This window comes from Providencia rettgeri, from assembly GCF_041075285.1.
Taxonomy (GTDB): domain Bacteria; phylum Pseudomonadota; class Gammaproteobacteria; order Enterobacterales; family Enterobacteriaceae; genus Providencia; species Providencia rettgeri_G.
The window spans coordinates 863016-920686 of the sequence record NZ_CP163512.1; the positions used below are offsets into that span (position 1 = coordinate 863016).

48 protein-coding genes and 2 pseudogenes (2 of these 50 cut by a window edge) are annotated in these 57671 nt (G+C 40.8%); 26 read left to right on the forward strand and 24 right to left on the reverse strand.

The genetic code is table 11. The features are described from left to right. Together hutG and AB6N04_RS03930 are read right to left on the reverse strand one after the other, a co-directional pair. On the reverse strand, positions 1-575 hold the 5' portion of the coding sequence (gene hutG, locus AB6N04_RS03925) for a formimidoylglutamase (protein ID WP_369310624.1). It extends 343 nt beyond the left edge of the window; 575 of the gene's 918 nt are visible here — the first part of the coding sequence; it begins with the start codon at positions 573-575; its stop codon lies off the left edge, out of view. 2 nt (positions 576-577) lie between these two features. Continuing rightward, positions 578-1309, reverse strand: coding sequence for an IclR family transcriptional regulator (locus AB6N04_RS03930; RefSeq protein ID WP_369310625.1), 732 nt, complete (start codon positions 1307-1309; stop codon positions 578-580). A 156-nt stretch (positions 1310-1465) separates the two neighbouring features. On the opposite strand from AB6N04_RS03930, the gene AB6N04_RS03935 reads away from it, so the two are divergent. Beyond that, entirely contained in the window at positions 1466-2200 is a 735-nt protein-coding gene (locus tag AB6N04_RS03935) for a tRNA1(Val) (adenine(37)-N6)-methyltransferase (RefSeq protein ID WP_369310626.1), read from the forward strand. 36 nt (positions 2201-2236) lie between these two features. Here the strand turns inward: AB6N04_RS03935 and nadB are convergent, their stop codons facing one another. After that, positions 2237-3832 carry an L-aspartate oxidase gene (gene nadB / locus AB6N04_RS03940; protein ID WP_369310627.1) on the reverse strand — a complete coding sequence of 532 codons (1596 nt, stop codon included), beginning with the start codon at positions 3830-3832 and terminating at the stop codon, positions 2237-2239. Positions 3833-4225: 393 nt separating this feature from the next. On the opposite strand from nadB, the gene rpoE reads away from it, so the two are divergent. From rpoE to rseC, 4 genes are read left to right on the forward strand one after another with little or no spacing between them, the layout of a single operon-like run. After that, a complete protein-coding gene (gene rpoE, locus AB6N04_RS03945) occupies positions 4226-4804 on the forward strand; it encodes an RNA polymerase sigma factor RpoE (RefSeq protein WP_369310628.1) in 579 nt (192 codons plus the stop codon). A 59-nt stretch (positions 4805-4863) separates the two neighbouring features. Next, a complete protein-coding gene (rseA, locus tag AB6N04_RS03950) occupies positions 4864-5487 on the forward strand; it encodes an anti-sigma-E factor RseA (protein ID WP_369310629.1) in 624 nt (207 codons plus the stop codon). Beyond that, positions 5487-6437, forward strand: a complete 951-nt coding sequence (rseB, locus tag AB6N04_RS03955) for a sigma-E factor regulatory protein RseB (protein ID WP_369310630.1) — start codon at positions 5487-5489, stop codon at positions 6435-6437. Before rseA ends, rseB begins: the two co-directional genes overlap by 1 nt. Before the next feature lie 3 nt (positions 6438-6440). Next, positions 6441-6905 (forward strand): SoxR-reducing system protein RseC, encoded by a 465-nt coding sequence (gene rseC / locus AB6N04_RS03960; protein WP_369310631.1) that lies wholly within the window; start codon positions 6441-6443, stop codon positions 6903-6905. An 83-nt stretch (positions 6906-6988) separates the two neighbouring features. On the opposite strand, the pseudogene AB6N04_RS03965 reads toward rseC, so the two are convergent. Next, a pseudogene (locus AB6N04_RS03965) lies at positions 6989-7126 on the reverse strand (IS200/IS605 family transposase); the annotation flags it as partial. Here AB6N04_RS03965 and AB6N04_RS03970 point away from each other — a divergent pair. From AB6N04_RS03970 to acpS, 8 genes and pseudogenes are all read left to right on the forward strand, one after another. Further along, a pseudogene (locus tag AB6N04_RS03970) lies at positions 7118-7303 on the forward strand (zinc ribbon domain-containing protein); the annotation flags it as partial. The pseudogenes AB6N04_RS03965 and AB6N04_RS03970 sit on opposite strands and share 9 nt — an antisense overlap. 451 nt (positions 7304-7754) lie before the next feature. Continuing rightward, on the forward strand, positions 7755-9551 hold the full coding sequence (gene lepA / locus AB6N04_RS03975; protein ID WP_369311958.1) for a translation elongation factor 4: 1797 nt from the start codon (positions 7755-7757) through the stop codon (positions 9549-9551). A 17-nt stretch (positions 9552-9568) separates the two neighbouring features. Further along, on the forward strand, positions 9569-10534 hold the full coding sequence (gene lepB / locus AB6N04_RS03980) for a signal peptidase I (protein WP_369310632.1): 966 nt from the start codon (positions 9569-9571) through the stop codon (positions 10532-10534). A 305-nt stretch (positions 10535-10839) separates the two neighbouring features. After that, entirely contained in the window at positions 10840-11520 is a 681-nt protein-coding gene (rnc, locus tag AB6N04_RS03985; protein ID WP_369310633.1) for a ribonuclease III, read from the forward strand. Beyond that, positions 11517-12425 carry a GTPase Era gene (era, locus tag AB6N04_RS03990; protein WP_369310634.1) on the forward strand — a complete coding sequence of 303 codons (909 nt, stop codon included), beginning with the start codon at positions 11517-11519 and terminating at the stop codon, positions 12423-12425. The genes rnc and era overlap by 4 nt, the downstream gene beginning before the upstream one ends. 11 nt (positions 12426-12436) lie before the next feature. Then, positions 12437-13168: a DNA repair protein RecO gene (gene recO / locus AB6N04_RS03995; protein WP_369310635.1), complete on the forward strand. Its 732-nt coding sequence runs from the start codon at positions 12437-12439 to the stop codon at positions 13166-13168. A 307-nt stretch (positions 13169-13475) separates the two neighbouring features. Further along, positions 13476-14207, forward strand: a complete 732-nt coding sequence (pdxJ, locus tag AB6N04_RS04000; RefSeq protein WP_369310636.1) for a pyridoxine 5'-phosphate synthase — start codon at positions 13476-13478, stop codon at positions 14205-14207. Then, the gene (acpS, locus tag AB6N04_RS04005; protein WP_369310637.1) at positions 14207-14596 is read left to right on the forward strand and encodes a holo-ACP synthase; all 390 of its coding nucleotides are present in this window, start codon (positions 14207-14209) and stop codon (positions 14594-14596) included. The genes pdxJ and acpS overlap by 1 nt, the downstream gene beginning before the upstream one ends. Positions 14597-14675: 79 nt before the next feature. Here acpS and AB6N04_RS04010 read toward each other — a convergent pair whose 3' ends face one another. Together AB6N04_RS04010 and AB6N04_RS04015 are read right to left on the reverse strand one after the other, a co-directional pair. Continuing rightward, positions 14676-14936, reverse strand: a complete 261-nt coding sequence (locus AB6N04_RS04010; protein WP_219246933.1) for a YfhL family 4Fe-4S dicluster ferredoxin — start codon at positions 14934-14936, stop codon at positions 14676-14678. 258 nt (positions 14937-15194) lie between these two features. Then, positions 15195-15644 carry an XRE family transcriptional regulator gene (locus AB6N04_RS04015; protein ID WP_369310638.1) on the reverse strand — a complete coding sequence of 150 codons (450 nt, stop codon included), beginning with the start codon at positions 15642-15644 and terminating at the stop codon, positions 15195-15197. A 198-nt stretch (positions 15645-15842) separates the two neighbouring features. Between AB6N04_RS04015 and leuE the strand changes: the two genes are divergently transcribed. Together leuE and tadA are read left to right on the forward strand one after the other, a co-directional pair. Further along, complete coding sequence (gene leuE / locus AB6N04_RS04020) at positions 15843-16487, forward strand: leucine efflux protein LeuE (protein WP_369310639.1); 645 nt, start codon at positions 15843-15845, stop codon at positions 16485-16487. A 93-nt stretch (positions 16488-16580) separates the two neighbouring features. Beyond that, complete coding sequence (tadA, locus tag AB6N04_RS04025) at positions 16581-17072, forward strand: tRNA adenosine(34) deaminase TadA (RefSeq protein WP_369310640.1); 492 nt, start codon at positions 16581-16583, stop codon at positions 17070-17072. A gap of 27 nt (positions 17073-17099) precedes the next feature. Here the strand turns inward: tadA and mltF are convergent, their stop codons facing one another. After that, complete coding sequence (mltF, locus tag AB6N04_RS04030) at positions 17100-18698, reverse strand: membrane-bound lytic murein transglycosylase MltF (protein WP_369311960.1); 1599 nt, start codon at positions 18696-18698, stop codon at positions 17100-17102. A 329-nt stretch (positions 18699-19027) separates the two neighbouring features. Between mltF and purL the strand changes: the two genes are divergently transcribed. Both purL and AB6N04_RS04040 read left to right on the forward strand, forming a co-directional pair. Beyond that, complete coding sequence (gene purL, locus AB6N04_RS04035; RefSeq protein WP_369310641.1) at positions 19028-22915, forward strand: phosphoribosylformylglycinamidine synthase; 3888 nt, start codon at positions 19028-19030, stop codon at positions 22913-22915. Positions 22916-23259: 344 nt separating this feature from the next. After that, positions 23260-25923, forward strand: a complete 2664-nt coding sequence (locus AB6N04_RS04040) for a calcium-binding protein (RefSeq protein WP_369310642.1) — start codon at positions 23260-23262, stop codon at positions 25921-25923. Between the two features lie 122 nt (positions 25924-26045). Here AB6N04_RS04040 and AB6N04_RS04045 read toward each other — a convergent pair whose 3' ends face one another. The 4 genes from AB6N04_RS04045 to AB6N04_RS04060 form a co-directional block, all read right to left on the reverse strand. Then, complete coding sequence (locus AB6N04_RS04045) at positions 26046-26693, reverse strand: 3-keto-L-gulonate-6-phosphate decarboxylase UlaD (RefSeq protein WP_369310643.1); 648 nt, start codon at positions 26691-26693, stop codon at positions 26046-26048. A gap of 4 nt (positions 26694-26697) precedes the next feature. After that, the gene (locus AB6N04_RS04050; protein ID WP_369310644.1) at positions 26698-27519 is read right to left on the reverse strand and encodes a Cof-type HAD-IIB family hydrolase; all 822 of its coding nucleotides are present in this window, start codon (positions 27517-27519) and stop codon (positions 26698-26700) included. A 14-nt stretch (positions 27520-27533) separates the two neighbouring features. Beyond that, positions 27534-28010: a PTS sugar transporter subunit IIA gene (locus tag AB6N04_RS04055; protein ID WP_369310645.1), complete on the reverse strand. Its 477-nt coding sequence runs from the start codon at positions 28008-28010 to the stop codon at positions 27534-27536. A gap of 70 nt (positions 28011-28080) precedes the next feature. Then, entirely contained in the window at positions 28081-29829 is a 1749-nt protein-coding gene (locus tag AB6N04_RS04060; protein WP_369310646.1) for a PTS ascorbate-specific subunit IIBC, read from the reverse strand. 402 nt (positions 29830-30231) lie between these two features. Between AB6N04_RS04060 and ulaR the strand changes: the two genes are divergently transcribed. Both ulaR and ulaG read left to right on the forward strand, forming a co-directional pair. Further along, a complete protein-coding gene (ulaR, locus tag AB6N04_RS04065; protein WP_369310647.1) occupies positions 30232-30987 on the forward strand; it encodes an HTH-type transcriptional regulator UlaR in 756 nt (251 codons plus the stop codon). Between the two features lie 114 nt (positions 30988-31101). Next, entirely contained in the window at positions 31102-32169 is a 1068-nt protein-coding gene (gene ulaG / locus AB6N04_RS04070; protein WP_369310648.1) for an L-ascorbate 6-phosphate lactonase, read from the forward strand. 114 nt (positions 32170-32283) lie between these two features. Here the strand turns inward: ulaG and fbpC are convergent, their stop codons facing one another. The 7 genes from fbpC to AB6N04_RS04105 all read right to left on the reverse strand — a co-directional run bounded on the left by fbpC (position 32284) and on the right by AB6N04_RS04105 (position 41534). Beyond that, complete coding sequence (gene fbpC / locus AB6N04_RS04075; RefSeq protein WP_369310649.1) at positions 32284-33324, reverse strand: ferric ABC transporter ATP-binding protein; 1041 nt, start codon at positions 33322-33324, stop codon at positions 32284-32286. Positions 33325-33340: 16 nt separating this feature from the next. Beyond that, entirely contained in the window at positions 33341-35419 is a 2079-nt protein-coding gene (locus AB6N04_RS04080; protein WP_369310650.1) for an ABC transporter permease, read from the reverse strand. Positions 35420-35621: 202 nt separating this feature from the next. Continuing rightward, a complete protein-coding gene (locus AB6N04_RS04085) occupies positions 35622-36653 on the reverse strand; it encodes an ABC transporter substrate-binding protein (RefSeq protein WP_369310651.1) in 1032 nt (343 codons plus the stop codon). Between the two features lie 20 nt (positions 36654-36673). After that, positions 36674-37993: an MFS transporter family glucose-6-phosphate receptor UhpC gene (uhpC, locus tag AB6N04_RS04090; RefSeq protein ID WP_369310652.1), complete on the reverse strand. Its 1320-nt coding sequence runs from the start codon at positions 37991-37993 to the stop codon at positions 36674-36676. 106 nt (positions 37994-38099) lie between these two features. Further along, complete coding sequence (locus AB6N04_RS04095) at positions 38100-39626, reverse strand: MASE1 domain-containing protein (RefSeq protein WP_369310653.1); 1527 nt, start codon at positions 39624-39626, stop codon at positions 38100-38102. 4 nt (positions 39627-39630) lie between these two features. Further along, the gene (locus tag AB6N04_RS04100; RefSeq protein ID WP_369310654.1) at positions 39631-40260 is read right to left on the reverse strand and encodes a response regulator; all 630 of its coding nucleotides are present in this window, start codon (positions 40258-40260) and stop codon (positions 39631-39633) included. A gap of 242 nt (positions 40261-40502) precedes the next feature. Continuing rightward, positions 40503-41534, reverse strand: a complete 1032-nt coding sequence (locus tag AB6N04_RS04105) for an ArsR family transcriptional regulator (RefSeq protein ID WP_369310655.1) — start codon at positions 41532-41534, stop codon at positions 40503-40505. 1070 nt (positions 41535-42604) lie between these two features. Between AB6N04_RS04105 and AB6N04_RS04110 the strand changes: the two genes are divergently transcribed. From AB6N04_RS04110 to glnB, 5 genes are all read left to right on the forward strand, one after another. Beyond that, on the forward strand, positions 42605-44044 hold the full coding sequence (locus AB6N04_RS04110) for a sensor histidine kinase (protein ID WP_369310656.1): 1440 nt from the start codon (positions 42605-42607) through the stop codon (positions 44042-44044). Between the two features lie 83 nt (positions 44045-44127). Then, positions 44128-44862, forward strand: coding sequence for a two-component system QseEF-associated lipoprotein QseG (gene qseG / locus AB6N04_RS04115; RefSeq protein ID WP_369311962.1), 735 nt, complete (start codon positions 44128-44130; stop codon positions 44860-44862). After that, the gene (gene glrR / locus AB6N04_RS04120) at positions 44862-46202 is read left to right on the forward strand and encodes a two-component system response regulator GlrR (RefSeq protein WP_369310657.1); all 1341 of its coding nucleotides are present in this window, start codon (positions 44862-44864) and stop codon (positions 46200-46202) included. Before qseG ends, glrR begins: the two co-directional genes overlap by 1 nt. A gap of 74 nt (positions 46203-46276) precedes the next feature. Next, a complete protein-coding gene (locus AB6N04_RS04125) occupies positions 46277-47899 on the forward strand; it encodes an NAD+ synthase (protein WP_369310658.1) in 1623 nt (540 codons plus the stop codon). A gap of 12 nt (positions 47900-47911) precedes the next feature. Then, the gene (glnB, locus tag AB6N04_RS04130; protein WP_004912721.1) at positions 47912-48250 is read left to right on the forward strand and encodes a nitrogen regulatory protein P-II; all 339 of its coding nucleotides are present in this window, start codon (positions 47912-47914) and stop codon (positions 48248-48250) included. Between the two features lie 183 nt (positions 48251-48433). On the opposite strand, the gene hmpA is transcribed toward glnB, so the two are convergent. After that, on the reverse strand, positions 48434-49633 hold the full coding sequence (gene hmpA, locus AB6N04_RS04135; protein ID WP_369310659.1) for an NO-inducible flavohemoprotein: 1200 nt from the start codon (positions 49631-49633) through the stop codon (positions 48434-48436). Between the two features lie 464 nt (positions 49634-50097). On the opposite strand from hmpA, the gene glyA reads away from it, so the two are divergent. Beyond that, positions 50098-51351 carry a serine hydroxymethyltransferase gene (glyA, locus tag AB6N04_RS04140; RefSeq protein WP_369310660.1) on the forward strand — a complete coding sequence of 418 codons (1254 nt, stop codon included), beginning with the start codon at positions 50098-50100 and terminating at the stop codon, positions 51349-51351. A gap of 81 nt (positions 51352-51432) precedes the next feature. Beyond that, the gene (locus AB6N04_RS04145; RefSeq protein WP_369311965.1) at positions 51433-52581 is read left to right on the forward strand and encodes a 3-phenylpropionate MFS transporter; all 1149 of its coding nucleotides are present in this window, start codon (positions 51433-51435) and stop codon (positions 52579-52581) included. Positions 52582-52798: 217 nt separating this feature from the next. Here AB6N04_RS04145 and AB6N04_RS04150 read toward each other — a convergent pair whose 3' ends face one another. The 5 genes from AB6N04_RS04150 to AB6N04_RS04170 all read right to left on the reverse strand — a co-directional run. After that, a complete protein-coding gene (locus AB6N04_RS04150; RefSeq protein WP_369310661.1) occupies positions 52799-54076 on the reverse strand; it encodes a TRAP transporter large permease in 1278 nt (425 codons plus the stop codon). After that, positions 54067-54546, reverse strand: coding sequence for a TRAP transporter small permease (locus AB6N04_RS04155; RefSeq protein WP_369310662.1), 480 nt, complete (start codon positions 54544-54546; stop codon positions 54067-54069). The genes AB6N04_RS04150 and AB6N04_RS04155 overlap by 10 nt, the downstream gene beginning before the upstream one ends. A gap of 76 nt (positions 54547-54622) precedes the next feature. Then, the gene (locus tag AB6N04_RS04160) at positions 54623-55627 is read right to left on the reverse strand and encodes a C4-dicarboxylate TRAP transporter substrate-binding protein (protein WP_369310663.1); all 1005 of its coding nucleotides are present in this window, start codon (positions 55625-55627) and stop codon (positions 54623-54625) included. 46 nt (positions 55628-55673) lie between these two features. After that, on the reverse strand, positions 55674-57128 hold the full coding sequence (locus AB6N04_RS04165; RefSeq protein WP_369310664.1) for a tagaturonate reductase: 1455 nt from the start codon (positions 57126-57128) through the stop codon (positions 55674-55676). Positions 57129-57473: 345 nt separating this feature from the next. Next, positions 57474-57671 carry the end of an FCD domain-containing protein gene (locus AB6N04_RS04170; RefSeq protein WP_369310665.1) on the reverse strand. It continues 708 nt past the right edge of the window, so the window shows 198 of its 906 coding nt (coding positions 709-906); its start codon lies beyond the right edge, outside the window — the gene reads right to left on this strand; its stop codon occupies positions 57474-57476.

A 57671-nucleotide genomic window follows, 5' to 3' on the forward strand; every position in this document is an offset into this window, starting at 1 on the left:
AACACCTTGGTATTACCGTGATCCGCAATGCCTAAACACAGGTAGTGAAAAGGGCGCTGATATTGTTCACATAACCGTGCTGATTGCAAAAAAGGCGTACCAGACGTGGCTTCAGGGGCTTCACGCAAATCAAAATGGGCATCAAAGTTGATAATACCAATAGCTTTGCCGGGTTGATTTTGTTCCACATAATCAAATAACCCTTGGAAGCTGGCGAAGGCCACTTCATGACCTCCACCTAAGACAATTGGGCGCTCATTTGCCAGTAAACTTTCAATGATTTTATTGGATAATCGGCGTTGTGCAGCTTCAAGGTCACCATCATCACAACTCACTGTTCCTATGTCTTTAATCGCGAGTGGCTGGTGGATAGGGAGCCCCGCGAGTTGGCGGCGAATGGCATCAGGGCCGGCTTTAGCACCTTGACGACCTTTGTTGCGCTTTACGCCTTCATCGGAGGCAAAGCCAATCAATGTAAATTGCGTTGGGGATATTTTGTTGATCACCTGATGAATACGCAAATGTTCTTGTGTTTCACCATCAGTGCGCCCTTGCCATTGAAAAGGTTGTGTCATAGTTACTCCAAGTTAATGAGTTTAGTGATGTTGTCCGCTGTTTGGCAGGTATGCATAACCAGTTCGTCAATGCGATGGGTTGAGCGAAATTCAGGTGCCATAACTGACACGACAGCAATGACATCATTTCCTTTGAAAATAGGGGCTGAAACCCCAAAGACACCTTCATCAATTTCACTGGTTGAGGTGCCATAGCCTTGTTTGCGGATCTGCTGTAAATCTTGCTTTAACTTCAGTCTATCTACGTCAGATTCAAGCTGTTTTGCATGTATTTCAAATACTTGTTCTTGATATTGCGTTTGGTGAAAGGCCAATAACGTTTTGGCACTTGCGCCTTTGATCAGCGTATTACCACGACCAATGATAAATGAGCAGCGTAAGGCTTGTTCACTTTCAATCATATCTACACAAATGGTTTCACGTAGGTTTGAGGTAATGATCGCGGCCGTTTCTTGTGTTTTTTTCGCTAATGATTGAAGCTCTGATCTGGTGGCTTCCATCAATAAACTGTGGTGATAGTATTTTTCGTGATTTTTGATACTCTGCGAGCCGACACAATAAGTACCATACTGCTTTGCATGAGAAACAAATTCCCAATCTATGAGAATTGCTAACAAGCGATAAACCGTCGATAATGGAATACCCAGGGCGGTTGATATGGTCTGTGGCGTCACTGGAAATGCGCAACTTGTAATATAGGATAAGATATCTAAGGTTCTATTAATGCTGTTCATCGCATCTCCTTTTTTTTCGAACTTAGCAGTAATATTTTTATGGCTCAAATATAATTCTCATAATATAAGAATTATATTTTGGTAAATAGGTTGAGTGATGACTTTTATTTACTCAATATGAGAAAATAGCAGGGTTTAGGTAGACAGAGTGTGTGAATGAGCGAGCAGAAAAAGCACTACCGAAAGGGTGGATTTACATTTAAACAGTTTTTCGTGGCTCATGACCAATGTGCAATGAAAGTGGGTACGGATGGTGTGTTGTTAGGAGCTTGGGCTCCTGTTGATGATGTTCAATTTGCGTTGGATATTGGCAGTGGAAGTGGTTTGGTGGCGTTAATGTTGGCGCAGCGCCAGCAAATTGCACATATTGATGCTGTCGAATTGGATGTGCAGGCTGCGCACCAAGCTGGCGTGAATTTTGTAGACTCACCTTGGGCGACGCGATTAAATATTATTAATCAGGATATTATTCACTACAGTCAGCAGACTCCTGCTCACTATGATTTGATTGTCAGTAACCCACCTTATTTTGAACCCGCCCTTGCTTGTCGAGATGAAAAACGTGACCAAGCCCGTTACACAGGCACATTAACCCATGACGTATTATTACAGTGCGCACAGCGTTGCTTAAAGGAAAATGGGTTGTTTTGCTTGGTATTACCGTATGAAGTTGGTGAAAAAGTACAAGTAATGGCGGAAAATAGTGGTTGGTTTACGGCCCTTAGAGTTAATGTGAGTGACAAAGCCACAACACCATTTCATCGAATGTTATTAGGCTTGCGACTAGTGAACTCACACACAAAGGTGAGCAATTTAGCACTCAAAGAAGCCAATAATGAATATACGGCGGATTTTCGGGCGCTGATCCAACCGTTTTACCTTAAATATTAAAACCAACAGAATAAAGATTCCGTTGGTTTTGCAGTGTTATTCAGGTTTTAAGATGGTTGGTCCTGAATTTTCTAACGCATTTGGGTAATCTAAGGTGTAGTGTAGCCCACGGCTTTCTTTACGTTCTAAAGCACATCGCACCATTAGCTCTGCGACTTGTACGAGGTTTCGTAGTTCCAATAAGTTGTTAGAAATACGGAAATTAGCGTAATAGTCGTGAATTTCTTGCTGTAATAAATGAATACGACGTAGCGCGCGTTCAAGACGTTTAGTCGTTCTGACGATCCCCATGTAGTCCCACATAAATAGACGCAATTCATGCCAGTTATGCTGGATTACAACTTGTTCATCTGAGTTATGAACTCGGCTTTCATCCCACTCTGGTAAATGGGGTACTTCTTCAATCTGATGTAATGTCGATTTTATACTTTCAGCAGCTGACCAACCATACACTAGGCATTCCAACAAAGAATTGGATGCCATGCGATTTGCGCCATGTAGGCCTGTATAACTGACTTCACCAATGGCATATAAGTTAGCTATATCGGTCATGCCCGTTTGGTCAACAATCACTCCCCCACACGTATAGTGCGCAGCGGGCACGATAGGAATAGGCTCTTTAGTGATATCTAAACCTAGCGTCATTAATTTGGCATAAATCGTTGGGAAATGATTTTGCACAAAATCTGTTGGTTTATGGCTGATATCAAGGTACATGCAGTCTGCACCAAGGCGCTTCATTTCGTGGTCTATTGCACGGGCGACAATATCACGAGGCGCCAACTCTTCTCGTTCGTCATAATCAGGCATAAAGCGACTGCCATCAGGGCGTTTTAAATAAGCACCTTCACCTCGTAAAGCTTCGGTTAATAAAAAATTTCGTGCTTGAGGGTGAAATAGGCAGGTAGGATGAAATTGGTTAAACTCTAAATTAGCAACACGGCAACCTGCCCGCCATGCCATCGCAATACCATCTCCCGATGAGATATCGGGATTTGTGGTGTATTGATAGACTTTTGCCGCTCCTCCTGTTGCTAAGATAACGGTTTTGGCGCGAATGGTTTCGACTTGCTCTTTTCGTCGATTCCAAACATAGGCTCCCAATATACGAGAAGGGGCGCTGTCTTTGGACAAAATGAGATCTACGGCGTTGTAGCGTTCTTTTATATGGATATTGGGATGCGCAAAAGCCAGATCCACAAGAGTGGTTTCAACTTCTTTGCCTGTTGCATCGGCATGGTGGAGTATGCGGCGATGGCTATGACCACCTTCTCGGGTTAAGTGATACTGGGTCTCGCCACTTTCCGTAGTTTCAGTATCAAATAAAACCCCTTGATCAATAAGCCATTGTACGCAATCTTTTGCGTTTGAAGCGATAAATTCAACGGCGTGTTTATCGCAGATGCCTGCACCAGCAATAAGCGTGTCTTCAACGTGGGATTCGATGCTGTCGGTATCATCAAATACAGCGGCAATACCACCTTGAGCATAATAAGACGCGCCTTCACTCAAGTTGCTTTTGCTCAGAATCGTAACTTGGTGAAAAGGTGCAAGGCGTAAGGCGGCGGAGAGTCCTGCGACACCACTGCCAATGATTAAAATATCAGTGTAATGCTGTGTGGATCCGTTCATGTGTGTTTGCTGTATATAATAGTATGTAGTGTGTTTTTTTATGTTAGCCTATCGGATTGTCGATTACTATTGTCGGCGAGCGGTTTAAAGTGAGTTATTTGATATACGTCTATTTACGTATTCATTTTGAATAATTGCAATTGCTATAGCATTCATTTGCAAAATCCGTATGCTGTATTCTTTACCTTAAAGCATTTATATACAGTTGTTTTAATGAGGATCTTTGGGATCTTCGAAAATAAAAAATCAGCACTTTTGTAAATTTTTGACTATTTTTTTAGATTAAATTGAACTTCAATGGTTTCTATAACTCAAAGTAGTGCTTGCTTTAGGATGGGAGAACATGATCAAGTTAACATATTATCAGCCTGAATTCGGGAGATGCTTCCTGAAATGAGCGAGCAATTAACAGACCAAGTATTGGTTGAAAAGGTACAAAAAGGTGATCAACAAGCTTTTAACTTACTGGTGATTAAGTACCAGCATAAGGTTGCAAGTTTAGTCTCCCGTTATGTGCCGCAAGCGGATGTGCCTGATGTGGCACAAGAATCATTTATAAAAGCATATCGCGCGATTGGTTCGTTCCGAGGTGATAGTGCATTTTATACTTGGCTCTATCGTATAGCAGTGAATACGGCTAAGAATTATTTAGTGGCTCAAGATAGGCGTCCACCTGCGACAGATCTGGAAGCGAGTGATGCTGAAAACTTTGAGACAGCTGGTGCGTTAAAAGAAATTTCGAACCCAGAGAACTTAATGTTGTCTGATGAATTAAAGAATGTCGTTTTCAAAACTATCGAATCTTTGCCGGAAGATTTACGAATGGCAATTACACTTCGCGAACTCGATGGTTTGAGCTATGAAGAAATCGCTGAAATTATGGACTGTCCTGTAGGCACTGTACGTTCACGTATTTTTAGGGCTAGGGAAGCGATTGATAATAAAGTACAACCTCTGATCCAACAGCACTAATGTTATTAAATCAGTAGGTTAACTATAATTGTGATGCAATTAACTGAAGGTAATTGGGCATGCAAAGAGAGAAACTTTCCGCAATGATGGATGGCGAGGCCCTAGATTTAGAGCTTTTAAATGCCATTTCATATGATTCAACGTTAAAGCAACGTTGGGAGAGCTATCATCTTATTCGTGATACTCTGCGTAATGATACTGGCGAGGTCATACATTTTGATATTGCTAGTAAAGTTGCGGCAGCATTAGAGAATGAAGCTGTGCGTATTAATCCTCAGGTAGTTGTCGAATCGCAGCCTGAACCTGCGACTTGGGGGGCTTTCCCGTTCTGGGGCAAAATCCGTCCTTGGGCGAGCCAAATAACTCAAATCGGTGTGGCAGCATGTGTTTCACTAGCGGTTATTGTGGGTGTGCAACAGTACAACCAAAGTAATGCTGTTGATTCCACCGTAGATGAGCCAATGTTTAATACCATTCCTGTTGGAAGCGGTGCACCTGTAAGCCTGAACATTTCAGATAATCAATTATTTGGTAATGAACAACAACTTCAACAGGTTGAACAGCAAAATCAACGTATTAATGCGATGTTGCAACAATACGAAATTGAGAGACGCTCAATGCTGAACCAGCAATATCAACAGTCTGAACAACCTGCGTCTGCTGCAGGAGTTAAACTGAAATAATGAAAAAATGGTTATCCGTCATCTGCCTGACGGGCAGCCTGATTATTTCTAATCAAGCTTCGGCATCTGAACAAGGTGCCGATGTTCTTTTTAAAGAAATGGGGAATGCTGCCCAAAACCTCTCTTATGAAATGTCGTTTATGACATTCAGTCCGCAATCTATTACACCTGTAAGATATCGCCATGCAATAATTAACGGTGTACCTGTTTCACAAATGATCCAAATGGACTCATCACGGCGAGAAATTGTTCAAAAAGGTAATAATATCAGTTATTTTGAACCTGGCTTTGATGCATTTAGTTTGAATGGTCAAAATATCGTTGATAATTTACCGTCCGTTTTATTTGCTAACTATGAACAGATAAAGCCTTACTACAATTTTATTGATGCGGGGCGTACACATATCGGTGATCGACCCGCTTTAGTGATCCGCATAATATCGAAAGACAATTCCCGATTTAATTATGTAGTATTAATTGATGAGGAGACGAAACTACCATTACGTATTGATTTGTTGGATAACAACAGTCAAACATTGGAGCAGTTTCGTGTGATCTCTACAGTACTAGACAGTAAAACAGTGAATGATTCATTACTCGCACTGAGTCAGGTAAATATGCCACCGTTGCTGGTATACCCGAAAAATACGGCACCATCCTTTAAATGGCAAGTTGGAATACTTCCACCCGGTTTTGAAGAAACATCGCGTTCTTTGCGTAAATTAAGTGAGGATGATGTTGTAGAAACTGCCATGTTCAGCGATGGGTTATTTACTTTTTCAGTTAATGTGACGAAATCAGCTAAAGGCCCTTTATTGGAACAACCAATGCAAAATGGGCGTCGTACAATTTATACAATGACGCAAAAACAAAATGTCATTACTGTGATTGGTGAATTACCTTTGCCCACAGCACAAGTTATTGCGGGTAGTGTTCAGTTCCGGGAGTAGGTTATGGTAAAAGAGTGGGCAACTGTTGTTCGTTGGCAGAATGGAAGAGCATTACTGCGGTATGGTTCTTCATCAGGATGCGGAAGTTGCGGTGCTCGTAAAACCTGTGGGTCTTATGCGCTCAGTAAAATAGGACCAAACACAGAACATGAATTGGAAATTGCGATTGAACAGCCTTTAGTTGAAGGGCAGAAAATCGAAGTCGGTATTCCTGAAGGTAGTTTAATTCGTTCAGCCATGCTGGTGTATTTAACACCGATTTTAGGATTATTTATTTTTGCTGGCCTTGCACAATCGTTTGATATTGAACAATTTGGGGTGGCGATTTCTGGGGTAGTAGGTGGTGTAATCGGCTTTTTTACAGCCCGTAAACTCGCTACGTATTGGCGGGATGATGCCGCTTTCCAACCTGTTGTTTTGCAAATAGGTTTACCGCCTTCTGAGCTTTCGGTAAAGGTTACCTGCTGAATATCAATAGATTATTTTCAATTTAACCGATGCGCCGTAAAACCCCATCCTTCAGGGCTGGGATATAAGGCGCAGTTTTTCGACTAACATGGTGTTTTTTGCTGCTTAATATATTGCCGGATGATAGATATTGGCGCACCTCTACACCTCCTTGCAAAATAACTCGGTGTTCAAAGAACGCCTTTGTAGTAGTAACGAGCGGCAATGTCGGGGCGATACCGCCAACATACACCAGCCAGCGGTGTGTTTGCTGCGGTCATACCGCGAAAGAAAACCGCCAGTCACAAAGTAAATTTGAGAGCCTTGAGTGCGGATATAGTGAAAACACGGATATCAATGGTGCTCGTAACATTTTAGCGGCAGGACATGCCGTGCTTGCCTGTGGAGGGATGGAGTAGTCAAACCGCCCGTCGAAGCAGCAACCCACCGAGGCGATTTAGGCTACGGTCTGAACGCTGTAGGGATCTTCGCCCTTTAGGGCGGGGAGGATGTCAATATTTGGTACCATGACAAAAGGAAAACATAAAGTTTTCCTTTTGTGGTTTTTATTGACGCTAATAATTAATTGATTTTTCAGTTATCTTTTGAGATGAAAATCGAGATAGACGCGTTATCGCCCGTTATAAACGTGGTTTTTGAGGGGCAAGTTACGACTAAATTAGTGCGCTAACTCATTAACCTTTGGCAAGTTTACAGTTGTTTTACATTGAATCTTTGTGTTAGCGGGTTCTTATATGTAAAATGCTGCTAATTAACAATCTTGTGATAATCATAGCATTTTAGTTTTGTCGCGATATTTGCACAAAGCTGATTTTGTAAGGCAATTTAAAAGAAGACATTACCTTGAAAATCAAAAATATAAGAAACTTTTCTATCATTGCTCATATCGACCATGGCAAATCCACATTATCTGACCGTATTATTCAGATTTGTGGTGGTTTAACGGATCGCGAAATGGCGGCGCAAGTTCTAGACTCAATGGATTTGGAACGTGAGCGTGGGATCACTATCAAAGCACAGAGCGTTACGCTCGATTATAAAGCTGCTGATGGTGAAACTTACCAATTGAACTTTATTGATACGCCGGGGCACGTTGACTTCTCTTATGAGGTTTCTCGTTCCTTAGCTGCCTGTGAAGGTGCTCTTTTAGTCGTAGATGCAGGGCAAGGCGTGGAAGCGCAAACATTGGCTAACTGCTATACCGCGATTGAAATGGATTTAGAAGTCGTTCCTGTTTTAAATAAGATTGACTTGCCTGCGGCTGATCCTGAACGTGTTGCCGAGGAAATTGAAGACATTGTTGGCCTTGATGCACACGATGCGGTTCGTTGTTCTGCCAAAACAGGTATTGGTGTACAAGATGTGATTGAACGTCTTGTGAAAGAGATCCCACCTCCTGTTGGTGATGAAGATGCGCCACTGCAAGCACTGATTATTGACTCATGGTTTGATAACTATTTAGGCGTGGTTTCATTGATCCGCATTAAAAACGGTTCACTGAAAAAAGGCGATAAAGTGAAGGTCATGAGTACAGGACAGGTCTATAACGCAGATCGTCTTGGTATTTTTACGCCAAAACAAATTGATCGTGATGTACTTAATTGCGGTGAAGTGGGCTGGCTAGTCTGTGCAATCAAAGACATTACAGGGGCACCTGTTGGGGACACATTAACGGGGGCTCGTAATCCTGCTGAAAAAGCATTACCAGGCTTTAAAAAAGTGAAACCGCAAGTTTATGCAGGCTTATTCCCCGTTAGCTCTGATGATTATGAAGGTTTCCGGGATGCGCTAGGAAAACTTAGCTTAAACGATGCCTCTTTATTTTATGAGCCAGAAACATCATCGGCTTTAGGTTTTGGTTTCCGTTGTGGTTTCCTTGGCTTATTGCATATGGAAATCATCCAAGAACGTTTAGAGCGTGAATACGATCTTGATCTGATCACGACTGCACCAACGGTAGTGTATGAAGTACAACAAACCAATGGTCAGGTTGTTTATGTGGATAGCCCATCAAAGCTACCGCCACTAAACAATATTGAAGAGCTGCGTGAGCCAATTGCAGAGTGCCATATGTTAATGCCTAAGGAATACTTAGGTAACGTGATTACACTTTGTGTTGAGAAACGTGGCGTTCAAACCAATATGGTCTATCATGGTAATCAAGTCTCGTTAACATATGAAATCCCAATGGCTGAAGTGGTGTTGGATTTCTTTGACCGTTTAAAATCAACGTCTCGTGGTTATGCCTCGTTAGATTATTCTTTTAAACGTTTTCAAGCATCTGATATGGTGCGTGTTGATGTTCTTATTAACAATGAACGTGTTGATGCTTTAGCATTAATTACACACCGTGCAAACTCACAATATCGTGGTCGTGAGTTAGTTGAGAAAATGAAAGAACTGATCCCGCGCCAGCAGTTTGATATTGCAATCCAAGCGGCGATTGGTAACCATATTATTGCTCGTTCTACAGTTAAACAGTTGCGTAAAAATGTTCTTGCCAAGTGTTATGGTGGTGACGTTAGCCGTAAGAAGAAACTGTTGCAGAAGCAAAAGGATGGTAAGAAACGTATGAAGCAAGTGGGTAACGTTGAGCTACCACAAGAAGCGTTCCTTGCTATATTGCACGTTGGTAAAGACAACTAAGTTTACAAGGAGTCTCAATGGCTAACACCTTTGCCTTGATCCTAACATTGGCAACTTTAATCACAGGGATCATATGGTGTTTAGATAAGTTTAAATTTGCGCCAGCGCGTAAAGCGAAACTTAAACAGTTACAGGATGCAGCAAATGGGGCTGTGAGCGATGCGGATATCGCAAATGCCGTTCGCCGTCCTTCATGGCTAGAAACGGGGACATCAATTTTCCCAGTGTTAGCTATTGTGCTGATTGTACGCTCATTTATTTATGAGCCGTTTCAAATACCATCAGGGTCGATGATGCCAACGTTATTAGTTGGTGACTTTATGTTGGTTGAGAAATTTGCATATGGTTTAAAAGATCCGATCACGCAGACGACACTTATTGAAACGGGTAAACCAAAACGGGGTGATATTGCAGTATTTAAATATCCGCGGGATCCAAATGTTGATTTTGTTAAACGTGTAATTGGTTTGCCAGGTGATAAGATTGTTTATAATCCAGATGCAAAAGAACTGACTATTTACCCAAATTGTGCTGACAACAAGTGCACCGATAATTTGCCGATCACTTATGGGCCATTGAACCCGAGTGAATGGACCATGTTCCTTGATATTGGTTCTGTTGTTGATAGCCAAAAAGGCAACTATGAAATCCCACTAAATCAGGAATTGCCAAGAAATGCCTTGCGTCAATATGAGCGCAGTGAAAAATTAGATACGGTTGAACATCAAATCCTAATTATTCGTCAGGCAATCACTGAAGCAAAATATTTACAGCCAGGTATGCCATTAAATGAATGGATTGTTCCTGAAAAACAATATTTTATGATGGGTGATAATAGGGATAATAGCTCTGATAGCCGTATGTGGGGATTTGTTCCTGAACAAAATTTAGTTGGTCGTGCGGTGTTTATCTGGCTAAGCCTCGATAAACAAGAAAATGAATGGCCAACGGGCATTCGCTTTAGTCGAATTGGTCCACTATAATTTCATTGATTGGATACGCCAAACAGTTAACATGCGGGTTTTCATTAGAAAACCTGCATTAACCGAAGCATTATTATTTTACCCAGTGTACAATATAGTTTAATTAATATTATTGGCTCCCCAATCTATAACCCCTTTCTCTTATAACCCATTGTAACTAATTAAATTTATCTTATTAGTTCCACAGGGCTAAAAAAAATGCGGGAGAGCAAGGAGTCAGTGCAAACGCAACAGTTTTGTAAAATGCATTATTTTACAGGTCTGTTGCGTGTGCTTTTTTATCAAATAGAAATGGTTGGGCGCACATGAACCCCTCTTTAGTAGAAAGATTACAACGTAAGCTTGGTTATCAATTTAAACAAAATGATTTATTGATCCAGGCGTTGACACATAGAAGTGCAAGCAGCAAACATAATGAACGCCTAGAGTTTTTAGGGGATTCAATTTTAAGTTTTGTGATTGCGAATGACCTGTATCACCGTTTTCCAAAAGTGGATGAAGGGGATATGAGCCGGATGCGTGCAACACTCGTACGCGGAAACACACTGGCAGAAATTGCCCGTGAGTTTGAACTAGGTGAATGTTTACGTTTAGGTCCCGGTGAATTAAAAAGCGGTGGATTTCGTCGAGAGTCTATTCTTGCGGATACAGTGGAAGCATTGATTGGTGGTATTTTTCTCGACAGTGATATCCAGACGATTGAAAAAATAATTTTAGATTGGTATCAAAGTCGATTAATTGAAATTAGTCCGGGTGATAAACAAAAGGACCCGAAAACACGGTTACAAGAATATCTGCAAGGACGCCATTTACCATTACCGAACTATTTAGTTGTTCAAGTAAAAGGTGAGGCTCATGATCAAGAATTTACGATCCACTGTCAGGTGAGTGGCATAGAACAGCCTATTCATGGTGTTGGTTCAAGTCGTCGTAAAGCAGAACAAGCCGCAGCAGAACAAGCATTGAAAATTTTGGAGCTTGAATGAGTGAATTACAATCCCACTGTGGTTTTGTTGCCATAGTTGGACGGCCAAATGTCGGTAAATCGACATTATTAAATCAATTACTGGGGCAAAAAGTCTCGATTACCTCGAGAAAGCCACAGACGACTCGCCATCGTATTATGGGGATCCATACAGAAGATAATTATCAAATTATCTATGTTGATACCCCAGGGTTACATATTGAAGAAAAACGTGCGATTAACCGTTTAATGAATCGTGCTGCATCAAGTTCTATCGGTGATGTTGAATTGGTTATTTTTGTCGTTGAAGGGACTAACTGGACCGCTGACGATGAAATGGTTCTAACTAAGCTATCTAGTTTGCGTTGCCCTGTAATTTTAGCAATCAATAAAATCGATAACGTGGTTGATAAGACGGTTTTATTGCCACATATTGGCATGATCAGTCAAAAAATGAATTTCTTGGATGTTGTACCAATCAGTGCAGAAAAAGGCACTGGGGTGGATACTATTGCTAAAATTGTGAAGCAACATATTCCTGAAGCAACACATCATTTCCCTGAAGACTATATTACAGATCGTTCCCAACGTTTTATGGCATCTGAAATAATTCGTGAGAAGTTAATGCGCTTTTTGGGGGATGAATTGCCTTACTCAGTGACTGTTGAAATTGAGCAATTTAAGGTCACTGAAGCAGGTATTTACCATATCAATGGGCTAATTCTTGTGGAGCGTGAAGGCCAGAAGAAAATGGTCATTGGCAACAAAGGTAGTAAACTGAAAACCATCGGTACTGAAGCCCGTATCGATATGGAAAGAATGTTTGATAACAAAGTTCACTTAGAGCTTTGGGTCAAAGTTAAATCAGGCTGGGCAGATGATGAAAGAGCATTGCGTAGCCTAGGTTATGTTGATGATCTAAAATAGTAGGTGGCGGCGTGAGTGGTTGGCAACGTGCGTTTGTACTCCATTCAAGGCCTTACAGTGAAACAAGCTTATTGCTTGATTTTTTCACTGAAGGTGAAGGGAAAATTCGTTTACTGGCTAAAGGTGCTCGCCGCAACCGCTCTCCCTTAAGAGGCTGTTTACAGCCTTTCACACCTTTGTTAATCCGGTGGAGTGGCAAAGGTGAAATCAAAACCTTAATTAATGCAGATCCTGTTTCATTAGCGCTTCCTCTAAGTGGAACCGTCCTTTATAGCGGTCTGTACCTTAATGAACTGACTGCACGTGTTCTGGAATTTGGTACGCCTTATTCCGCCCTGTTTTTTGATTATCTTTCCTGTTTGCAGGTTCTTGCTGCAAGTGAGCGAACCCCTGAATTTGCTTTGCGTCAGTTTGAACTCGCGCTGTTATCCTCTCTTGGTTATGGTGTGGATTTTTTGCATTGTGCTGGTAGTGGTGAACCCGTTTCTGACACAATGACCTACCGGTATCGTGAAGAAAAAGGTTTTATTGGTAGCTTAGTGGTTGACCAGCTAAGTTTTACAGGCAAACAACTAAAAGCACTTGCAAACCGTGAGTTCCCAGATATTGATACCCTAAAAGCGGCTAAACGATTTACTCGTATAGCGCTAAAACCTTATTTAGGCGGTAAACCATTAAAAAGTAGAGAATTATTTCGGCAATTTACTTTTTCTCCTACTGCTTCAAACAAACCAAAGGAATAGGTATTATTGCTTCTGGTTATGTATTGGTTTTGTGGATTTGTTTGCATTTTCATTTTTATATACTCCTTTTTTACGACTCTGAGTTTTGTTTACGTTGTACCTGATCTTATGTGGCTAACCGATTAAATTTAGCGGCCCACGATAAGGTTTACGAAGCGCTTCGCAAAAATTTTTCCTTTTCATGCAATAACAGACTTGTTTTGGAATTCTCCTCGAATGATGTGAGATTTATTCCCCGAAACTTGAAAATTACAGTAGGATAGAGAAATTACAGTATTGGTTACCGTTTTATTGAAGGGAGTACAAAATGGCTGAGATTTTATTAGGCGTTAATATTGACCACATTGCGACAGTAAGAAATGCAAGAGGAACACAATATCCTGACCCTGTACAGGCTGCATTTGTTGCAGAGCAAGCGGGTGCTGATGGTATCACGATACATTTACGTGAAGATCGTCGTCATATTACCGATAGGGATGTTGCGCTACTTAATGAAACAATACAAACACGCATGAATCTTGAGATGGCTGTGACAGATGAAATGGTTGATATTGCCTGCCGCATTAAGCCCGCGTTTTGTTGCCTCGTCCCTGAAAAACGTGAAGAAGTGACGACTGAAGGTGGCCTAGATGTTGCTGGGCAAAAAATAAAAGTAGCGGAAGCTGTAAAACGCTTAACTGAGGCGGGTATTTTAGTGTCGTTGTTTATTGATGCTGACCATGCACAGATCGATGCTGCACAAGAGTGTGGTGCACCATTTATTGAGATCCACACAGGAGCATATGCGGATGCTAAAACAGAGCAAGAGCAAGAGTTAGAGTTTCGCCGTATTCGTGATGGTGTGGCTTATGCAGCGAGTAAAGGCATTAAAGTGAATGCAGGGCATGGGTTGACTTACCATAATGTTCAGCGCATTGCACAATTACCTGAAATTTATGAGTTAAACATTGGGCATGCTATCATTGGTCGAGCACTATTTAGTGGGTTGGCACAAGCCGTTGCTGATATGAAAAAAATTATGTTAGAAGCACGTAAATAATGGCGATAGTTGGGTTAGGAACAGACATCGTTGAAATAACGCGTATTGAATCCGTTATTGAACGAACAGGAGATAGCTTAGCAAAGCGAATTTTGACTGAAAAAGAATTTTTGCAATATCAACAGCAAGCAAAACCTGCTCGTTTTTTAGCAAAACGCTTTGCAGTTAAAGAAGCCGCAGCCAAAGCATTAGGAACAGGGATCCGTAATGGCCTTGCGTTCAACCAGTTTGAAGTGACCAATGATGAATTAGGAAAGCCTTTATTGCATCTAAAGGATGAAGCGTTAAAGCTTGCGAAAAGCTTAAATGCGACCTGCTTCCATGTTTCTATCACAGATGAACGGCATTATGCATCAGCGACGGTGATTATTGAACGCCTTGATGATTGACTCAAGCTGCTACAGTGTTGTATTGGCTGCCAGTGTACTATCTGGCAGCATTGAGAAAATAAATCGCGGTAAGGGGCATTTAAATTTTGTCTGCATGGTGGATAGCGACAAATTTATCCCACAGTTGTTCTTCGGTTTCAATGTGCTGCGGATCAGTGATAATCGTATTCGTGATAGGGCATACTGACTGGCAAGTCGGTTTATCGTAGTGCCCAACACACTCGGTACATAATGTTGAGTCAATTTCATAAATTTCTGCGCCCATAAAAATTGCATCGTTAGGGCATTCAGGTTCACACATATCACAATTGATACATTTTTTAGTAATTAATAGTGCCATTTTTATCAGTCAAATATGTTTTCATATAATTTTATTAGTGCTAATTCTACACTGAATTTTATAAATTAAATAGGTAATTATGATACAAATTGTTAGCTATTAGACAAAGGAAGGATGTTAATAATATGTTTTTAAATTTACCAAAATTTGATGGTTTAATTGTATTTTCTTGGAGGATTTAAGCCTGGTTATTGAATTTTAAATAAGAGCCTAAATAAGACCCTTATTTAAATTATTTTTAACGAGGTGTAAATAATATTATACTATAGTATAGTTATGAATTCTCCAACGTTTATCCTTCTCTGATTGGCTGTATATATGTATAAGCCCATTAGCGACATATAAGGTTGCTGACTGAATGGTATCTCCAACAGCAAAGTCATCAACATAGACTAATTGTATGCCAGCTTTATCGTCAATTTGGTATAGTTCAACGATTTTATCATTTAAATTGTAACCGTATAAATATTGCTTATTTTGTGTAACGTCGTAAAAGGCTTGAATATTACTCAAATAGCTTCGTAATCTTCCTTTTTGTACCGGGGCATTGGCTTCAATTTTACCAGTGTCTGTCATACTATAAACAATATAGCTTGTGTCTTTTGAATGGCCCAAAAAATAAGTGCGTTTAGCGGCGCTAAATATCATCGTTGTTGGATAAAATTCGTCAAAAGAGCTGTCTTGTATTAACTTTCTAATAATAGCCATATATGATTCCTATTAGTATATAAAATATAGATAACGAAATTCGGAATTAATAATATTTAAATAAATTAAGTTTAAAAATAACCTTTATTATTAGTTTATTTCATATGTATAAATAAAAAAGAAACAATAAATAGAATAGATATTCACAAAGATAGAAAGTTATGATAGTAATAATGAAAAACATAAAGGAACGCAAACATGTTCGAAAATCTCGGAGTTCTTAACTTCTGGACTTACCTCGCAGGGCTTATTTTTATTATTATTGTGCCAGGACCTAATTCGATTTATGTGCTCAAAACCAGTACTTCCAGTGGTGCTCGGTTTGGCTATCGAGCTGCGTTAGGGGTATTTACAGGTGATGCCATATTGGTTTTTTTATCTTTTATTGGTGTCGCGTCAGTGATCAAAGCTTCACCAACGCTTTTTATGATTGTTCGCTATCTTGGTGCGGCATATCTTTTATATCTCGGTTGTAAAATTTTATATAGCACATTGAAACGCAAGTCACAGGCTGAGGGGGAAGGCGCTACAGTCAGCTTAAAGTCTGAAAATCATTTTTTTCGTGCTTTAGCGTTAAGCCTGACAAATCCGAAAGCAATTTTGTTTTATATTTCGTTTTTTATTCAGTTTGTTGACTTTAACTACGAGAATGCGTGGGTACCTTATTTAGTCCTTGCGACAATTTTGGAGCTAGTGAGCTTCTTATATCTTAGCGTACTTATTTTTAGTGGTTATCTGATTGCTAAATTTTTACGGGAGAAAAAGATCCTCGCTAAACTGGGTAATTGTACCGTTGGTGCCTTTTTTATGGGGTTTGCGGCAAAACTTGCCTTGAGTAATTAGTCTGTATAGAGAAATCCCCGAGTAAGATTTAAAATTGCAGTCACTCTGACATTTGGTAATAATTACCCTTTGAGTTATTGCCCAGAGGTAAGAGTGACGCAATTAGAAATTGATGAATACTGGATGCAGCAAGCCCTTGAACTTGCTTTTAAAGCGCAAGAGGCAGGGGAGATCCCGGTAGGTGCTTTGTTAGTTAAAGATGAACAGTTAATAGCCTCTGGTTGGAATCGCTCAATCCTTGATCATAACCCGACTGCTCACGCTGAAATTATGGCTCTACAACAAGCTGGGCAAGTATTGAACAATTATCGTCTACTTGATACCACGCTATACGTTACCTTAGAACCTTGCATAATGTGCGCGGGTGCGATGATACACAGCCGAATTGCCCGCGTTGTTTATGGGGCCAAAGATTTTAAAACGGGGGCTTGTGGTTCTTATATAAATATTATGCAACAGGCAGGGTTAAATCATTATGTGGAAGTTACGGGCGGTATTTTAGAAGAGAAGTGCTCTTCAATGCTAAGTGCTTTTTTCAAAATGCGCAGAGCACAAAAGAAAGAGCAAAAGCGCCAACAGAGTTAGCGCCTTGGCAGGTTATTCAAAGGAGCATTACGGTTTTTTAAACGGGGGGATGACCGGTGGTTCTCTATCCGTTTTTGTCCCTTGCTGGTCAGGATGTAATGAAATCAAGTATTGACCGAGTGACATTTTTGTTTCTTCACTGCTCTTTTGAGGTGATTTCGCTGAATCTATCTCCTCTAAATGGCTCATATTGGTTTGTTCCGGTAGGGGAGATTGGTTTTCAATGAGTTTAGTATTGTTTTCTTTTAGGTTTTCAGGCAAAACCAAATAGGTTAAAGATTGCTGAGCGATATCCAGCGCATGTTGTTTACGTTCTTGCGTTTGCAAGTATCCCACAAGGCTTTGATGATACCGGCGAATATTTTCCACATAACGATAAGCTTCATGCCCACGTGCATAGCCATAAGTAAGCTGCGAATAATATTTTTGCTGGGTTAGTAGTGGAAGACGCGCTTTAACATCGAGCCATCTGTCTGGATCACCACCTAGCATTTGAGTGAGCTTTCTCACATCTAACATATGCCCGTATCCCATATTATAAGCGGACAGAGCAAACCAAATGCGGTCATCTTCTGCAATTGTTTCAGGCAGTTTATCCATAATATAAGCAATATATGCCGCACCACCTTTAATGCTTTCTTCTGCATCTAACCTATCAGCGATCCCCATTGTGGCGGCAGTGGGTTTAGTTAACATCATTAAACCGCGAACTCCAGTTGGGGAGGTGGCAAGGGGATCCCAGTGGGACTCTTGCCATGCAATAGCAGCCAGCAGTTTCCAATCAATGACATCAGCATACTTTTCAAATAAAGGCTGATATTCAGGAAGCTTATTATCAATCGCTTTGATAAAGGCCATCGTATCGAAATAATCGAACGATTCCACATGACTAAAATATTTTTCATTCAGGCGGGCCAATAGCTCTGATTCATTACTTTGATTAAAAAAATCAAGCAGAGCCGCATCTAAACTGTTTTCTTGCCCACGTCGCATATACCAAGTGACAGCATGATCATCGAGTAAATCAAACGCGACAGCAATTTGCGGGTGAATCCGTTGCTGTAGAGCAACAGCGATAGAGTCTTCGAGGGTATAGTCGATTTCACCTTCTGCGAGCATTTCAAGAATTTGATTTGTATTGTATTTAGATGTCTCTTCCCATTTTAAGTTTGGATATTCTTCAGCAAGCGCTTTTAAGGTACTGGCGTGGGCTGTCCCGGAGGTAACAAGCAGCTTCCCCTTGATATCATTAAATGATTTCGGGCGTGTAGTGCCTTTGCGATAAACCAATTGCTGAGTGACCGTTAGGTAGCTAGGGCCAGTTTTGGTTTTTGTTAATCGGTCTTTATTGTACAAAAGCCCAGCAACGGCAATGTCAGCATCGCCGTTTTCTAGGTCGATAAAAATTTGCTCGAATGTCGGGCGGATAGTGATCTTAAGTTTAACTCCTAGGTACGAAGCAAAGCCTTGAGCAAGTTCGTAGTCAAAACCACGAAGCTGTTTTTGCTCATCAATATAGATAAGTGGCGAGCTGACGGCACTAATACGTAATTCACCTTGTGACAGTATGTGATTAATTTGTGAATCTTGCGTATTGGGCCAGCGGACATTAAAGCCGATGACCATTGAAGCCAGTAGCGCGATAACCACGATGATTAAGTAGTTAACTTTTAAGTTATTCAAATAATAATTTCTCGTGCAATCACTGGTGTTGTGTGGTGTCTAAAAAGAGTATGGCTAAGTAATGGTTATAATTCCAGTGGTTGGGTATTTTGCTCAACAATTATGATCGGTGCAACCTATATTATCGTATTTAGCACATAATAATATTTAACTAATCGCTTTATTTTTAATCACGCAAACGGTTTCGTATTGATGAACATTACTCTATAATGGGCTCCGGTTTCCCTGCTTTCGTGTTCAGGGCTGGCGTTTAAAAGAGAGAAATTAAGACTATGGAAATTTTGCGTGGTTCACCTGCTCTATCAGCATTTCGTATTACCCGCCTTTTGGCGTTGTTTGCAGAGAAACAACTGCCTGTAACAGATATCTATGCTGAATATATGCACTTTGCTGAGCTATCAGCGCCGTTAAGTGATAGCGAGCAAGGTAAACTGAGCAGTTTGTTAAAATATGGCCCATCCCTGGCAGAGCATGACCCATTCGGTAAACTTATTTTAGTCACCCCTCGTCCGGGTACAATTTCTCCTTGGTCATCTAAAGCAACGGATATTGCTCACAATTGTGGTCTGACTCAAGTTAAACGCATTGAACGCGGTATTGCCTACTATGTTCAGGGGGATTCATTAACGCAAGGGCAGTGGCATGAAGTGATAGCGCAGTTACACGACCGTATGATGGAATCAATTTTTTCATCTTTTGAACAAGCAGAGGCCTTGTTTGTGCATCAGCAGCCTGCACCGATGAAAACCATTGATATTATCAATGGCGGACGTAATGCACTGGTAGCGGCAAATAAAGAAATGGGCTTGGCGTTAGCCGATGACGAAATTGACTATCTACAAGCCGCCTTTACAGGTCTAAAACGTAATCCAACAGACGTTGAATTGTATATGTTTGCTCAAGCGAACTCTGAGCACTGCCGTCACAAAATCTTTAATGCGGATTGGGTGATCGATGGTCAAGAACAGCCAAAATCGCTGTTTAAAATGATCAAAAATACGTTTGAAAAAACACCAGATCACGTCTTATCTGCTTATAAAGATAATGCAGCGGTGATGGAAGGCTCTTCTGTTGGTCGTTTCTTCCCTGAGCCAGAAGGGCGTACGTACCGCTATCATCAAGAAGATGCTCATATTTTAATGAAAGTGGAAACTCATAACCACCCAACAGCAATTTCCCCGTGGCCTGGCGCTGCAACGGGTTCTGGTGGCGAAATTCGTGATGAAGGTGCCACTGGTCGAGGTGCTAAGCCAAAAGCTGGATTGGTGGGTTTTTCCGTCTCTAACCTACGAATTCCCGGTTTTGAACAGCCTTGGGAAGAAGACTTTGGTAAGCCAGAACGTATTGTTACCGCGCTAGATATCATGATGGAAGGCCCTTTGGGCGGAGCCGCGTTTAATAATGAGTTTGGTCGTCCTGCACTTTTGGGTTACTTCCGCACCTATGAAGAAAAAGTGAATAGTCATAATGGCGAAGAATTACGCGGTTATCACAAGCCAATTATGCTAGCGGGGGGGATTGGTAATATTCGAGCCGATCACGTACAAAAAGGCGAGATCCCAGTGGGTGCGAAACTGATCGTGCTCGGTGGTCCATCAATGAACATTGGTTTAGGCGGTGGTGCAGCATCATCAATGGCATCAGGTCAGTCAGACGCAGATTTAGATTTTGCGTCAGTACAGCGTGATAACGCAGAAATGGAACGTCGCTGCCAAGAGGTGATCGACAGATGTTGGCAACTAGGGGACGATAACCCTATTTTGTTTATTCATGATGTTGGTGCTGGTGGTCTATCCAACGCGATGCCGGAGCTCGTGAGTGATGGTGGTCGTGGCGGTCGTTTTGAATTGCGCAAAATTTTGAACGACGAACCGGGTATGAGCCCGTTAGAGGTGTGGTGCAACGAGTCTCAAGAGCGTTATGTGATGGCAGTTGCCCCTGAGCAACTGGATATGTTTACTGCGATTTGTGAACGAGAACGCGCGCCGTTTGCCGTGATTGGTGAAGCGACAGAAGCGCGTCATTTAACCTTAAATGATGCGCACTTCAATAATCAACCGATTGATATGCCACTGGATGTATTACTGGGTAAAACGCCAAAAATGCTGCGTGATGTGAAAACCCTCAAAGCAGCACCTGATGCATTAGACAGAACGGCCATCAATTTAAATGAAGCGGTTAAACGGGTTTTACATTTACCCGCAGTGGCAGAGAAAACCTTTCTGATCACCATTGGTGACCGCACTGTAACCGGTATGGTTGCCCGTGATCAAATGGTCGGCCCTTGGCAAATTCCCGTTGCTGACTGTGCGGTGACAACGGCGAGTTTAGATAGCTATTATGGCGAATCCATGTCAATTGGTGAAAGAACGCCAGTGGCATTAGTTGATTTTGCTGCATCTGCTCGTATGGCTGTAGGTGAAGCACTGACTAACCTTGCGTGTTCTTACGTACAAGATCTTAAGCGCGTGAAACTATCAGCAAACTGGATGGCTGCAGCAGGTCACCCTGGGGAAGATGCTGGATTATATGAGGCAGTAAAAGCGGTAGGTGAAGAGCTGTGCCCAGCACTGGGGTTAACTATCCCAGTGGGGAAAGACTCTATGTCAATGAAAACGCGTTGGCAGCAAAATGGCGAAGAGCGAGAAATGACATCTCCGTTATCATTGGTGATCAGTGCATTCGGACGTGTTGAAGACGTTCGTTTAACAGTAACACCTGAATTAAAAACAGTAGAAGATAATGCTCTGTTATTAATTGACTTGGGTGAAGGACAAAATGCTTTAGGCGGTTCGGCTCTCGCACAGGTTTACCGTCAATTAGGCAATAAAGCACCGGATGTACATAGCCCTGAGCGTTTACTCGGTTTCTTTAATACCATTCAAAAACTATTATCTGAGCAAAAATTATTGGCTTACCATGACCGTTCAGACGGTGGTTTGTTCGTTACATTAGCCGAAATGGCATTTGCTGGTCATTGCGGAATATCGGTCGATATCAGTTCATTTGATGAGGATACTTTAGCGGCATTATTCAACGAAGAATTAGGTGCGGTGATCCAAATCAATGGCGCAGATAGAACTTACGTTGAAGCGTGTTTTGCAGAAGCAGGGTTAGCTCATTGCGTTCATTATTTAGGTGCAGCTATTCATGACGATATTGTGATCATTAATAGCCGTGATACGGTGGTTTATCGTGAATCACGCAGCTTACTGCGCCAATGGTGGGCAGAGACCACATGGCAGATGCAACGCCTGCGTGATAACGAAGTGTGCGCAGATGAAGAGCACTCCATGAAGCAAGATAACCAAGATCCCGGCTTAAATGCTCACTTAACTTACGATATTGAAGAGGATATTGCGGCTCCATTTATTTTATCCGGTGTGCGCCCAAAAGTTGCTGTGCTGCGTGAGCAAGGAGTTAACTCCCACGTTGAGATGGCCGCGGCGTTTGACCGTGCCGGTTTTGATGCCGTTGACGTGCACATGAGCGATTTACTGGCGGGGCATTTATCTCTTGAACAATTCCAAACGCTGGTGGCGTGTGGTGGCTTCTCTTATGGTGATGTCTTAGGTGCAGGGGAAGGTTGGGCTAAATCTATTCTGTTCAATAATCAAGTGCGCGATGAGTTTGCTGCATTTTTTAATCGCCCTGATACTTTATCTCTGGGGGTGTGTAACGGTTGTCAGATGATGTCTAACTTACATGAACTGATCCCTGGTGCAGAGTTCTGGCCTCGTTTTGTTCGTAACCGTTCAGAGCGCTTTGAGGCTCGTTTTAGTTTAGTGGAAATTGCCGATAGCCCATCTTTATTGCTGCAAGATATGGCAGGTTCTCGTATGGCGATTGCGGTTTCTCATGGTGAAGGGCAAGTGGAAACTCGCGCTACGGCGCACTTACAGCAATTAGAAGATAACGGCTTAGTGGCAATGCGTTTCGTCAATAACTATGGGCAAGTGACGGAGCAATACCCTGCAAACCCGAACGGGTCGGTTAATGGTATCACATCAGTTACCTCAAAAGATGGTCGAGCAACTATTATGATGCCTCATCCAGAGCGTGTTTTCCGCACAGTGAGCAACTCTTGGCATCCAGAAACATGGGGTGAAGATAGTCCGTGGATGCGTATTTTCCGCAACGCACGTAAGCAATTAGGTTAAAAATTACCAAGTAATGGTGTAAACGAGCACTCTATCGTTATAAGTTGAAAATATAGCGGTAGGGTGTTCTTGTTTCTGCCAATTGCCTTTATTGATTAAGAGCTTTATATCAGCCTTTCTTATTTATCGTGTTATTGATGATTAATTGTTTATATAATAATTAATGTTATCACAATCATTTCAATATTATTTTATTAGGTATTTGCTTTGTAAATGAAATAGTCAATATATCAGAGTAACTTTTTTATCAGTTACCTAATAAAATGCTAAATTCAATGATGGAGATGAATTTTAATATTAATAAAATTCAATTTAAATAAAATGGATTTGGCGAGGAATAGATTTTGAGTTTAACAAGGAAGCTAAAGAATAGCTTATTTTCGAATGATAATTATACTGAATATTTAAAAAACAATGAAACCATAACGCTTTCTCTAATAGAGGTAAATGACGGCTTTTATTTAGTTTCTGATAGTGAAAAAGAAACAATTCCATTAAAGAAACAGGATGGAACCTCAAAAACTATCAATTTAATGAATAATCCTATAAAACCTGATAATATAAAAAGTAATGAAATTAAGCTAGAAAGTACCAATAATGTCATCTTAAATAGTCATATTAAATCCAAATTTATCTTAAAAGGGAATAGAAAGGATAATGTTTTAGATGCTGGCGCAGCAAAAGCTTCTATTAATGGGTATGGTGGGAATGACCATCTTGTGATTAGTTCCGGTGTGGCAAGAGGTGGAGATGGCGATGATAATTATTATTTACGCCGCTATCAATGGGAAAATATTAAACATAATAATGTAACTAGGTTGAATGCAAGAATTGTGGAAACATCTAAAGGGAAAAGTGAAGTCCACCTAGGCTATTCGTTAAAAGAAATAGATAGTGTTAGTCAAGTAGGTAATGACTTACTGATAACTATTAAGGCAAAGTCACCTTATAATAAATCTGATACGTTAGAATTAAAATTGACGTTGAAAAATAGTTATCAAGATCATTTGATAGGTAAAGCGATAAAACACCATTATCAGCTCTATACACAGGATGGATTTAGTTTAACCCCTATTTTAAAAAATAATAGTTACATGGAAGACATGCAAAAATTGTATGAAATAACTTATTTGCAAGATTCCGATTATGCTCAGAGGGATGCAAGTGATAGTGTTCGGATTCATAAAGAAAATAATTATATAGTTATTAATAATCAGGGCTATACTCCTCCGATATGGGGAGAGTTTAACTTTAATGGGGATATTACAAATCTTACTTATTTTGGAAGCAAAAGTGATGATATTTTAACTATGCTTAATAGAAATAGCTATATTATGGCAACTGGTGGGAATGATATCTATCAATTAAAACCAAATGAACTTAGGCAGTCAAAATTAACAGTTGATCTGAGTAAAATAGAAGAAAAATCTGCCAATGGAAATAGTATTATCATAAAAATCCCTGACGCATATGGGTGTGATTTATATGCCGATGGTCAATCTGTCTACTTTAAAAATAATTTTGGTGATAAAATAACAAATATAAAGTTTATTAATTATGAAAATAGCAAGTGTAACGCTGTATATATAAAAGATGCTAATGAGAATTTATTTGAAATTAAATTGAGAACAGAAGGGCACAAGATAGTTGATGATAATATAGCTAACTTATTGACCTCTGAATCTGATGACGTTCATCTTCTATCGGGGCGGCGGTATCCCGATATGATAATTGATACATTAGCAGGTGATGATAATATTGAGGAATATAGTGGAATTGGTATAATTGTTAATTCAGGAAGTGGTAATGATAAAATTAAAGTAACGACAGGTGTGAATGTTTTTTATGGTGGAGATGGCGATAATGTTATAGAAGGGGGAAATCAAGGAGATTTATTATTGTCAGATTTAGGAAATGATAAATTAAATGGAAAAAAGGGGAATGACCATTATATTGTTGATGGTTCAATAGGCTCTGGAACAACGGTTATAAATGATAAATATGGTATTAATAACATTCATTTAATGCACTTTAATAAAAATTATGTTATAAAAAAAGAAAGCGGATTCAGTTATCGGGTATACGGTTCTAAATCAAATTTGCGTGAGGTGAAAATAAAAATAATTCCATCTGATAAGGAAAATAAAAATTACATTCACCATTATGATACTCTTCCACACCATATTCCTAATGATGTAAAAGAAAGCATGAGCCATATGGTAAGGTATTTGGCAGAGCATAAACAATATTGGAAAAGAGAGCAATCATTATTGCCTTGGCAGCCCATGTATGCCTTTAAAGGTTTTTTTAAAAACACCTCATATGATTTTATAGATTTATCTAAACCGAAAGTTAATATTTCACAAGGTTTTTCTTTTAAACAACTTGTCATTGACTTAAAAGGTAATTCGGTTGATTTAATTGATAACAGTGGTCATGGGCGATTTTATAAAACAGAAATAGGAACTGGAAAAATTTTAATACCCCGTTTTTCTAGGAGTAATAATGTATTATATGCAGGGAAAGGGCATGCTGAGCTAGCTGGAGGTGGTGGGGACGATGTTTTCATCATCAATGGAAGTAATAGTAAAGTCAGTGATAAAAAAGGCGATAATATTTTTATTATCGATGGTGGTGTTAGGGGTAGAAGTTCTATACGTTATGGCGATGGGAATAATGAAATACATTTAATTAGTTTTAATAAAACGCCAACTATAGTAAAAACGGATAATAACAAAAAAGAAATTCAATATATTTATCAATCGAAATCGGGCTATAAAGCGAAAATTATTCAGGGTGATGGATTGCCAGAGCCAACAGTTATTCATCATAACTTATTACCTGGATTGCGTGACCATACTACACAGCAAAAACTCGAATATTTGGGGAATGCACTTGCAGCCATGCGTTTACAGGATGAATACAATAGCCTTGGTATTACTGAAATAAAACAAGCATGGGATCCTGCTAGCATTGTGAGAGTATTTATGGGTAAAGGAACAGGGTAAAATTTAATGGTAATGGTGGTTTTAAAGGCGGCTATTTTGTCTATGGGCTGATAATCTAAATACGATTTACCCTAAAAGTGAAGTTAATTTTAGGGCAAATCGTATGGTGAGCTTATAACATTTTATTTCCAAAAACGATTAATTTGTTCGCGCAAGGCTTCTGCAGTTTGCTTACCTTTTTCACCAGCTAATGCACGACCAGCAATAAAAGCTTTCGCTTTAATTCCATTAAATAAGTGGATATCTTCAGGTACGATCCCACCGGTAATTGATAGTTCAAGCCCTAAATCAGACAGCTTACGCATTTTTTCGATATCTTCATTTGTCCAGCCGATACCTGCCAACTCAGCATCACGGGAACGGTGGTAAATGGCTTGGGTGATCCCTAAATCCACCCAATTTTGCGCATCTTCAAATGTCCAATTACCGTAGATTTCAATTTGGATTTCACGCTGAAATTCATCTGCGACTTTTTTGCATGCCGCAATAGTGGCAATATGTGCCGCGGCTGAAACCGTGATCCAATTTGCACCCGCCTCAAAGGCCATTCGCGAAAGAATAGCTCCACCGTCAGTGGTTTTCATATCGCAAACAAGAATGTGATTAGGGTATTTTCGGCGTAAAGTTGACACCGCGTTCATGCCCTCTGCAAAAGCTAAAATCGTTCCCACTTCAATAATATCAACGAAAGTGTGCACATTTTCAGCAACATTCAGAGCAGAAGGTAAGTTGGTTTGGTCTAACGCGATTTGAATCAACGGTTTAGTCATAGTGTTATCCTTGAATTTTTTCTCGTATCAAGCGGGCGAGCCCGTCATGATTGTTATCAGTAGTACAGATAGCATTGGCGTGAGTTTTTACAGCTTCATCAGCGTGGGGCATAGCCACACCCAATCCTGCGTATTGGATCATGGAAATGTCGTTATGATTATCACCAACGGCAATCACTTGTTCAGGGGTGAGGCCTAATTGCTTGACGTATTGCGCTAAGCGCATGCCTTTGTTATTGCCTTTACAAGCAATATCAATGCGGTTGACCCATGAACGCTCAGCGGTGAATTTGTCATTAACCCACGCCACATCCATTAATTTCTCAATGGCATTTGGGTCGCCTTCAACGACAAATTTCCAAACGTAATCGGTATTGCGGATCTGATCGTCAAATGAATCAATACGGAAAATTCGTGGGGGATGAGCAAGGTGTGGATCTGCGGCCCACTGTTCCATATCTTTCATATAGTCAATAGGTTGTGATTTTGAATAGGTCATTTCATTGGTGGTGTATAACACCAGTTTGAATTGATTTTCTTGTGCCAATTTAGTAAAGGCTAGGGCATCTTCTTTGGCAATAGAGGTATGCATCAAAACTTTTTCATTTTGATAATCATACAGATAGGTACCATTGCAGCAAATAATTGGCGTGGTTAATCCTAGTTCATCGTAATAAGGGCGCGCAGCAGTATGGTGACGACCCGTCACAATCATCACGTGGCAGTGTTTAGTCGCATTTTGGATAGCAGACTTAACCTCAGGGTGAATGGTATGTTGAGCCGTTAGAACCGTCCCATCTAAATCTAATGCGAGCACTTTATACATATCAATTTATCCTTTTAAGCGTTTTTCGCGAGTGCCTCATCAATCACGCGATACACATCATCGGCTGTGTGGCATTGGCGCAGTTTATTAAGATCGACACCCGTTTCGCTGTTTTCATCGTCCAGCACTTGGGTGACTTCCATCAATCCTTCCATATGTTCGTCCGAAGAGCTACCTGCAAGTGTAATTAAAACGTCAACAGGTTCATCTTCCCCATCAAAAACAATCGGTTTTTCTAAGGTGACGAGAGCAAAAGCGGTGCGAATAACGCCGTCTTCAGGTCGTGCATGGGGTAAAGCTAAGTTTGGTGCGATACAGATATAGGGACCTAATTTTTCTACACTACTGATGATAGCGTCATGATAGGCGGGTTTGATGGCACCAGAGGCAATTAGCATATCCGTACCAATTTTAATCGCATCGCGCCAATTGGCTGCATTGGCATGGAGTTGGATAGAGTTGTTGTCGATTAATGATTGTTTAAATCCCATTATGACCGTCCTTTTACGTAATAGTGACCCCGATAGCAACGCGGTGGCTTCTATCGAGGGAGCATCATGTTCACTGACGAATAAAATTGGTATGAATAATATTGAGTAATTCATCACCAAATGAATTTGGGTTAAGCATATTTTGCACCCCGAGGACAAATTTACCTTCACCGGGATCCATCTCTGCACTTAGATGTTTTGACGAGACAATAATATCGGTTGCGGTTAATTTTGATTTATAGTCGGACACGGCACAGGAATCCATAATGTGTGGAATACCTTTTTTCTCAAGATACTGGCCAATTTTCATTTTCATCATCATGGAGGAGCCTTGCCCATTCCCGCAAACCGCTAAGATACGAACAGGTTTGGCTCCGCTGTTTTCAAGTGGCGCAGACGCTTCTTCTATAATCTCGATTTCGGTTTCAAGCGTGCCTTGAGCGTCCTCCTCTGCCCGCAGTTTTTTTGCAGCAAAGTACATGTACACTATCGCGAGGGCAACAATCACAAAAAAGAACATTTTAGAGAAGGATAGGCCTTGCATGATGACAGGGAACGCGAGAGCCCAGTCAGCCATTCCCATCCAACCACTAAAATCAGTTCCTTGACGGTTAATTAAGTCAATCGCCCATGCTGAACCCAAAATTTCGATTATCCCCATCACAAAACAGACTTTCATCACCGCTTTCCAACCACCGAAATGGTTTGCGAAGATACCGATGGTGGCATTGGAGAAGAACATAGGGATAAACCCAGGGATGATCATAATGGGCGAATTGAAGGCTAACATACCTAGCACAGCAACAAACTGACCGATTGCCCCCCACATAAAGCCGAAGACCATCGCATTTGGGGAGAATGCATATATTGCGGCGCAGTCGATGGCAAGAACTGCATTCGGAATAACGCGCTCAGAGATCCCTTTAAACGCTTCAGAAAGCTCAGCCACGAACATGCGCACACCCGTCACGATGATTTGAATAGCAACGGCAAATTTCAAGCCGGTTTCAAGAATATAAATGGTCCAGTGCGTGGTACCCGCCATCGTTTGTAGATTGGTGAGACCAAAGGAAATCAAAATAACGCCAAAGAATAGTGTCATCACAATGGCGGTAGCAGAAATGCTATCGTGGAAAATATGCAGCCATTTTGGCAACTGTAAATTATCGACGCTATCTTTTTTATCGCCAAGCTTTGGTGCAACCTTGGTGGCTATCCATGAGGCAAACTGTTGCTGGTGACCGATAGAGAACCCCGCGCCGCCTGTGACTTCTTGCGTTGGCTTAAACATAATATTGGAGGAAATCCCCCAATAAAGGGCCATTAACACTGCGGAATATAAAATGGTTTCCCACATGCTTGAGCCTAAAACAAAATAGAAAACGGCGATTAATCCCGCTTGCTGGAACATAATATGTCCCGTCAACATGATAGTACGGATACCAGTGACACGGCGAAAGAGGACTAACAGGATATTAATCGCGAGGGCTAATAATACGGTATAACCGACCCATGAATAGTTATCACCCATGGCTTCCATGGTGGCCATCATTGAGGTGTATGGGTCGATGACAGAGCCTGTGAGTCCGTGGTATTCAGACATTTTCTCGATGACGGGTTTAAAGCTAGACACTAAGGTGCTTGCACCAACGCCAACTAACATAAAACCGACAATTGTTTTGATTGTCCCCTTGAGGATTGTTGTACCATCACGTTTTAACAGCCAGTAACCAATAAATGTGACTAAGCCTAGTAATAGAGGCGCTTTAGTCATGACTTGGCTGTAAAAAATATAGAAGGCGTCGTATAAAAAATCCATATTTTTACCTCTAATCAAATTGTATTTGTAATTTATATGGGGCAGAGATTAATCATATTGATCGTATCTGGTGTTATTGCGATATAATCATTTTAAATAGATTGGTGGTCTCGCAAAAATCATTTTAGATCAAATGTAATCACGAATTGCTCTTTTATGATTGTTTGCATTTGTCTGTTTTTTTACCAGTAAAAAAATAAATAAATGGCGACTCGATCACGTAAAATTTTAAATTTCAAATAAAATCAATATGTTAATTTTATTTATGTCAAATATCAATTTTTTGCTTAGGCAAAGGTTGACAAGAGAAGATGAGATAAATAGAATCAAAACTAATCACCAATAATCATTTTGAGTCATAAGTTGTCATTGAAGTGATTATTTATCAATAAGGCGATAGTTATGAATGAAGTGCAAAGACACAATGAAATTTTATCGTTATTAGAAACGCATCGGGTGATTAACGTTTCTCATATTACTGAACAGTTTAATGTGTCTCCTGCAACCGCTCGTCGTGATATTTCAAAGCTTGATGAGCAAGGTAAATTGCGGAAAGTCCGCAATGGTGCAGAACGAATCGAAAAGAAAAAGCGTAAGTGGACACCCCTTAATATTAATAGTACTGACCACTACAAAGAAAAATCAGAAATTGCCATCAAAGCGGCTGAGCTTTGCCTTCCGGGGGAAAGCGCAGTGATTAACTGTGGTTCAACTGCGTTTATGTTAGGGCAGCAACTTTGCGGTAAAAATGTACAGATCGTTACCAACTACTTCCCGCTAGCCAGTTATTTAATTGATGAAGACCATGATGATGTCATTTTGATTGGCGGGCAGTATAACAAAGCACAAAACATCTTTTTAAATCCTGCCCTTAATACATTAATGGGCTATGCAGGTAACTGGATGTTTACGTCAGGGAAGGGGCTAACAGAAGCGGGCTTATATAAAGCCGATATGCTAACCGCCGTGGCTGAACAGCAGATGCTAGATCAAATCGATAAGTTGGTGGTGGTTGTGGACAGTTCCAAGGTGGGGCATCGAACCGGAATGCTATTTTGTCCAGCTAATAAGATAGATGTTCTGATTACTGGAAAAAATGCTAATCCTCAGGTGATTGAAAGTATTAAAGCCCAAGGAACGCGAGTGATACTCGTCTAATTCTGCCGCCTACCTGTTTTATTGAATTTAAACAAATTAGCCGAATGCCTTAATTTTTTTAATTAAGGCATCAGGTTCCCGACATCTAAAATTCTGGAAAAAGGTATTATCACTATGAGCAAAGTCAATGAAATCACACGTGAGTCTTGGATTTTAAGCACGTTTCCTGAGTGGGGAACATGGCTAAATGAAGAAATTGAAAAAACCGTTGTTGAACCCAATACATTTTCAATGTGGTGGTTAGGTTGCACTGGTATTTGGTTGAAAAGCGCAGGTAACACGAATATTTCCATTGATTTTTGGTGTGGAACAGGGAAAAAAACGCAAAAAAATCCACTGATGAATAAGCAGCACCAAATGATGCGTATGGGGGGCGTAGAAGCCTTGCAGCCCAACTTGCGTACAGCAATTTTTCCCCTTGACCCATTTGCGATTAAAGAAGTGGATGCCATTTTAGCTTCCCATGACCATGCGGATCATATTGATGTGAATGTGGCCGCCGCAGTGCTACAAAATTGCGGTGATCATGTTAAGTTTATCGGACCGCAAGCTTGCGTGGATTTATGGACAAAGTGGGGAGTCCCGGCTGAGCGCTGCGTGGTGGCGAAAGTCGGTGATGTGATTGATGTCGGGGATATGAAAATCCGTGTATTAGATTCCTTTGACCGCACCGCATTAGTGACACTGCCACAAGGTGTTTCTTCCTATGATAAAGGGATCCTTGATGGTATGGATTCCCGCGCAGTGAACTATTTAATTGAAACCACCGGAGGCTCTATTTATCACTCAGGTGACTCCCATTATTCAAATTATTATGCAGCGCATGGTAACCGTTACCATATTGATGTGGCGTTACTTTCCTATGGTGAGAATCCGCGAGGTGTCACTGACAAAATGACCTCTTCAGATATTTTACGTGCCGCAGAATCATTAGACTGTGAACGTGTTATTCCATTCCATCACGATATTTGGGCAAACTTTCAAAATGATCCCCGTGAAATTGAAGTATTATGGAATATGAAAAAAGAGCGCCTGCAATATAAATTTGCTCCGTTCTTCTGGCAAGTAGGTGGAAAATACACTTATCCAACCGATAAAGATCGCATGCATTATCAGCATTACCGCGGCTTCAGTGATATTTTCAAAAATGAGCCTGAATTGCCATATAAAGCATTTTTATAATTATCATTGTCCAATTAATGTATCGCAGAGGCGAAAACGCTTCTGCTTTTTTCGTTAGAAATGAAAAAAACCGCCAACACAATGTGGCGGTTTTGCTTTTTAGTTCATAGTCGATTATTCAAGCACAAACATACCATAAGGGTGAATTTGCAGGTACAGGTTTTCCCCAACACTCGGTTGTAATTGGGTTGCATTAATTTGTAGCAGCATAGATTGACCATGCCAATCGACTGTCACCTCGTATTGTGGTCCCATATAGGCAACATGGGTGATTGTGCAGCGCTGGCTATCATCACCTTGTGTACTTAATGTGATGGCTTCAGGGCGAACACCAACAGTGACTTGCGTTTGCGCCGTGGTGATTTGCGCAGGACGTGGTAAGCGATAATTAAAGATATCGACAGAGTCAACGGTCAATGTTGCAGGGAAAATATTGGCATCCCCCATAAAGCTTGCCATAAATTTCGAAGCTGGCTGGCGGTAGAGTTCTTGAGGTGAACCCAACTGCATAATTTTGCCTTTATTCATTACTAAAACCATATCCGATACGGCGAAAGCTTCACTTTGGTCGTGAGTAACGTATAAAGACGTGATATTAAATTGCTGTTGTAACTCACGAATTTTCTCACGCATACTGCGACGTAAGTTAGCATCCAAGTTACTTAAGGGTTCATCGAATAACAACACTTTAGGCTTGAGGATCAAGGCCCGCGCCAAAGCGACACGTTGTTGTTGCCCGCCTGAAATTTGGTCAACAAAGCGATCAGCAAAACCGGCTAAATCTACTAACTCTAATGCCTCATCGACCCGTTTTTTGATCTCGGCCTTTGGTAACCCTAACATTTTCAAGCCATAACCCACATTATCCCCTAATGACATGTGTGGGAATAAGGCGTAAGACTGGAATACCATACAGATATCACGCTGCTGTATTGAACGGTCTGTTACATCCTCACCATCAATAAATATGCGACCTTCAGTTGGCTTTTCAAGACCTGCAACTAAACGTAAAACCGTGGTTTTTCCACAACCGGATGGGCCTAATAGGGTCACCATGCTACCTTGCGGTATGGACAGACTTAAATCATCGATGACTGTGTTGGTACCAAAGCGTTTAGTCACATTTTTTAATTCAACAAAATTATGTTGTGTCATATCAGTTGCTCCCTGATTACTGTGCATTTTTGGCTTTGGAACGTGAAACACGGGCTTCGCCAATCAAATAGTCAAATAAGAAGATAATTGCGAGCATGACCACAATCAAAATGGAGCCATACGCAATCGCAACGCCATATTCACCATCCTCAACGCGGTTAAGAATATAGGCAGTGGCCACGCGTGTATCAGGGGTAACCAAGAACACAATCGCACTGACCGTGGTGATCGCTCGGACAAAGCTGTAAATCAGCGCGGATAAAATGGCTGGGCGTAACAGTGGCAACAAGATAAAGAAAATGGTGCGCATAGAGCCTGCACGTAAACTCAATGAGGCTTCGTCTAACGATTTATCAATTTGCCCCAAGCCCGCGATACCTGCGCGGATCCCCACAGGGACGTTACGCATAGTCATCGAAATAATGACAATGGCAGCCGTTCCCGTTAAATAAAACGGTGAGTCGTTAAAGGCTAAAATGTATGACACCCCCGCAACTGTACCTGGAACGGCGAAACATAACATGGTGGTGAATTCGATGGTTTTCTTACCACGGAAATCTTGACGAACCACGATATAAGCAATTAACAGGCCGAGAACGGCAGTAATTGGTGCGGCAATCCCTGCATACAGAAGGGTATCAAGTAGTGAAGGCCATGCGCCATCACTCATGCCTTGACCGAACAATTTAATAAAGTTATCTAAGGTTAAGGTGTAATCCACACCCCAGTTTACGGTGAAGCTTCCATAGAAAATGCTACCGTATAACAGGACGTTAAAGGCGACCCAAATCGCTAAGAACGCGGTGACCGTGACAATTAACGAGGTTGGCAATGGTTGCACGTCACCGCGGTATGATTTACCAGATACCGTGACATATGAACGCTTACCAATCCACATATATTGCACACAGAACACCAATAGCGAGAACACTAACAGAGAAGCCCCTAAGGTACTCGCCGCTTGGTAATCCAATTGTGAACCTGTGATATAGAAATAAATTTGCGTGGCTAATACGTCAAAGTTACCGCCTAACACTAATGGGTTACTAAAGTCGGCAAGTGACTGAACGATAACGATTAAGAATGCGTTAGCTAATGCCGGCTTTAACAACGGCATAAACACATTAAAGAACGTTTGGTAGCGATTAGCGCGCAGGGTATATGACGCTTCTTCCAATGACGGGTGAATGGTTTTAATCGCACCATCTAAAATCATAAATGACATTGGGGTAAAGGCAAGCACCTGAGCAAGCCAAATTCCCGTAAAGCCATATAACCAGTTAGTATTTTCTAACCCCATGTAAGTGGCAAGGAATTCAGTGATATATCCTGAACGCCCCATCATCAAGGTAACACCGAGCCCCACAACAAACGGCGGTGTGACAATCGGTAAGATAGAAAAAACGCGACCAATAATGGCGGAGCGTTTTGCAATACGTGTGGTGTAGATCGCTAAAATTAACCCAAAGAAAGTACATCCGGCTCCTACCGCTAAAGATAGGAATACTGAGTTGATGATAACCTGAACAATATGGGATTGCGTTAAAATCGCCACAAAGGCAAAGGGCGCGAAATCCCCATTACCATCGGTAAACATGGGGATAAAAATCGCGACACTTGGGAATACGATAAATAAGGTGATAAGCGCGACAACGGTGATCAGTGAGCCAATCACAAATTGGTCGCCACCGAGCCATTCGAGGCGGGTTAATGCGTGTGTCATTACCATACCTAAGGTAATAAACAGCACAATGGCCGAATAGCCGAGTCCTTTGCCATCAAAGTAAGCGGTGAGGATCACGACAACCGCCGTGATTGCCGCGACAGCAATATCGAAATAATGACGTGTTTTGTGGTAACGATCCGCTGGTGTTAACGGACGAATAAAGAGGAGCGATGGCAAGAGATACCAAAGCCAGCTAATATTCAGGCTGCTCCATCCATAAGCGGCGAGGATTTCATCTTGGGTAGAGTCGAGTAAACCATAATCAAGGCTCCACGACGGTAACAAGGCAAAACCAATCCACGCTAATAGCAGCCAAAAAAAGGTGCTATCTCGCTTTTTGGGTGGTGTCAGAGTTAGGGTTTGAGACATAGTTCCCCCTAAGCTCGTCATATTTTGCGCTATCACGGTGTTGGCTTCGCTCTGTTATCCTAATTACATACTGGTGTATGTTCCTAGGAATAACGTCACTTGCCACTTTGGGACAACTCAAACTATTTAGAGCTTAATTAAATTAATTTTTATTTTAGTTTAGTAAGTGCTCAGTGCGGCGCATTTACGCCGCACAGGGTGGTTATTTACTCATTTTGACTTCAGTAACCCATTTGTTGATAAGATTTTTACGGACCTCAGCGTCACCGTATTTATCCATATCGTAATTAATCAGGTTTAAGTCTTTCAGTTTTAGCGAAATTGGAGAGGATTCCGCCGTTGTATTGGTGAGGATTTGGTAAGATTTACCTTCTTTCCAGCTTAGTTCTTGTGCTTCCTTAGACAGAACGAAATCCACGAATAATTTTGCATTATCCATGTTACGTGCATTTTTCAGGATACTGATCCCGCCGATTTCATAACCTGTACCTTCACAAGGTGCGATTAATTCTAATGGCGCGCCATTTTCCACTTCTAATGAATAATCATGTAAGAAGCCGATACCAATTGCAGACTCACCCCGTGCGGCGTTACGTGCTGGGGCAATACCAGATTTAGTGTATTGAGAAATATTTGAGTTCAGTTTTTTCAGGTAATCAAAAGCTTGCTCATTACCCCAAAGTTGGTCAAATGTTGCCAATGCGGTATAGGCTGTACCTGAACTTTGTGGATCAGCGATTTGGATTTCGCCTTTGTATTCAGGTTTGGTTAAATCTTTCCAGCATGTTGGGATAGGCAGCCCTTTTTCTTTTAGGCGATCTTTATTCACGCCAAAACCTAAAATCCCGATGTAAACCGCAGAGGAATAGTTACCTTTGCGTTTTGCTGGATCTTGGAATTGCGGCATGATTTCAGCTAGTTTCGGTGATTTGTAGGGTTCAAGTAGATCCATTTCACCGGCTTGTGAATGGGGATCTAAGGTTCCGCCATACCACACATCCGCTTGTGGGTTACGTTTTTCAGCTTCGATTTTAGCTAAAGTACTACCTGAGCCGTTACGAACAAAAGTGGTTTTCACATCATATTTTTTTGCGAATGCCTGAGTTTCTGTTTCGCACATCGCATTGGTTGCACTACAGTAAACGACAAGGCGACCCGCAGCACTTGCCGTGGTAGAAATAGCGGCGAGGGATAAACCTGCTGCGACGAGAGTAGAGAGAGTTTTCAGTTTCATTTTCAATCCTTTATCAGATTTTAATTATCAGAGGGTGAAACAGTTCCTGCCATGTGCTCTCGCTTGCTGACATTAGCAATCAAAAGCGGCATAAGCAGTAGCCCCATCAAGGCCGCTGCACTGGCTAGCAAGGTAAACATCCCAGACCAACCATAATGTGCAATGACTTGAGAGAGCGGCCATCCTGCAATTGCAGCCCCTAAATAGGCATACAACCCAAGATAGCCTGTTACCGCGCCCGCTGCTTTTTTATGACAATATTCTGTTGCAGCGAGACCGATTAACATTTGTGGTCCAAAAACAAAAAAACCGATAGCAAAAAAACACACAGCCAATAAAGCGTAATGATGAATTGGGGTTAGCCATAACGCACTGACGGAGATACACAGCCCCAATGAAAATAGCAAAATCATAGGGGCCCGTTGCCCGCGAAATAAAATATCTGAGCCCCATCCTGAGCACAGTGCACCCAGTAGCCCACCCAATTCAAATAACGACAAGGTTGCATTAGCGCTGAGTAAATTTGTGCCGTGTGTTTCTGTTAACCAAAGATTTCCCCAATCGTTTATCGCCATACGAATGAGATAAACTAAAATATAAGAGAAGCCTAATAACCAAATCATTCGGTTGAAAATAATGGCTTCTTTTAAAATTTCCCACATGGGCATAGGGGGAGACAAACGTTCTTGGCGCAGTTCCAGCACATCTTGACGCCATTGCCCAACACTCGGTAATTGCTCTTCTTGTGGGGTGCCACATAATTGACGACATAACCATAGCCCAACCACCACGCCGATCACGCCAGGGACGATTAACGCCATCTGCCAACTGTATTGCGTTGCTAACAGCGCAGTGAGTAAAGGCAGAAGCATACCGCCAAGGTTAATGGATATGTTCCACAACCCCCACCAAAACCCACGTTCATTGCGCGAATACCAGTGGGTGAGAATTCGTGCACAAGGTGGCCATCCCCACCCTTGGAAAAAACCGTTTAACGTCCAGACCAATAAAAGGGCAGGGAACGATAAACAGTAGGCAAAAATGATATTCAGTAACCCCGTCATCACAAGGCCAGCCCCCATAAACCAGCGGTAGCCTGTGATATCGTGGAAAATGCCTGATAAAAATTTCGAAATGCCATAAGTTAGGTAAAACGCGGTGGCAATCCAACCAATATCACTTTTATCAAGTAGTAACTCACTTTGCATGACGGGCATCACGAAATTGAAGCTCTTTCGCGTTAGGTAAAAAGTGGCATAGCCCACAATCATAAATAACATCAGTCGGCGGCGCCAAAAACGATAAGTGCTATCCAGATCCAACGTATTATTACCTGTCATGATGGTGTTTCTCGTGTTTGGCAAAATGTACTCAAATTTTTAACAAAAGGGATGAGAGAAGGTATTAGAGGGCTAGGAATAATTCCTAGTTTTGCGATGTTTTATCTCAAAATGTGGGCAAGTTAACAATTATTTGCGTCCCATTTTGTGCCGTGAGCGTCCAGTCTCCGCCAAGGGCTCTAACGCGCTCCTCAATACCCCGCAAACCAAAGCCACTGGTGCGTTTGCTAAAAGGAATACCCACGCCGTTATCATCGACAATAAGCTGGATCGAGTCACCCTTTTGTTCAAGTGAAATGTGGATCTGTGTGGCTTTTGCATGCTTACTGATATTGTTAAGTAATTCCTGCACAAGGCGATATAAAGTAAACAAAACAGTTTCGTTGACCGGTGTTTCTTGCAGAGCGTAACGAAAGTGGCATTGAATATTATTTTCAGCAAACGAAAATTCTGTGATCAAATGGGTGAGTGCATTTTCAAGGGACATTTCATCCAAAACGGGCGGGCGTAATTGGCGTAACAGTTGGCGTGTCGATTGGTGAATTTGCTGAGCTAGCTCATTAATTTGGCTTGCTGCGTGATGGCTTAATGGATCCGCTGCGGTTTTCTTCACTAACATGGATTGGATTTGTATCGCCGTAATATTTTGCCCGATCTCATCGTGCAATTCGCGGGCAATGGCTTTTTTAATGTCTTCTTCTGTATGAACTAACTGACGCATCAGATCACGTCGTGCTTTTAGCTCTTGTTCTAAGCGTTGACGATAACGCTGTAAGTTACTCGCAAGTTGTTTTTGTCGGCTAATTGCGATCCCTAACCCAATACCAATCAAGGCTTGAGTACTGAGGAACATTTCCAGTTCTTCTAAATCTGCGAAGGCACCATGAAATTGCCGTGCAAAAGTAATGATTAAACTGCCTAATAACGCTGAAAGCACGCCACCTTGCCAGCCATAGCGGTAAGCCATAAATACATTCGGAATAAAAACCAATAAAACAATCAAACGTTCTATTTCAGGTGCAAAAAAGACTTGAGCGCTGAGTCCTACCACACAAAATAAAAAGCACCAAACAATCAATGAAGTGCGTAATTGCTTATCGGGAGTGCCATAATCGAGCAGCATTTGATAGTGCTGCTCATGTAGGTATTCATAGATAAGATAAACAAATGGAGAAAGTAATATTCCTCCAGTGAATGTCGTTAAAAAGAGTTGGCTAATGGAATAAGCGGATAACCAGCCAAACAATAGCGCATGTAGCACACTGTTAGCGGCCACGCCAGCCAGCAATAATAATAAACGTTGCCAATATAAGGTGTAACGCCACCAAATATCTTGAATAATAAAAGCCACGCCAAGGCTTAATAGAGGGGACAGCAACAACATCGGTTGGAAAAGCAGTTGCTCCCCGGATAACCAAACATTTAGCAGCCCTTCGCTAAGTAACAGGGTAGGCCAATAGCGTCGCCACAAAATGATCATTAAGGCCAAGCGTAGCCCTTGGGGTAAAAATAGCGTTGCTTGAAAACTATTTTCGCTTAGATAAAAGCCAATGATCCACAACCCAATCCATAATAAAGAATAGGTAAAGAGCAAAAAGAGGGATTGAAGTGTAAGACGCAGGCTTTTACTCATGCCATCATGACCTTGAAATGAGGTTATGCTCGAGGGCGTAATGCACAAGGTCGATGGTGTTTTCGCATTGCAATTTGCCTAGCACATTAGCGCGATGTACATGGACTGTTTTATGGCTAAGTTCGAGCTGTTCGGCAATAGCTTTAACGCTAAGGCCTGCCACTAATAGGTCAAAAACCTCCCGTTCCCTAGGTGTCAATTCTTGCAAGCCTGATTGCTGTTGCGGCGAATGGCGCAGGGCTCGCATTGCATCAGCACACAGGTAACAGCCTCCTTGGTAAACAGAGCGTACGGCTTGCACTAATTCTTCCGGTCCACAGCGTTTAGTTAAATAAGCGCTTGCCCCTGCGTCTAAAGCGCTTTGCACAAAAGCGGGGGTATCATAGATGCTGAGAATAATCGTTCTAAAGTCAGGTTTTTTCTGGCGTAGGCGAGATAAAAGCTGCAAGCCATTTTCATCTGGCATTGAGATATCCATGATAGCGACATCAATCTCTAAATTAAGGAGATTAGGCCAAGCTTCTTGGGCATTAGCGTATTGCCCAACAACGCTAATATCCGGCTCGAGGGTCAATAATTGTGCGAAACCAGAGCGCACAACAATATGGTCATCAACTAAGGCTATTTTTATCATATTGTTATATTCTGTGATGAGTAGGGGATTGAGCAATCTTATATCAAGATGAGAAAGGATAAGCTAGGGATAAGGTAGAGAATTCTGATGTATATCAGAAATGTATTTGGTGACAAGCATACTATTAATCGGTGGTAGCCGAAGGTAACTATTTTTGATTATGGCTTTAGCTCGGTTAAGTCGTGTTAGTGTCTTAAACATAAAACCACCCGTCATGCGGGTGGCTATAATGATTGCTTAAGTTACATAGGTAGTGCTTCAAGAATATAAATATGAGAGTGCGTGTTAATGATTTTGTTAAGTTTAAGATCTGCATTGTTTAAGAGAGTCTCAAACTCCTTGATAGTATGTTCGCCACCTTCAGGTGAGAGACTTAAACAAATCAAATCAATATCATTACCGATATTTGGTTTGTTATCATCAGCGACAATACAGTCAATAATCAACAATTTTGAAGTCGGTTTCATGGCGCGACGAATGGTTTTTAATATTTCAACCACGTTATCTTCTGGCCAGTCGTGAGTAATGTACTTAAGTAAATAAATATCTGCCTCAGGGCATTTTTCGAAGAATGACCCTGGGTAAGTGCTCCAGCGAGAATCATCACCTAGTTGAGGTAGTATTGTTTGTTGAAGAACATGAGGCTGATCAAACAGAATACCTTTAGTGGTTGGGTTATTTTTTAATACTTCAAAGAGCAATGAGCCTAAGCCTCCTGCGATATCCGCAATCACGATGTTTTCTGGAAAATCATATGCGTCAACAACGTATCTATTTTCAACTCGTGACATGGAAGACATACCCACATCAAAGTTATCCGATAAGTGAACATTTTTTTTCCAGTATTCAAAGAAGGAAGCGTTAAACATATCTTTAAATACGGGTTTGCCAAGAATGATCTGATCAAGATCATAGATAGGCATCCAAAAAGTCTTATCCGTCAGCATAAGTACCGCTTGGCGTAAGGAGTAAGGATGATCAGAAAGTAAAAACTCAGCTTCAGGCGTTAAGGCAAAACGTAAATCGTCTTGAATTTTAAATATCCCGTGCGTCGTTAATATTCTGAGTGTTTTATGGATAACCTTCGGTTTTCCGCCAATTATTTTTGCTAACTCACTTGATGTTTTAGGGCCATCTTTTAAATATTCGGCGATGTTTAATTTGACGGATGCTCTTAAAGCAGCTTGAAACATGTAGCCAGTGGCTTTTTCAATAACACGAATAGCGGCATCCATATTTTCTGTTTGATTTAAAATCGTTGAAGCAGCGTTCATATCACGTCCTATTTTTTTGGGGAATAAAAGTTTATTAAAATTAAAGTATTTGGCATATTTTCAAAATATGCAAATTAATAATTATTAGAGTAAATGCATTTCTATTAAATTGATATCAAACGATTTAATTGCTTTAGCTGTTAAAGTGTTTACATTGTTATTATTTCAATTAACAACAATATTTTTAATTAATCATATCTTGTGGTTTAGATTAAAAAGAGAGAAAAATGAGAGGTTTTGTTTAGGTGTATAAAATAAGCGACAGACAGCTATTTGAACTGTCGCCAATTGGAGACATTTATCTCATTGATTAATAAGGAAGAAAAAAATGAAGTGTTTGAGTGTCTTAAATTGGCGACAATATAGAAAAAGAGATAAACTTTTTCACTGTGTGCAAGCAGCGAATTGGTTAGCTGAAAAATAAATATCTTTAATATTCAATCAAATAAAAATCAACTTGAAAAGTTGGCACGCCTTGTGCATAATAATAGGCAGTTGCTCATTCAACTTCTTATGTAGGTCCAAAATTAGTTGGGTACATACCACATAAACTAAGAATGACGCCAAAGTAAGGTGCCTACCGTCCAACAGCACAGATATTCGCCTTCGGGCCTTATCAAACACAGGGCGACACGTGGAGTGAGGCACCACCTATATAATTATCTTTAATGTAAAGACATAATTATATAAAAGCAGTCTAGAAGTTGTTATCGCTGGCGGGGTAAAGCTCAATACTTTATCCCGCCTTCCTGTTTTTTAGGCCCTACTGCGAATCACCGTGCTGCTATTTAGGCTCAGTTGCAATCCGAATAGTTAGGGATATTGAATAAATAACCTTAAGCAATCAAGTTCTGCAATAATACTTAACTCCCAACCTTCTTAATCATCTGTTTCCCCGTAGAATATACCCCACTGAAAATACACGTTTTTATACAATAAACTGGCACGTTCATTGCAGCCATTTAGTTATACTTAGTCTGATTTTTATGCTATGGCATTCAGAACCCGAATTCACCTTTTCGTGGAGGAGCGAGTTCTGCTACCATTGAAATACGTTTAATGGGTATGAGATGAATGTATTGAGCAAATGGCGTTTTTTCCCGCGTTCCTTGCGTCAACTGGTTGTAATGGCATTTTGGCTTGTTTTGCTGCCTTTATTAGTTTTGGCATATCAAGCGTATCAAAGCTTAGAACAACTGAGTAACCAAGCCGCAAATATCAATAAAACTACCTTACTTGATGCAAGGCGCAGTGAGGTAATGAGTAGTCTCGCGTTGGAAATGGAACGAAGCTATCGGCAATATTGTGTATTGCAAGATGCCACATTACAAACGCAATACCAAAAGCAATTTGCTGACTATCAACAAATGTTTGAACGGCAAAAAACGATCTTGCCGCAAACCTCGGATACCTCAAAACTGATCGCAACACTGGCACAGCTTAAAACAGTGACTTGCGAAAATAATGAGCCTACCGCCCAAGTGACTCAAGCGTTAGAACAATTTTCGGCAGAAAATACTGCACTTGTGCAAGAAACGCGCGATGTGATTTTTAGTCGTGGGGAACAACTGCAAAAAGCAATCGCAAATAAAGGCCAACTATTTGGTTGGCAGAGTTTGATTTTGTTCTTACTGAGTGCATTACTGGTGACTTTATTTACGCGAATGATTATTGGTCCAGTCAAAGTCATTGAGCGAATGATTAATCGGCTCGGTACAGGGCGAACGCTTGCGAGTAATATTGAACGTTTTAAAGGGCCGAGAGAGCTGCGCACCATTGCCCAGCGTATTATCTGGTTAAGTGAACGCTTAGCTTGGCTAGAGTCTCAACGCCATGAGTTTCTACGCCATATTTCCCATGAGTTAAAAACACCGTTAGCCAGTATGCGAGAAGGTACCGAATTGCTAGCTGATGAAGTTGCAGGCCCCTTAACAGCCTCACAAAAAGAAGTTGTCGACATTCTTGATCACAGTAGTAAGCATCTTCAGCAACTTATTGAACAGCTACTCGATTATAATCGTAAATTAGTCGATGACCCTCCAGAAGCCCAGTTAGTCGACTTACAAAAACTGATTGAAGATATTGTCAATGCCCACAATTTACCTGCACGAGCCAAAAACATTAAAACAGACGTGCGTTTAAAAGTGGAAAGTTGTTTAGCGGAGCCAACCCTGCTTGGACGTGTAATTGATAATATCTACTCCAATGCGGTGCACTATGGCGGCGAATCAGGTAATATTTGGATCACGAGTCGTCAAACGGACAATAAACTACTGATTGAAGTCGCGAATACAGGTACGCCAATTCCCGAATCTGAACAAAGCATGATTTTTGAGCCCTTTTACCAAGGCTCTTTACAACGAAAAGGGGCAGTAAAAGGAAGTGGGTTGGGGCTGAGTATTGCACAAGATTGTATCAAACAAATGGGTGGAGAACTTTCATTAGTCCCATCAAAATCAGCAGATGTCTGTTTTAGAATTGAACTGCCGCTAACAGCAGAGAATGAATAATGGTCAATCGGTCTACAGATTTTTTATCGGTGCTTTACCATAAGGCACTGTCATATAAACTTAATCAAAGAGCCCCTTTCGTGATGAGACGAACAGGGCTGAGTTTTGGGGCGCTGTTCTTTACCTTTATTCTCAGTGGATGTGTAACAAAAAATGGTCAATCACCACTGGAAACATTGGCGCAAGCGGTTGTGCCTGAGGTGCGAGTGACGGATTATCGCTATGCATCATGTGATACGATTTGGGAAAATGATCAACCTACCGCTCGTGAGAATGCGCTATTTTGGTTGCGCATGATGGACTGCGCCGATCGTACTGAAACCACGCAAGCCCGTGAAAAAGCGAGCAAAATAGAGGTAATGAACTGGTCAGATGCATTTCAACAAAATATTTTGTTGAACTCAGCCGACCCGACGATTGCGGAACGTCGTAAAATGCTCGATAGCATTAATACCTATAGCCTAAGTTTTCCAACAGCTGTACGCCCATTGTTACAGTTGTGGCGTGAGCAACAAGTGCAAATTATTAACCTATCAGATGCAGGTGCGCGTTATAAACGTCTACAACAAGAAATGGACACTAAGCTAGATCGCTTAAAAGAGGAGAATGCTAAGCTGGCTTTTGAGCTGAATACAACATCGCGTAAACTAGAAAATTTAACAGACATTGAGCGCCAACTGTCCTCACGGAAAAAAAGCACCAATGAAACGGAAAAAGAAGTCGAAAGTGTTGTTGAAGGCGATAAAGCGACCTCGACTGAAGCGGTAAAACCCGCAGAGCCTCCTGTAGAACAACCTTCATCGGAGAACGCGAAATAATGACAAACCGTAAGTCAGCAAATTTACTGTTGGTTGATGACGATCCAAGTTTACTTAAGTTACTTGGGATGCGGTTAAGCAGCGAAGGGTTTAAAGTCACCACCGCTGAAAGTGGCCCTGAAGCACTCAAAATCTTACAAAAAGAAAAGTTGGATTTGGTGATAAGCGACTTGCGCATGGATGAAATGGATGGAATGGCGCTATTTGATGAAATTCAAAAAGCCCATCCCAATATGCCAGTCATTATTTTGACTGCCCATGGTTCAATCCCAGACGCTGTTGCAGCGACTCAACGAGGGGTGTTTAGCTTTTTAACCAAACCTGTGGATAAAGACGCATTATATAAAGCTATCGATGATGCGTTAGCGTTATCGTCTTCACCGATGAGTGATGAAGAGTGGAGCTCAGGGATAGTCACTCGTAGCCCCTTAATGATCCGCCTTCTCGAACAGGCTCATATGGTGGCGCAATCGGATGTCAGTGTGCTGATCAACGGGCAAAGTGGAACGGGTAAAGAGGTTTTAGCACAAGCGATCCATAAGGCTAGCCCACGAGCTCGCAAACCCTTTATTGCCATCAATTGTGGGGCGTTACCAGAACAACTGTTAGAGTCTGAATTATTTGGTCATGCGAAAGGGGCCTTTACAGGCGCTGTGAGTAATCGAGAAGGGCTGTTTTTTGCTGCAAGTGGCGGCACGCTGTTTCTTGATGAAATTGGTGATATGCCAATGCCTTTGCAGGTAAAATTATTGCGCGTGTTGCAAGAGCGTAAAGTGCGTCCGTTAGGGAGTAACCGAGATTTAGACATCGACGTGCGTATTTTATCTGCAACACACCGTAATTTACCGAAAGCGATGGAAAAAAACGAGTTTCGTGAAGATCTCTATTACCGTCTGAATGTGGTTAATTTACGCATTCCAGCACTGAACGAGCGTGCAGAAGATATTCCATTACTGGCAAATCATTTATTGCGAGAGTCTGCATCACGTCATAAGCCTTTTGTGCGCAGTTTTTCAAGTGATGCGATGAAATGCCTAATGACAGCCAGTTGGCCAGGTAACGTTCGCCAATTGGTTAACGTAATTGAACAATGTGTGGCATTAACCACATCTCCTGTGATTAGCGAAGCCCTTGTTAGTCAAGCGTTACAAGGTGAAAATACTGCACTGCCAACCTTTGTTGAAGCGCGTAATCAATTTGAATTGAACTATTTGCGTAAGTTATTGCAAATGACGAAAGGCAACGTGACTCAAGCTGCCCGAATGGCAGGGCGAAATCGTACAGAGTTTTATAAATTACTTGGCCGCCACGATTTGGAAGCTAATGACTTTAAAGAATAATTTATATTATTCACCTATATAATCCACGTGGAATAAGGTGATCCATATTCACGCTTCGGGAGAAGAAACACGTTATGAGCCGTAAGCTTAATATTTCACTCGCACAACTCAATTGGTTAGTCGGTGACATCGAAGGTAACTGTGATCGTATGTTGCAAGTGGTGAGTGAACAAGCCCCACACACCGATATTGTGATGTTTTCAGAACTGTCTCTGACAGGTTATCCGCCTGAAGATTTAATTTTCCGCGCAGATTTTGAAGACAGATGTGTGGCTCAACTTGGCCGCCTACAAAAGGCCAGTACAGAAACGGCGATTATTGTCGGTCACCCTTGGTACGAAGGGGATGAAATATTCAACGCACTTTCCTTCTTTTATCAAGGAAAACTGCACGCCCGCTATTTTAAACAAGAATTGCCAAACTATGGTGTCTTTGATGAGCCGCGTTACTTTACCGCAGCAGAAAAAACCTGTGTGGTGGAGTTTAAGGGGTATCAATTAGGTTTGTTGATTTGTGAAGACATTTGGTATGACGAACCTGTAGATGCGGTAAAAGGTGCTGGGGCTGAGTTATTATTAACTATCAATGCATCTCCGTATGATATTCATAAAGAACATATGCGTAGCGACTTACTGGTTGATCATTGCCAACGTACACATATGCCTATTGTTTACCTTAACCAAGTCGGTGGGCAAGATGAATTAGTCTTTGATGGTGGCTCTAAAGTTATTGCGAATAAAGGCAAGCAAACTTACAAATTAGCTGAATTTAAAGAGCAGGTTGTTACGGTACAATTTGATGAGCTGGCGTTGGTCACTGAAGGTGGGGTGTTTATTGAAAATGACCCCGTTGCACAGGTATACCAAGCCTTAGTGATGTCGACGCGTGATTATATCAATAAAAATGGTTTCAATGGCGCTATCTTAGGGTTATCTGGTGGGATTGATTCAGGCTTAACGGTGGCAATTGCAGTCGACGCGATTGGTAAAGAGCGAGTGCAAGCCGTTATGATGCCGTTTCGTTATACATCAGAAATGAGCATTCATGATGCCAAAGAACAGGCCGAACTATTAGGTGTGGAATTTGATATTGTCTCCATTGAACCGATGTTTGATTCATTCATGGCGCAATTAAGCCCTATGTTTGAAGGTACTGCGGTTGATACTACTGAAGAAAACTTACAAGCGCGCTGCCGTGCTGTTATCCTAATGGCGATGTCTAACAAGCGCCGCCGTTTAGTCCTAACAACCAGCAATAAGAGTGAATCCGCAGTGGGTTACTCAACCCTGTATGGTGATATGGCAGGTGGCTTTGATGTATTAAAAGACGTGCCAAAAACACTGGTTTTCGAATTAGCAAAATACCGTAATACGCTTTCGCCAGCTATCCCACAGCGTGTGATTGATAGGCCACCATCAGCGGAGCTTGCGCCAGGTCAGCTAGACCAAGATAGCTTGCCACCTTACGATATTTTAGATGCGATCTTAGAAGGCTATGTTGAAAAAGATTTATCGGTTAATGACCTTATCAAGTTAGGTTTTGATAAAGACGTTGTCCGCAAAGTGGTGCGTTTGGTGGATCTTAACGAATATAAACGCCGACAAGCACCTGTTGGGCCGCGTATTACTATGCGGAATTTTGGTAAAGATCGCCGTTATCCGATCACCTCAGGTTTTGGCCGCAAAAACTGGTCATAACAGGAACTATTTATGAAAAAAATTGATGCAATTATAAAGCCATTTAAACTTGATGATGTTCGTGAAGCGCTTGCGGAAGTTGGGATCACTGGGATGACTGTCACTGAGGTGAAAGGGTTTGGTCGCCAAAAAGGGCATACCGAACTGTACCGCGGTGCAGAATATATGGTCGACTTTTTACCGAAAGTAAAAATTGAAATTGTAGTGCCTGACGATATTGTGGAAAACTGCGTTGAAACCATTATGCAAACGGCACAGACAGGTAAAATCGGTGATGGCAAAATCTTTGTTTACGATGTCGCTCGTGTTATCCGTATCCGTACTGGTGAGCAAGACGAAGAAGCAATTTAACTCATTGAGTGAAAAGGCGGTAACGGAAGATACACAGGAATGGGATTAGAACAGTGTATCTTATTATGCGAGTCCGCTACCGCTAAATTGCGAGAATATCAAATACACCACCATTAAAGCAGTTTCTTTTTACTGATACGTTTTTGGAAATGCGCTTCTTATGGGAAGCGCATTTTTTAGCTATTAGTTGAGTGTCAGCACTTTATGAGGACCAAAACACTCATAATGAATTGCATTTTCATTAATCCCCATTGAAATTAATTGTTGGCCAATATGCTGCATGAAGCCAACTGGGCCACAGAAATAGAACTGCATATTCGGCTGGTCAATCCATTCGCGCACTTTTTGTAAATCCATCAATCCTTCATATTGATAATCAAATCCAAGACGGTCGCTGTCACGCGGCTGATTAAACCAAATTGCACAATGCCCTGCTTTTTGTTGTGCCATCAATTGTTGGATTTCGTGGCGAAATGCATGAACTGCACCATTTTCCGCGGCATGTAGCCAATTGATGGTTGCATCATGACCTTGCTGTGTGAGGTGATTTAGCATACTTAACATAGGGGTTAGACCAACACCTGCTGAAATCAACGTTACTGGCGTTTGATTATCGACATCAATAAAGAAGTCGCCACATGGTGGTGCTAAATAAACACTGTCCCCTTCATTGATCTGTTGGTGTAAGAAATTCGACACTGCACCTTGGTCTTCGCGTTTCACTGCAATACGGTAACTTTGCCCATTCGGTGCTGTCGTTAGAGAGTATTGGCGAATTTCTTGGTTAGCAAACCCTTTATGATTGATATAAATCGTAATGTATTGACCTGGACGGTAGTGAGCCACGGGTTCTCCATCAACAGGGACGAACTCAAAACTGGTGATAACATCACTTTGCTGTTGTTTTTGCTTCAGTTTAAATTCGCGTAAACCTGCCCAGCCCCCTATTTTATCTGCATTTTCTTGGTAGATTGAAGCTTCACGATCAATAAAAATGTTAGCTAACACTCCGTAAGCTTTGCCCCAAGCATCAAGCACTTCTTGGCCAGGATTGAGCAATTCATCAATGGCCGCCAGTAAATTTTCACCGACGATTGGGTAATGTTCAGGTTTAATATTCAAACTAGCGTGTTTTTGGGCGATTTTTTCAACGGCAGAAATTAATGCTTCTGGGGTTTCGATATGTACCGCATAGGCGCAAATTGCGTTAAACAATGCTTCGCGTTGCGCGCCATTAGCTTGGTGAGTCATATTAAAAATATCTTTTAATTCAGGATGTTGTTTAAACATTCTGTCATAAAAATGTGCAGTGAGTTTTGGCCCAGTCGCGGCGATAGCTGGAATGGTTGATTTAACAATCGCGATGGTTTGGCTGTCTAACATACAGGTGCTCCTGAATTAATTTCATGTTCTCAGTTGGGAAGCATTCTTGAGTTTTCGTTGAGCTATCAAAAAATAAAATACTTATTTTTCATTGTAATAGCTAAATTTAACTGTGAAAAAAGCCACTTTTTTTGAGAGACATAACGCTTATTTATAAACATGTATTTTAAATACAACTTATAATATTTAAGGGTATATGTAAAGACGTAAACAGATAAAATAGGGCAAAAGTAGGCACATAATGAGAAGGGGCTCGCAATAGCAGATATTCCTACGTCAAAATTTGATATATGAGCTATTTTATAATGAGGTGAAGTGATGATAATAAGGTGAAAAAAAATAATGCAATCGTTTGCGTATATTTTTTGTTTAGGGCTATCTCAAGAGCGAAAAAGAGTTTACACTGTGTGCTATTGCGATGAATTGATTGTCAACCTATTGAATTGCTGAGGCAGGAGAAGTGAATGTTAAAGCGTGAAATGAATATTGCAGACTATGATCCACAATTATGGGAAGCAATGGAGCAAGAAGTACAACGTCAAGAAGAGCACATTGAATTAATTGCTTCTGAAAACTATACCAGTCCACGAGTCATGCAGGCTCAAGGTTCTCAGCTAACCAATAAATATGCAGAAGGGTACCCGGGCAAACGCTATTACGGCGGTTGTGAGTATGTTGATGTGGTTGAACAATTAGCGATTGACCGTGCAAAAGAATTATTCGGTGCAGACTACGCAAACGTGCAGCCACATTCAGGTTCACAAGCGAATGCGGCAGTTTACATGGCGCTGTTACAACCAGGTGACACAGTATTGGGGATGAACTTAGCTCATGGTGGTCACTTAACTCACGGCTCCCCAGTCAACTTCTCAGGTAAATTGTACAATATCGTTCCTTACGGAATCGATGAAAGCGGCAAAATTGACTACGACGATATCAAAGCGCAAGCTGAAAAACATAAACCCAAAATGATTATCGGTGGTTTCTCAGCATACTCAGGCGTGGTTGATTGGGCTAAAATGCGTGAAATCGCAGATAGCATCAATGCTTACTTATTTGTAGATATGGCGCATGTGGCAGGTCTGATTGCAGCCGGTGTTTATCCAAACCCAGTTCCACACGCTCACGTTGTGACAACAACGACGCACAAAACGTTAGCGGGTCCACGCGGTGGTTTGATCCTCGCGAAAGGGGGGGATGAAGAGCTGTACAAAAAAATCAACTCTGCGGTATTCCCAGGCTCCCAAGGTGGTCCTTTAATGCATGTGATTGCAGGTAAAGCGGTAGCCCTGAAAGAAGCTATGGAACCTGAGTTCAAAGTGTACCAACAACAAGTTGCGAAAAATGCGAAAGCAATGGTGGAAGTTTTCCAACAACGTGGCTATAAAGTTGTTTCTGGTGGCACTGAAAACCACTTATTCTTAGTTGATCTAGTTGACAAAGATATCACAGGTAAAGACGCTGATGCTGCGCTGGGTCGTGCTAATATCACGGTGAACAAAAACAGCGTACCAAACGATCCGAAGAGCCCATTTGTGACTTCAGGGGTTCGCATCGGTTCTCCTGCGATCACTCGTCGCGGTTTTAAAGAAGCTGAAGCACGCGAGCTAGCTGGCTGGATGTGTGATATTCTAGACAACCTCAATGACGAAGCGACCATTGAGAGCGTGAAACAAAAAGTATTAGCAATCTGCAAAAAATACCCAGTTTACGCATAATATAACCAGGTTTAGTTACCTAAACCCGCTTCTACTGTTAAGTATAAGCGGGTTTTTTGCATTGAAAAAAAGGGAGGAATGATGGTCATTCCATCAACGCGCTGGCTAGCAATTGATTATTTTACCTACTTTTTTGCATACAGTATTTTCTTACCATTTTGGTCTGTTTGGCTACAAGGTGAGGGTATTGATGCTGAAATGATAGGCGTTTTGCTTGGGGTTGGTTTAGCGGCTCGTTTTTTGGGGGCGATGTTTATCACACCATTAGTTAAAGAGCCTTCTAAGTTAATCACCGCAATACGGTTATTGGCAGCTTCTTCTTTAATTTTTTCAATTGCTTTTTCCTTTGGCTCCCACTGGGCATGGCTACTCTTTGTGATGATGGGTTTTAACTTATTTTTCGCGCCTATGGTTCCGTTAGGGGACTCATTAGCTGGCACATGGCAAAAGCAGTTTACATTTGATTATGGCAAAATCCGTGTATGGGGCTCGATAGCCTTTATTATTGGCTCTTCATTAATGGGCTATTTGGCGGGCGTCTGGGGCCATAGGTCGATTATGGTTGCCTTGATAATCAGTTGCCTCGCATTATTGCTTGGCGCAATGTTAAAACCTGCGATCATGCCGACGGGAGCGGCGAAAGCGGATAATGGCAATAAAGTCACATTCAAACAACTGATTGCTGATAAAAATGTGGTGAGGTTTTTAATTTGTGTAACCTTATTACAAGGTGCCCATGCCGCTTATTATGGTTTTGCGTCTCTATTTTGGAAGGAAGCGGGTTATTCCGATTTAGTTATTGGTAACTTATGGTCATTGGGTGTTGTAGCTGAAGTGATGGTTTTTATGCTTAGCCACCGTCTATTTAGACGCTGGAGTGCACGTAACTTACTATTGCTTTCCGCATTTTGTGGCATTATTCGTTGGGGAATGATGGGGGCATTTACCGCATTACCTGTGCTTATTGTGGTGCAAATTTTACATAGTGGTACGTTTACGGTATGTCATCTTGCAGCTATGCGCTTTATTAGTGCTCGTAAAGAAAATGAAATTATTCCATTGCAGGGCGTCTATTCAGCGCTGGCTACTGGTGGTGGTTTAGCGGTATTGACGGTTATTGTTGGTTATATTTATGAGCGCGTTCCTACCCATCACGGCGTGGTATTTTATTTGATGGCGTTACTTGCGGTGCCCGCTTTATTTATCCGACCGAAGATCACCGCTCAGTGATAATCTGCCTGCTGCCAAGCTATAAATTCGATAACGTATTTATAGCCTGGTTTGCTGCTCAATTTGCGACTCAATATCATCAATATAAGCTACAGTGATATTTTCAATATTAATTTATTGAAGTAAATTAATAGATTGATATTTATTAAAAAAGAAATAAATCATTAAAAAAGTGGCAAGTTTTTTCATGACAAGCCACTTCAATTAAAAATTATATTTATAAGCTGGGTAAAAATGTTGTAAATACAGGCATAAAGGTCACCATTAATAAAACGACAATTAATGCAAGGAACAATGGCATGACCTCACGAATAAAGTCAGCTATACGTACACCTGTAATAGATGTAGCAACAAACATGACGGTACCCATTGGTGGAGTTAAACAACCAATAGCTAAATTGAGTATCATAACTATACCAAAGTGAATAGGGTCAATACCTAGCAATTTAACAGTTGGCATTAACAATGGAACAAGTACGATGATAGCCGCATTTCCTTCAATAAACATTCCCAAAATTAATAAAACAGCATTAACGATCATTAAAAATACATAGGGATTATCAGAAAAACTGGTCATCATTTTTGCTACATCTTGCGCGACTTGTTCGTTGGTCAGAACCCAAGCTAAAGCGGAGCACGTCATGATAATTAACATAATGCTGGCGGTTGAACGGGCAGTTTCTAAAAATGAGGCCGCAATATCTTTTAATTTCATTTCGCGGTAAAAAAAGGCGCCTATAATGATGACGTATAATACTGCGATAGCACCTGCTTCTGTTGGGGTGAAAATACCAAACCGAATCCCGCCAATAATTACTAATACCAGTAAAAATGCGGACATTGCACCTTTACCCGTTTGGTAAACTTCAGAAAATGTAGGCGCTCTATCCCTAGCAGGTTTATACCCACGCTTTTTTGCAATAAGATAAATGGCAATCATTAATGCAATACAGCACATTAAACCAGGGATAATTGCAGCCATAAACATTTTGCCAATAGAAACGTCAGCGACAAAACCATAAATAATTAAAGCAATACCTGGAGGAATAATTGGCGTAATTAGAGAACCCGCAGCCGTTACCGCAGCTGAAAAGCTTTTACCGTACCCTAACTTGGTCATTTCAGGCACTAACATTTTAGACAACATGGCGCAGTCAGCAAGGTTAGATGCTGAGAGCCCACCCATCATAGTGCTCAATAAAACGTTCGACTGTGCCAAGCCTCCTGGATAGTGACCAGATAATGTGCCTGTAAACTTCAACATTCGGCTTGTTATCCCTGTGTAATTAAGCAAATTACCTAGCAAAATAAAAAACGGGATTGCGAGTAAGGTAACGTTTTCACCAGCACCAATAATACGTTGTACAGCAATTAATGGCGAGATATCACCGGTGGAAAAGAAATAAGTTAATAAGGCGATTAATACACTTAAAAAAATAGGGACATTAATTAAAAAACAAAAAATTAAGACAATACAGGCGATAACTACTGACATGGTTTATCCCCTTTAATCAGTTTGCTTATATCTTGAAACAAATGTTGAACAGAAAATAACACCATAATGGATGCGCCAATAGGGACGGAGAGGTCAATGTAATAATAAGAGACGCCGATTATTGGGGTGATCTTATCTTCTGCGATCATAGAGAGCTCATAGCCTAGATAGCCAAAAATAGATAAAGAAACGATAGCCATGATGTGAGTTACGACAGCGATGAACAGTTGCATTTTTTCAGGTAATAGTGAAGTAATCGCATCAATACTGACATGCATTCTTTTTCCAGCGGCGGAAGCTGCACCAATCATGACAAGCCAGATATAACTAACAATTAGAATTTCTTCGCTCCACATTAGCGGATCATTTAACAGCCAGCGCATAAACACAGCAAGAATCGTGATAATGACAATCGCTGCAACGGCTAAAGATGAAACGATATCACTTAATTTCCCCAAAAATTTAAACATAGAAGGTCCTTGCGAAAGTCATAAATAACCATTTATTAATTTGTAATATTGGCGGTAGAACCGCCAATCAGTATGGTTAGTTATTAATAATATCTTGTGTTTGTTGATATAAATCCGCAGACCATTCAGGGAATTCATTATAGAATGGTTTTGATTTTTCTTTGAAAAGAGTACGGTCAACCTCTACTACTGTCACTCCTTCAGTTTTCATTTTTTCAATAATATCTTTTTCTTCTTTAAGGACTAATTCAGTTAAATACTGTCCGGCTTCATTACCTGACTCAACTAAAGCTTGTTGGATGTTTTCAGGTAATTTACTGTATGTTTTGCTGCCCATCACTAAGTTGGTGACGTTTTCAACATGGCCAGTTAAAATTAAGTATTTCGCGGCTTCGTGGTGTTTTTGCCCATATAACACAGGAATTGGGTTTTCGGCGCCATCAATTATTTTAAGATTAAGTGCAGTATAAACTTCAGCTAGAGGTAATGGCGTCGGTGTTGCACCCATTGCTTCTAACCCTTTAATTTGTATTTTATTATTAGGTACACGAATTTTTAGGCCTTTTAGATCTTCAGGAGTTTGTACCATTTTATTTGCTAAAATATGGCGAGAACCATACAACCAGTCTTTAGAAACAACATGTAGACCCTTTTTATCTAATTGCTGTTCTAAAGAGCTATACCAAGGAGAGACATTTAATTTAAAAATATCTTTATAGGATAAACCTAAATAGGGACCGAACATAATGCCATAATCTGGAACATAATCATAAAAGAAGGCACCATCGGCGAGAGTGATCAGTGGACTACCCAGTTTCATTTGTTCGATAACATCCTTCTTCGAGCCTAATTGTGAGCTTGGGTAAGGAATTAGCTCACCTTCACCATTAGTTTTTTCATTAAATTTTTTAGCCCATTCATGAACGGCTAAGTCGAAAGGTTCACCAGGATTATTTTCGTAAGCAACTTTGAGTTTATATTTAGCTTCTGCGAAAGCAGTGCCAGCCATACTGCCCATTAAAAATAGGGCGCTGAGTGTTAAGCCTAAAATGTGCTTCCCGTTTAGTGTGTTCAGTTTCATAAAAATCTCTCCTGTAGGGGGATTTATTGTTTTAAATAGTTATTGTTTATTTTGAGTATCTATCTTCAAGTATTGCTTGAGTACCACTATTCAAAATCTGTGTTATCTTTAGGGCAATATTTTCGGCTAATGAATCTATTTGATTGAGATCTATTCCCCATAAATCAGTCATAGCGAGCACATTGTAAGTGAGCTGTGTAATATCGGTATCATAAAGCCTATCCCAAGCTTTAAATCGTTCAAGTAAATATTCATCATCCTTCAATGGAATAGAAAGATGATTAAACTTTCCACGATAAAAAACAATTAAAGCTGCGAGTGAAAATGAAATGCAATAGGGAATATTATTGTTCTGTTGAGCATAAGAGAGTAACTGAGGCAGTAGCCGTGTTTTAAATTTAGTCAAAGAGTTAAGGGAAATAGACAATAACTCATGCTCTATATAAGGGTTATTAAAGCGGTTAATAACGTCTTTAGCAAACTGGTTTAACTCAGAAGCGTCTTGAGATAAAACAGGGATTACTTCCTGTGTGATAAGCTCTTTAATATAAGCCAAGAATATTGGATTTGAAGTAACTTCCCGGACTGTTTTAATTCCAGCTAGATAAGCGACAGGCACCATTGATGTGTGTGCGCCGTTAAGTATCGCAACTTTACGTTCTTTATAGGGCTTAATATCATCAACGATTTTGATATTTAAAGGGAGTGAATTAAGCTTTAATTTCTCTTCTAGAATTTTGGGACCTTGTATCACAAATAAATAGAAGTGCTCGGCAGTAACAAGAAACTCATCTTTGTAGCCTAATTTACTTTCTAATTTTTCAATTTCATTTTTAGGATAGCCTGTAACTATTCTATCCACTAATGTAGAACAAAAGGTATTACATTCATTTAGCCAAGTAATAAACTCATTTGGTAGAGACCAATCTTGAGCATATTTAATGACAAACTCTTTGAGTTTTTCGCCATTGTAGTCAATTAGCTCGCAAGGAATGATAAATAATCCTTTTTCTTGGTCTCCATTAAAATATTGGAAACGGTGAAATAAAAATTGAGTTAATTTACCTGGGAAGCTTTTGGCTGGAACTTCTTCCAAACGAATCTCAGGGTTATACACAATACCCGCTTCGGTTGTGTTAGAAAATATCCATTCCAACTCTGGATTTTCTGCACACTTTATAAACTTATCATATTCAGAATAAATGAGGATCTCTCTGTTGACTGAGTTTATGAGTCTAATGTCAGCGACACGCTGTTGTTTTTCATTAATTCCCCTAGTGATGGCAGTGTATAGTCCGTCTTGCTTATTGATTGAAGGGTGTACAGAGTTGATAGGTCTCACAAGGGTGATACCACTATTGAAATCTGTTTTTTCATTAAGCTGATCAATCATCCAATCAATAAATGCACGTAAAAAATTACCTTCCCCAAATTGCAAAATTTTCTCAGGGTATTGCTTCGTGACTATTGACTTTCGGTTCAGGTAATTATCCATAGCCATTCCTCTAGTTATTTTATGTAGTTATGTTCTGGTGTGGATTCAGACTAGAAGTATTTTGGGAAAGGAACTATTAATTGCATCAATTTTGTGGAATAAATACCTTTTTCATGTTTTTAATGCGTTTTTTATGAATAAAAAGCGACATATAACCTTAGTTTAAATATATAGGGGTAATCTATCAATTTGATAAGTATTCAATTTTTTCGATTCTCCTTTGATGTTCTGAAAAGCCATGTATCATTAACTTGGTTTTTTTTAATAAAAATCAGTGGAGTAGAATAAATAAGAATAGTAAGGAAATATATATTTCCTTACTATTAACGGACAAACTCATTCTAGCAGTATTTATTCATAGGTCTGTTGAATCGAGCTGATCATCGTTCGTTTTGCGGTATCTAGATGGTGGCGCAGTTCATTCATTGCGACAAGATCATTACGGCTAATTAGTGCACTTAAAATAGTCATATGTTCTTCAATTGCAAGCACATTTCTTTCTTTTAAGTCAGATTCATCCCACTGGTACTGAAAATGGAAAATGACAGT

Bases quoted from the DNA above. Each gene is read 5' to 3' on its own strand.
- AB6N04_RS04085 (WP_369310651.1), bottom strand. From the start codon at position 36,653: ATGAAACTGAAAACTCTCTCTACTCTCGTCGCAGCAGGTTTATCCCTC.
- ulaG (WP_369310648.1), top strand. From the start codon at position 31,102: ATGAGCAAAGTCAATGAAATCACACGTGAGTCTTGGATTTTAAGCACG.
- nadB (WP_369310627.1), bottom strand. From the start codon at position 3,832: ATGAACGGATCCACACAGCATTACACTGATATTTTAATCATTGGCAGT.
- AB6N04_RS04125 (WP_369310658.1), top strand. From the start codon at position 46,277: ATGAGCCGTAAGCTTAATATTTCACTCGCACAACTCAATTGGTTAGTC.
- glnB (WP_004912721.1), top strand. From the start codon at position 47,912: ATGAAAAAAATTGATGCAATTATAAAGCCATTTAAACTTGATGATGTT.
- AB6N04_RS04100 (WP_369310654.1), bottom strand. From the start codon at position 40,260: ATGATAAAAATAGCCTTAGTTGATGACCATATTGTTGTGCGCTCTGGT.
- pdxJ (WP_369310636.1), top strand. From the start codon at position 13,476: ATGGCTGAGATTTTATTAGGCGTTAATATTGACCACATTGCGACAGTA.
- AB6N04_RS03935 (WP_369310626.1), top strand. From the start codon at position 1,466: ATGAGCGAGCAGAAAAAGCACTACCGAAAGGGTGGATTTACATTTAAA.
- AB6N04_RS04105 (WP_369310655.1), bottom strand. From the start codon at position 41,534: ATGAACGCTGCTTCAACGATTTTAAATCAAACAGAAAATATGGATGCC.
- AB6N04_RS04155 (WP_369310662.1), bottom strand. From the start codon at position 54,546: ATGTTTAAATTTTTGGGGAAATTAAGTGATATCGTTTCATCTTTAGCC.
- AB6N04_RS04165 (WP_369310664.1), bottom strand. From the start codon at position 57,128: ATGGCTATGGATAATTACCTGAACCGAAAGTCAATAGTCACGAAGCAA.
- AB6N04_RS04050 (WP_369310644.1), bottom strand. From the start codon at position 27,519: ATGTATAAAGTGCTCGCATTAGATTTAGATGGGACGGTTCTAACGGCT.
- glyA (WP_369310660.1), top strand. From the start codon at position 50,098: ATGTTAAAGCGTGAAATGAATATTGCAGACTATGATCCACAATTATGG.
- AB6N04_RS04160 (WP_369310663.1), bottom strand. From the start codon at position 55,627: ATGAAACTGAACACACTAAACGGGAAGCACATTTTAGGCTTAACACTC.
- rseA (WP_369310629.1), top strand. From the start codon at position 4,864: ATGCAAAGAGAGAAACTTTCCGCAATGATGGATGGCGAGGCCCTAGAT.
- fbpC (WP_369310649.1), bottom strand. From the start codon at position 33,324: ATGACACAACATAATTTTGTTGAATTAAAAAATGTGACTAAACGCTTT.
- purL (WP_369310641.1), top strand. From the start codon at position 19,028: ATGGAAATTTTGCGTGGTTCACCTGCTCTATCAGCATTTCGTATTACC.
- ulaR (WP_369310647.1), top strand. From the start codon at position 30,232: ATGAATGAAGTGCAAAGACACAATGAAATTTTATCGTTATTAGAAACG.
- hmpA (WP_369310659.1), bottom strand. From the start codon at position 49,633: ATGTTAGACAGCCAAACCATCGCGATTGTTAAATCAACCATTCCAGCT.
- uhpC (WP_369310652.1), bottom strand. From the start codon at position 37,993: ATGACAGGTAATAATACGTTGGATCTGGATAGCACTTATCGTTTTTGG.
- AB6N04_RS04045 (WP_369310643.1), bottom strand. From the start codon at position 26,693: ATGACTAAACCGTTGATTCAAATCGCGTTAGACCAAACCAACTTACCT.
- rpoE (WP_369310628.1), top strand. From the start codon at position 4,226: ATGAGCGAGCAATTAACAGACCAAGTATTGGTTGAAAAGGTACAAAAA.
- rnc (WP_369310633.1), top strand. From the start codon at position 10,840: ATGAACCCCTCTTTAGTAGAAAGATTACAACGTAAGCTTGGTTATCAA.
- mltF (WP_369311960.1), bottom strand. From the start codon at position 18,698: ATGGTCATCGGCTTTAATGTCCGCTGGCCCAATACGCAAGATTCACAA.
- AB6N04_RS04080 (WP_369310650.1), bottom strand. From the start codon at position 35,419: ATGTCTCAAACCCTAACTCTGACACCACCCAAAAAGCGAGATAGCACC.
- AB6N04_RS04060 (WP_369310646.1), bottom strand. From the start codon at position 29,829: ATGGATTTTTTATACGACGCCTTCTATATTTTTTACAGCCAAGTCATG.
- AB6N04_RS04010 (WP_219246933.1), bottom strand. From the start codon at position 14,936: ATGGCACTATTAATTACTAAAAAATGTATCAATTGTGATATGTGTGAA.
- AB6N04_RS04145 (WP_369311965.1), top strand. From the start codon at position 51,433: ATGGTCATTCCATCAACGCGCTGGCTAGCAATTGATTATTTTACCTAC.
- acpS (WP_369310637.1), top strand. From the start codon at position 14,207: ATGGCGATAGTTGGGTTAGGAACAGACATCGTTGAAATAACGCGTATT.
- rseB (WP_369310630.1), top strand. From the start codon at position 5,487: ATGAAAAAATGGTTATCCGTCATCTGCCTGACGGGCAGCCTGATTATT.
- AB6N04_RS04015 (WP_369310638.1), bottom strand. From the start codon at position 15,644: ATGGCTATTATTAGAAAGTTAATACAAGACAGCTCTTTTGACGAATTT.
- rseC (WP_369310631.1), top strand. From the start codon at position 6,441: ATGGTAAAAGAGTGGGCAACTGTTGTTCGTTGGCAGAATGGAAGAGCA.
- AB6N04_RS04150 (WP_369310661.1), bottom strand. From the start codon at position 54,076: ATGTCAGTAGTTATCGCCTGTATTGTCTTAATTTTTTGTTTTTTAATT.
- leuE (WP_369310639.1), top strand. From the start codon at position 15,843: ATGTTCGAAAATCTCGGAGTTCTTAACTTCTGGACTTACCTCGCAGGG.
- AB6N04_RS04055 (WP_369310645.1), bottom strand. From the start codon at position 28,010: ATGGGATTTAAACAATCATTAATCGACAACAACTCTATCCAACTCCAT.
- glrR (WP_369310657.1), top strand. From the start codon at position 44,862: ATGACAAACCGTAAGTCAGCAAATTTACTGTTGGTTGATGACGATCCA.
- AB6N04_RS04095 (WP_369310653.1), bottom strand. From the start codon at position 39,626: ATGAGTAAAAGCCTGCGTCTTACACTTCAATCCCTCTTTTTGCTCTTT.
- era (WP_369310634.1), top strand. From the start codon at position 11,517: ATGAGTGAATTACAATCCCACTGTGGTTTTGTTGCCATAGTTGGACGG.
- lepB (WP_369310632.1), top strand. From the start codon at position 9,569: ATGGCTAACACCTTTGCCTTGATCCTAACATTGGCAACTTTAATCACA.
- AB6N04_RS04110 (WP_369310656.1), top strand. From the start codon at position 42,605: ATGAATGTATTGAGCAAATGGCGTTTTTTCCCGCGTTCCTTGCGTCAA.
- qseG (WP_369311962.1), top strand. From the start codon at position 44,128: ATGAGACGAACAGGGCTGAGTTTTGGGGCGCTGTTCTTTACCTTTATT.
- AB6N04_RS03930 (WP_369310625.1), bottom strand. From the start codon at position 1,309: ATGAACAGCATTAATAGAACCTTAGATATCTTATCCTATATTACAAGT.